At 59.6% G+C, this 55,094-nt stretch carries 53 protein-coding genes (2 of these 53 only partly in view); 26 read left to right on the forward strand and 27 right to left on the reverse strand.

Annotation, left to right across the window (positions count from 1 at the left end):
- Window positions 1-268: the 5' portion of a 3-deoxy-D-manno-octulosonic acid transferase gene (locus tag ACTF58_RS02035; RefSeq protein WP_438990291.1), read on the reverse strand. The gene continues 944 nt to the left of window position 1, outside the view; only the first 268 of its 1,212 coding nucleotides appear in the window; its start codon is at window positions 266-268; its stop codon lies beyond the left edge, outside the window.
- 312 nt (window positions 269-580) lie between these two features.
- Between ACTF58_RS02035 and ACTF58_RS02040 the strand changes: the two genes are divergently transcribed.
- The gene (locus tag ACTF58_RS02040; protein ID WP_438990292.1) at window positions 581-1,933 is read left to right on the forward strand and encodes an aminotransferase class III-fold pyridoxal phosphate-dependent enzyme; all 1,353 of its coding nucleotides are present in this window, start codon (window positions 581-583) and stop codon (window positions 1,931-1,933) included.
- 90 nt (window positions 1,934-2,023) lie between these two features.
- On the opposite strand, the gene ACTF58_RS02045 is transcribed toward ACTF58_RS02040, so the two are convergent.
- From ACTF58_RS02045 to ACTF58_RS02065, 5 genes are all read right to left on the reverse strand, one after another.
- Window positions 2,024-3,343, reverse strand: coding sequence for an NAD(P)/FAD-dependent oxidoreductase (locus ACTF58_RS02045; RefSeq protein ID WP_438990293.1), 1,320 nt, complete (start codon window positions 3,341-3,343; stop codon window positions 2,024-2,026).
- Window positions 3,343-4,164 (reverse strand): ABC transporter permease, encoded by an 822-nt coding sequence (locus ACTF58_RS02050; RefSeq protein ID WP_438990294.1) that lies wholly within the window; start codon window positions 4,162-4,164, stop codon window positions 3,343-3,345. The genes ACTF58_RS02045 and ACTF58_RS02050 overlap by 1 nt, the downstream gene beginning before the upstream one ends.
- Before the next feature lie 130 nt (window positions 4,165-4,294).
- A complete protein-coding gene (locus ACTF58_RS02055; protein ID WP_438990295.1) occupies window positions 4,295-5,188 on the reverse strand; it encodes an ABC transporter permease subunit in 894 nt (297 codons plus the stop codon).
- 3 nt (window positions 5,189-5,191) lie between these two features.
- Window positions 5,192-6,316 (reverse strand): ABC transporter ATP-binding protein, encoded by a 1,125-nt coding sequence (locus tag ACTF58_RS02060; protein ID WP_438990296.1) that lies wholly within the window; start codon window positions 6,314-6,316, stop codon window positions 5,192-5,194.
- Between the two features lie 58 nt (window positions 6,317-6,374).
- Window positions 6,375-7,460, reverse strand: a complete 1,086-nt coding sequence (locus ACTF58_RS02065) for a polyamine ABC transporter substrate-binding protein (protein WP_438990297.1) — start codon at window positions 7,458-7,460, stop codon at window positions 6,375-6,377.
- 135 nt (window positions 7,461-7,595) lie between these two features.
- Here ACTF58_RS02065 and ACTF58_RS02070 point away from each other — a divergent pair, with 135 nt between their 5' ends.
- A complete protein-coding gene (locus ACTF58_RS02070) occupies window positions 7,596-8,309 on the forward strand; it encodes a GntR family transcriptional regulator (protein ID WP_438990298.1) in 714 nt (237 codons plus the stop codon).
- A 76-nt stretch (window positions 8,310-8,385) separates the two neighbouring features.
- Window positions 8,386-9,780, forward strand: coding sequence for an aspartate aminotransferase family protein (locus ACTF58_RS02075; protein ID WP_438990299.1), 1,395 nt, complete (start codon window positions 8,386-8,388; stop codon window positions 9,778-9,780).
- A 261-nt stretch (window positions 9,781-10,041) separates the two neighbouring features.
- Here ACTF58_RS02075 and argE read toward each other — a convergent pair whose 3' ends face one another.
- Together argE and ACTF58_RS02085 are read right to left on the reverse strand one after the other, a co-directional pair.
- The gene (argE, locus tag ACTF58_RS02080) at window positions 10,042-11,202 is read right to left on the reverse strand and encodes an acetylornithine deacetylase (RefSeq protein WP_438990300.1); all 1,161 of its coding nucleotides are present in this window, start codon (window positions 11,200-11,202) and stop codon (window positions 10,042-10,044) included.
- Window positions 11,199-12,383 carry a M24 family metallopeptidase gene (locus tag ACTF58_RS02085; RefSeq protein ID WP_438990301.1) on the reverse strand — a complete coding sequence of 395 codons (1,185 nt, stop codon included), beginning with the start codon at window positions 12,381-12,383 and terminating at the stop codon, window positions 11,199-11,201. Before ACTF58_RS02085 ends, argE begins: the two co-directional genes overlap by 4 nt.
- A 349-nt stretch (window positions 12,384-12,732) precedes the next feature.
- Between ACTF58_RS02085 and ACTF58_RS02090 the strand changes: the two genes are divergently transcribed.
- From ACTF58_RS02090 to cobO, 6 genes are all read left to right on the forward strand, one after another.
- Complete coding sequence (locus ACTF58_RS02090; protein ID WP_438990302.1) at window positions 12,733-13,833, forward strand: ABC transporter ATP-binding protein; 1,101 nt, start codon at window positions 12,733-12,735, stop codon at window positions 13,831-13,833.
- A 118-nt stretch (window positions 13,834-13,951) separates the two neighbouring features.
- Window positions 13,952-15,055, forward strand: a complete 1,104-nt coding sequence (locus ACTF58_RS02095; protein WP_438990303.1) for an extracellular solute-binding protein — start codon at window positions 13,952-13,954, stop codon at window positions 15,053-15,055.
- A 140-nt stretch (window positions 15,056-15,195) separates the two neighbouring features.
- Window positions 15,196-16,896, forward strand: coding sequence for an ABC transporter permease (locus ACTF58_RS02100; protein WP_438990304.1), 1,701 nt, complete (start codon window positions 15,196-15,198; stop codon window positions 16,894-16,896).
- Window positions 16,897-16,901: 5 nt separating this feature from the next.
- On the forward strand, window positions 16,902-18,113 hold the full coding sequence (locus tag ACTF58_RS02105) for an ABC transporter permease (RefSeq protein WP_438990305.1): 1,212 nt from the start codon (window positions 16,902-16,904) through the stop codon (window positions 18,111-18,113).
- Window positions 18,113-18,898: an SDR family oxidoreductase gene (locus ACTF58_RS02110; protein ID WP_438990306.1), complete on the forward strand. Its 786-nt coding sequence runs from the start codon at window positions 18,113-18,115 to the stop codon at window positions 18,896-18,898. The genes ACTF58_RS02105 and ACTF58_RS02110 overlap by 1 nt, the downstream gene beginning before the upstream one ends.
- Before the next feature lie 299 nt (window positions 18,899-19,197).
- Entirely contained in the window at window positions 19,198-19,797 is a 600-nt protein-coding gene (gene cobO / locus ACTF58_RS02115; RefSeq protein ID WP_438990307.1) for a cob(I)yrinic acid a,c-diamide adenosyltransferase, read from the forward strand.
- 112 nt (window positions 19,798-19,909) lie between these two features.
- On the opposite strand, the gene ACTF58_RS02120 is transcribed toward cobO, so the two are convergent.
- Window positions 19,910-20,776: a branched-chain amino acid aminotransferase gene (locus ACTF58_RS02120; protein WP_438990308.1), complete on the reverse strand. Its 867-nt coding sequence runs from the start codon at window positions 20,774-20,776 to the stop codon at window positions 19,910-19,912.
- A 154-nt stretch (window positions 20,777-20,930) separates the two neighbouring features.
- Between ACTF58_RS02120 and ACTF58_RS02125 the strand changes: the two genes are divergently transcribed.
- Together ACTF58_RS02125 and ACTF58_RS02130 are read left to right on the forward strand one after the other, a co-directional pair.
- Window positions 20,931-21,449, forward strand: coding sequence for a MarR family winged helix-turn-helix transcriptional regulator (locus tag ACTF58_RS02125; protein WP_438990309.1), 519 nt, complete (start codon window positions 20,931-20,933; stop codon window positions 21,447-21,449).
- Between the two features lie 6 nt (window positions 21,450-21,455).
- On the forward strand, window positions 21,456-22,157 hold the full coding sequence (locus tag ACTF58_RS02130; protein WP_438990310.1) for a response regulator: 702 nt from the start codon (window positions 21,456-21,458) through the stop codon (window positions 22,155-22,157).
- Window positions 22,158-22,204: 47 nt separating this feature from the next.
- On the opposite strand, the gene ACTF58_RS02135 is transcribed toward ACTF58_RS02130, so the two are convergent.
- Window positions 22,205-23,701 (reverse strand): malonate--CoA ligase, encoded by a 1,497-nt coding sequence (locus ACTF58_RS02135; RefSeq protein ID WP_438990311.1) that lies wholly within the window; start codon window positions 23,699-23,701, stop codon window positions 22,205-22,207.
- Window positions 23,702-23,811: 110 nt separating this feature from the next.
- Here ACTF58_RS02135 and ACTF58_RS02140 point away from each other — a divergent pair, with 110 nt between their 5' ends.
- From ACTF58_RS02140 to ACTF58_RS02160, 5 genes are all read left to right on the forward strand, one after another.
- Window positions 23,812-24,735 carry a DMT family transporter gene (locus ACTF58_RS02140; RefSeq protein WP_438990312.1) on the forward strand — a complete coding sequence of 308 codons (924 nt, stop codon included), beginning with the start codon at window positions 23,812-23,814 and terminating at the stop codon, window positions 24,733-24,735.
- Window positions 24,736-24,744: 9 nt separating this feature from the next.
- A complete protein-coding gene (locus tag ACTF58_RS02145) occupies window positions 24,745-26,334 on the forward strand; it encodes a 5-guanidino-2-oxopentanoate decarboxylase (RefSeq protein WP_438990313.1) in 1,590 nt (529 codons plus the stop codon).
- Between the two features lie 16 nt (window positions 26,335-26,350).
- Window positions 26,351-26,851 (forward strand): 2-dehydro-3-deoxygalactonokinase, encoded by a 501-nt coding sequence (locus ACTF58_RS02150; protein WP_438990314.1) that lies wholly within the window; start codon window positions 26,351-26,353, stop codon window positions 26,849-26,851.
- A gap of 65 nt (window positions 26,852-26,916) precedes the next feature.
- The gene (gene deoC / locus ACTF58_RS02155; RefSeq protein ID WP_438990315.1) at window positions 26,917-27,906 is read left to right on the forward strand and encodes a deoxyribose-phosphate aldolase; all 990 of its coding nucleotides are present in this window, start codon (window positions 26,917-26,919) and stop codon (window positions 27,904-27,906) included.
- A gap of 69 nt (window positions 27,907-27,975) precedes the next feature.
- Window positions 27,976-30,324: an aldehyde dehydrogenase family protein gene (locus ACTF58_RS02160; RefSeq protein ID WP_438990316.1), complete on the forward strand. Its 2,349-nt coding sequence runs from the start codon at window positions 27,976-27,978 to the stop codon at window positions 30,322-30,324.
- Between the two features lie 226 nt (window positions 30,325-30,550).
- Here ACTF58_RS02160 and ACTF58_RS02165 read toward each other — a convergent pair whose 3' ends face one another.
- From ACTF58_RS02165 to ACTF58_RS02195, 7 genes are all read right to left on the reverse strand, one after another.
- Window positions 30,551-31,849: a M16 family metallopeptidase gene (locus tag ACTF58_RS02165; RefSeq protein WP_438990317.1), complete on the reverse strand. Its 1,299-nt coding sequence runs from the start codon at window positions 31,847-31,849 to the stop codon at window positions 30,551-30,553.
- Window positions 31,846-33,174, reverse strand: coding sequence for a M16 family metallopeptidase (locus tag ACTF58_RS02170; protein WP_438990318.1), 1,329 nt, complete (start codon window positions 33,172-33,174; stop codon window positions 31,846-31,848). Before ACTF58_RS02170 ends, ACTF58_RS02165 begins: the two co-directional genes overlap by 4 nt.
- Window positions 33,175-33,270: 96 nt before the next feature.
- Window positions 33,271-33,801: a DUF3035 domain-containing protein gene (locus ACTF58_RS02175; protein ID WP_438990319.1), complete on the reverse strand. Its 531-nt coding sequence runs from the start codon at window positions 33,799-33,801 to the stop codon at window positions 33,271-33,273.
- Between the two features lie 51 nt (window positions 33,802-33,852).
- A complete protein-coding gene (gene lspA / locus ACTF58_RS02180; protein WP_438990320.1) occupies window positions 33,853-34,332 on the reverse strand; it encodes a signal peptidase II in 480 nt (159 codons plus the stop codon).
- A gap of 53 nt (window positions 34,333-34,385) precedes the next feature.
- A complete protein-coding gene (gene purH / locus ACTF58_RS02185; RefSeq protein ID WP_438990321.1) occupies window positions 34,386-35,981 on the reverse strand; it encodes a bifunctional phosphoribosylaminoimidazolecarboxamide formyltransferase/IMP cyclohydrolase in 1,596 nt (531 codons plus the stop codon).
- 16 nt (window positions 35,982-35,997) lie between these two features.
- On the reverse strand, window positions 35,998-37,731 hold the full coding sequence (locus ACTF58_RS02190) for a heparinase II/III family protein (protein ID WP_438990322.1): 1,734 nt from the start codon (window positions 37,729-37,731) through the stop codon (window positions 35,998-36,000).
- Between the two features lie 93 nt (window positions 37,732-37,824).
- Window positions 37,825-39,081 (reverse strand): RsmB/NOP family class I SAM-dependent RNA methyltransferase, encoded by a 1,257-nt coding sequence (locus tag ACTF58_RS02195; RefSeq protein ID WP_438990323.1) that lies wholly within the window; start codon window positions 39,079-39,081, stop codon window positions 37,825-37,827.
- A gap of 63 nt (window positions 39,082-39,144) precedes the next feature.
- Between ACTF58_RS02195 and ACTF58_RS02200 the strand changes: the two genes are divergently transcribed.
- On the forward strand, window positions 39,145-39,324 hold the full coding sequence (locus ACTF58_RS02200; RefSeq protein WP_438990324.1) for a DUF1674 domain-containing protein: 180 nt from the start codon (window positions 39,145-39,147) through the stop codon (window positions 39,322-39,324).
- A gap of 169 nt (window positions 39,325-39,493) precedes the next feature.
- On the opposite strand, the gene dapB is transcribed toward ACTF58_RS02200, so the two are convergent.
- Window positions 39,494-40,303 (reverse strand): 4-hydroxy-tetrahydrodipicolinate reductase, encoded by an 810-nt coding sequence (gene dapB, locus ACTF58_RS02205; RefSeq protein ID WP_438990325.1) that lies wholly within the window; start codon window positions 40,301-40,303, stop codon window positions 39,494-39,496.
- An 87-nt stretch (window positions 40,304-40,390) separates the two neighbouring features.
- Here dapB and rbfA point away from each other — a divergent pair, with 87 nt between their 5' ends.
- Genes rbfA through ACTF58_RS02225 form a run of 4 tightly spaced genes read left to right on the forward strand, consistent with a single transcriptional unit; the run spans window position 40,391 to window position 43,082 of the window.
- A complete protein-coding gene (rbfA, locus tag ACTF58_RS02210; RefSeq protein WP_438990326.1) occupies window positions 40,391-40,786 on the forward strand; it encodes a 30S ribosome-binding factor RbfA in 396 nt (131 codons plus the stop codon).
- Window positions 40,770-41,522 carry a phosphodiester glycosidase family protein gene (locus ACTF58_RS02215; RefSeq protein ID WP_438990327.1) on the forward strand — a complete coding sequence of 251 codons (753 nt, stop codon included), beginning with the start codon at window positions 40,770-40,772 and terminating at the stop codon, window positions 41,520-41,522. Before rbfA ends, ACTF58_RS02215 begins: the two co-directional genes overlap by 17 nt.
- A 49-nt stretch (window positions 41,523-41,571) precedes the next feature.
- Complete coding sequence (gene truB, locus ACTF58_RS02220; RefSeq protein WP_438990328.1) at window positions 41,572-42,477, forward strand: tRNA pseudouridine(55) synthase TruB; 906 nt, start codon at window positions 41,572-41,574, stop codon at window positions 42,475-42,477.
- Window positions 42,478-42,485: 8 nt separating this feature from the next.
- Window positions 42,486-43,082: a hypothetical protein gene (locus ACTF58_RS02225; protein ID WP_438990329.1), complete on the forward strand. Its 597-nt coding sequence runs from the start codon at window positions 42,486-42,488 to the stop codon at window positions 43,080-43,082.
- Here the strand turns inward: ACTF58_RS02225 and ACTF58_RS02230 are convergent.
- The 5 genes from ACTF58_RS02230 to ACTF58_RS02250 form a co-directional block, all read right to left on the reverse strand.
- Window positions 43,079-43,795, reverse strand: a complete 717-nt coding sequence (locus ACTF58_RS02230; RefSeq protein ID WP_438990330.1) for an LrgB family protein — start codon at window positions 43,793-43,795, stop codon at window positions 43,079-43,081. The genes ACTF58_RS02225 and ACTF58_RS02230 overlap by 4 nt on opposite strands.
- Window positions 43,788-44,135, reverse strand: a complete 348-nt coding sequence (locus ACTF58_RS02235; RefSeq protein ID WP_438990331.1) for a CidA/LrgA family protein — start codon at window positions 44,133-44,135, stop codon at window positions 43,788-43,790. The genes ACTF58_RS02230 and ACTF58_RS02235 overlap by 8 nt, the downstream gene beginning before the upstream one ends.
- 154 nt (window positions 44,136-44,289) lie before the next feature.
- On the reverse strand, window positions 44,290-45,114 hold the full coding sequence (locus ACTF58_RS02240) for a substrate-binding domain-containing protein (protein WP_438990332.1): 825 nt from the start codon (window positions 45,112-45,114) through the stop codon (window positions 44,290-44,292).
- Complete coding sequence (locus ACTF58_RS02245) at window positions 45,111-45,824, reverse strand: ATP-binding cassette domain-containing protein (RefSeq protein WP_438990333.1); 714 nt, start codon at window positions 45,822-45,824, stop codon at window positions 45,111-45,113. Before ACTF58_RS02245 ends, ACTF58_RS02240 begins: the two co-directional genes overlap by 4 nt.
- On the reverse strand, window positions 45,818-46,522 hold the full coding sequence (locus tag ACTF58_RS02250) for an ABC transporter permease (RefSeq protein ID WP_089893134.1): 705 nt from the start codon (window positions 46,520-46,522) through the stop codon (window positions 45,818-45,820). The genes ACTF58_RS02245 and ACTF58_RS02250 overlap by 7 nt, the downstream gene beginning before the upstream one ends.
- A gap of 127 nt (window positions 46,523-46,649) precedes the next feature.
- On the opposite strand from ACTF58_RS02250, the gene ACTF58_RS02255 reads away from it, so the two are divergent.
- The 3 genes from ACTF58_RS02255 to ACTF58_RS02265 are packed head-to-tail and all read left to right on the forward strand — an operon-like array spanning window position 46,650 to window position 49,150.
- Window positions 46,650-47,378 (forward strand): 5-oxoprolinase subunit B family protein, encoded by a 729-nt coding sequence (locus ACTF58_RS02255; protein WP_438990334.1) that lies wholly within the window; start codon window positions 46,650-46,652, stop codon window positions 47,376-47,378.
- Window positions 47,378-48,388, forward strand: coding sequence for a biotin-dependent carboxyltransferase family protein (locus ACTF58_RS02260; protein WP_438990335.1), 1,011 nt, complete (start codon window positions 47,378-47,380; stop codon window positions 48,386-48,388). Before ACTF58_RS02255 ends, ACTF58_RS02260 begins: the two co-directional genes overlap by 1 nt.
- 3 nt (window positions 48,389-48,391) lie before the next feature.
- Window positions 48,392-49,150, forward strand: a complete 759-nt coding sequence (locus ACTF58_RS02265; protein WP_438990336.1) for a LamB/YcsF family protein — start codon at window positions 48,392-48,394, stop codon at window positions 49,148-49,150.
- Here the strand turns inward: ACTF58_RS02265 and ACTF58_RS02270 are convergent.
- A complete protein-coding gene (locus tag ACTF58_RS02270; protein WP_438990337.1) occupies window positions 49,137-50,420 on the reverse strand; it encodes a malonyl-CoA decarboxylase in 1,284 nt (427 codons plus the stop codon). The two genes, ACTF58_RS02265 and ACTF58_RS02270, sit on opposite strands and share 14 nt — an antisense overlap.
- Before the next feature lie 73 nt (window positions 50,421-50,493).
- Window positions 50,494-51,369, reverse strand: a complete 876-nt coding sequence (gene dapA, locus ACTF58_RS02275; RefSeq protein WP_438990338.1) for a 4-hydroxy-tetrahydrodipicolinate synthase — start codon at window positions 51,367-51,369, stop codon at window positions 50,494-50,496.
- 107 nt (window positions 51,370-51,476) lie between these two features.
- On the opposite strand from dapA, the gene ACTF58_RS02280 reads away from it, so the two are divergent.
- Window positions 51,477-53,438: a transglycosylase SLT domain-containing protein gene (locus ACTF58_RS02280; RefSeq protein ID WP_438990339.1), complete on the forward strand. Its 1,962-nt coding sequence runs from the start codon at window positions 51,477-51,479 to the stop codon at window positions 53,436-53,438.
- Here ACTF58_RS02280 and ACTF58_RS02285 read toward each other — a convergent pair.
- Both ACTF58_RS02285 and mnmD read right to left on the reverse strand, forming a co-directional pair.
- Window positions 53,435-54,304: a DMT family transporter gene (locus tag ACTF58_RS02285; protein ID WP_438990340.1), complete on the reverse strand. Its 870-nt coding sequence runs from the start codon at window positions 54,302-54,304 to the stop codon at window positions 53,435-53,437. The two genes, ACTF58_RS02280 and ACTF58_RS02285, sit on opposite strands and share 4 nt — an antisense overlap.
- A complete protein-coding gene (gene mnmD / locus ACTF58_RS02290; protein ID WP_438990341.1) occupies window positions 54,294-54,974 on the reverse strand; it encodes a tRNA (5-methylaminomethyl-2-thiouridine)(34)-methyltransferase MnmD in 681 nt (226 codons plus the stop codon). Before mnmD ends, ACTF58_RS02285 begins: the two co-directional genes overlap by 11 nt.
- Window positions 54,975-55,035: 61 nt before the next feature.
- Between mnmD and ACTF58_RS02295 the strand changes: the two genes are divergently transcribed.
- Window positions 55,036-55,094: the start of an NAD(P)/FAD-dependent oxidoreductase gene (locus ACTF58_RS02295; RefSeq protein WP_438990342.1), read on the forward strand. The gene runs 976 nt beyond the window's last position; 59 of the gene's 1,035 nt are visible here — the first part of the coding sequence; its start codon is at window positions 55,036-55,038; its stop codon lies beyond the right edge, outside the window.

Consider the following 55,094-nt stretch of genomic DNA (forward strand, 5'->3'; position numbering starts at 1 on the left):
CGCTTCCGTTACGGGAGACGCTGGCCCAGCTGATCGAGGAGTGTAGGCCGTCGGGCTTGGTGAGGCTGCCATCTGTTGTGATGAGGCAGGTGATGTCTGGGCGTTCGCCAGAAAGGCTACGGCGCAGTTGCAAAAAGGCAGACACATGGGACGGCTCTGTCGCGTGACACCAGAGATCAACAGGGAGCGGCTCGGCCTGACCGGCTTTCGGGGAGAGTTCGCTTGAGGCCAGAGGGCGCGTGATCAGGCCTGACAGGAGGGGTTTCATCACTTGGCGTCCTTGAGGGTATCTGCACAGACGTGTGAAGACCGTGCGAAACGATGACGGCTCTGTGCCATGTCGAGGCCTTTTTCCATTATGAACCTCACAACCCTAAGCGATTGCACTATTAGGTCAAGGCGGTGGGCGGAGCCATAGCAAAGGGGCGGCAGCCGTGAAACCCTTTCTGGTCGTAGTGTTGCCTAGGGCCGACGGGGTTTATGCATCTTTCTTGAGCACGATCATGCGTAATCACGCTGGACAGAATCGGGCGGCGTGCTAGATTTGATCAAATTTTTGATTTGCCCGATGGAGAGCGCGATGAAAGACGATAACTTCCTGAAAGAGAACAATGCACGCCATATGTGGCACCCTATGGGCGCACCGGGCGATAGCCTTGAGCATCCGCCGACGATTATCAAAAGTGCCGAGGGTGTGAAGATCACTGATCTGGACGGCGCGGAAGTTGTGGACGCTGTGGGCGGGCTTTGGTGTGTCAATCTCGGTTATTCCAACGACGTGGTGAAAGACGCGATTGCCAAGCAGCTCTATGAGCTTCCTTACTATTCGGCCTTTGCGGGAACGAGCAACCCCACCGCGATTGAAGCCTCATACGCCGTGCGCGAGTTCTTTAAGGACGACGGCATGGGGCGGGTCTTTTTTACGTCGGGTGGCTCTGACTCTGTTGAGACGTGCTTGCGGCTGGCGCGGCAGTATCACCGTATCAAAGGCGAGCCGACGCGGACCAAATTCCTGAGCCTCAAGAAGGGCTACCACGGCACGCATTTTGGCGGCGCAAGTGTGAACGGGAACAACCGCTTTCGCATCGCCTATGAGCCGCTTTTGCCCGGCTGTTTCCATCTGCCGAGCCCTTACACCTACCGCAACCCGTTTAACGAGACCGACCCGGCCCAGCTGGCGCAACTCATTGCGCAGGCGATGGAAGACGAGATCAACTTCCAAGGTGCCAATACGATTGCGGCCTTTATCATGGAGCCGATTCAGGGCGCGGGCGGTGTTATTGTTCCGCATGAGAGCCTGATGCCGCTTCTGCGCGAGATATGCACGCGGCATGGTATCTTGATGATCTCTGACGAGGTGATCACGGGCTTCGGGCGCACAGGGCATTGGAGCGGGGCGCGGCACTGGGGCGTCAAGCCTGACATGATGAGCACGGCGAAGGGGATTACCTCTGGGTATTTCCCTGTTGGGGCGGCGCTGATGAGCGAGGCTGTGGCAGATGTCTTTGAAAAAGACACCAAGGGCGAGGCCGGAATTTTTCATGGTTATACCTATTCGGCGCACCCCGTGGGCGCGGCGGCTGTGACGGCCACGCTGAGCGAAACTTTGCGGCTTGATACGAAGACCAACGCGGCGGCGCGCGGCGCGCAGCTTTATCAAGGCGCGCTGAAGCTGGCGGAGAAACACGATATCATCGGGGATGTTCGTGGGGGTCATGGGCTGATGACGGGGATCGAGATTGTCTCTGATAAGGCCAGCAAGACGCCAATGGACATGGCGACAATGAAACGTATCCATAAGGCGGCTTATGATGCTGGCGCGATGGTGCGTTTGGGGGCGCATAATATTTTGATGTCGCCGCCTCTAACGATTTCTGAAGCGGAGATTGATACTGTGTTGAGCGCGCTTGATATCGGGTTTGGCTCTGTCTGAGGGGTTGCGCCGCGCCTTTGGCGCGTCGCAGTGGGCGAGAGGGCTCTGCCCTCTCGCGCTCTACCGGGATTTTTTTTAGAAAGAAAAAGATTAGAGGTCTTTGAGGGTGGCAGCTGCGTAAACACCATACATTAGCGCGCGACGGGCGAGCCCGAGCGGGAAGCGTTTGGGCGGCTGCAGCATGAGTTTTGGGGTTTGCAGTTTCCGTGCGCCTAAGACTTGATCGGCGAGAAGCGCGCCTGTGTAGCTGCCCATGGCGACACCGTTGCCGTGATAGGCAAAGCCTGCGTAAGCGCCCGGCATCTTTGGAATGGGGCCCGCGAAGGGCGTGAGGCCTGCGGCAAGGCAGACCATGCCGGACCAGTAATAAGGCGTTTCGATTGCGGCCCAAGCGGGAAACATCGCTTCGAAATCGGCGCGTATTTTGCGTTTGTTGCGGGTCTCGGCGCTCTTGGAGGACATGAGGCCACCGCGCATTCCGAAGAGGAAGCGGCGGTTTGGCATCAGACGGAAGTAGTGCAGCAATGTGCGGCTGTCATAGGCCGCTTGATCAGAGGACCAGCCGCTGGCGATCTCTGTATCGGTCAGCTCGCGGGTGACGAGCACCGATGATTGCGCCGGCATATAGCGCTCGGCCATCCATGGCGGGACATCTTCGGAGGAATAGCCATTGGTTGCGATGATCAGTTGATCTGCGGTGAGCGCGCCTTGGGGGGTTTTGAGGCCGTAGCTCTTTGTACGATCAATTTTGTGAACGGGGCTTTGCCCGAAGACTTGCACGCCCGCGGCCTCGGCAGCCATGAGGAGCCCTGCAAGATATTTGCGTGGATTGAGGCCAAAGCCAATTGGAGTTGTGATGGCGCTGTGAAACTGGCCGGACATCCCCAGCGCGGGAAGCTCTTCTTTGCTGTGAAGCGTGGGCGTGACGCCGTAGTTTTCTTCGATTGCGCGCGCGTCATCGTCAAAGTGGATGCTCGCTTTATGGGCGAGTTGGGTTTCGCCGTTGCTGTGGATGTCTGCCTCAATCGTTTGGGTTTTGATGAGATTGGCGACGTGATGAACTGCGGCTGCTTCGGCGCGGCGATAGGCGAGGCGGGCAGGCTTGCCATGCTGACGGTCAAGCATGGTGTCGCTTGCTTTGGCGCCACCAAGGCAGCAGAAGCCGCCGTTACGCCCGGAAGCGCCCCAGCCGGGAAAGCCTGCGTCAAGCACTGCGACAGAGACACCTGCCTCGGCCAGCGCAAGCGCGGCTGAGAGGCCCGTGAATCCGGCGCCGATGATGGCTACATCGGTCTTTTGCGCGCCTGACAGCTGCGGGCGCTTGAGGGCAACGTCACCGACAGTATCGGCCCAGTAGTTGCCTAAGATCCTGTCGTCTGAATAAGCGTGCTTTGCGAAGATACGCCGCATCAGTCTGTGGCTTTTTCGGCGGCTCGTTCCTCACGCTGCTGGCGCAGGGTGGCGCGTTTGGACATGAGCGAGGCGGTTATCACGCCGACGGTGACGATGCTGATCATGATGGTTGAGAGCGCGTTGATCTCGGGCGAGACCCCAAGGCGCACCGCAGAGAAAATCTTGATCGGAAGTGTCGTGGCCGAGGGGCCTGCTGTGAAGGAGGCGATGACGAGATCGTCGAGAGACAATGTAAAGGCAAGAAGCCAGCCCGAGATCACCGCTGGCGCAATAATCGGCAGGGTGACAAGGCGGAAGGCCTCAAAAGGCGAGCAACCCAGATCAAGCGCCGCCTCTTCGAGGGAGCGGTCAAAACTCACAAGGCGCGAGGAGACGACCACAGAGACGTAGCACATTGAGAACGTCGTATGCGCCAGCACGATTGTCAGAACGCCACGGTCAAGGCCGATACCGATGAAGAGCAAGAGCAACGAAAGACCCGTGATGACTTCGGGCATGACCAAAGGCGCATAAATCATCCCAGAGAACAGCGTGCGCCCGTTGAAGCGACCGCCGCGCACAAGGACATAAGCCGCCATTGTTCCAAGAACTGAGGCGATTGTAGAACTCATCACAGCGACTTTCACAGTGACCCACGCCGCATCAAGAAAGGCTTCGTTTTGAAAAAGCTCGCCATACCATTTGGTCGAGAAACCAGCCCAGACGGTCACGAGCTTTGACTCGTTGAAGCTGTAGATCACGAGGATCAACATTGGCAGATAAAGAAAGGCGAGACCGAAGCTAAGCGATGTCGCGTTGAACCAGGTAAAGCGTCTCATGGCCTGGTTCTCCCTGTGTCTTTTTTCTTTCTAAAAATATCCCAGGGGGTGCGGGGGACAGCGTCCCCCGCTTCGGTCGGATTGAGCGAAGCGAAATCCGAAACCCTTGCAAAGCAACCTTTGAATATATTCATTGTCCCTCGGCCTCCCGTTGCTTTTGTTCGTTGCGCTGGAACAGCACGATCGGGATGATCAGGATCAGCAGCAGGATCACTGCAACAGCAGAGGCGACCGGCCAGTCGCGGTTGGAGAAAAACTCCTCAAACAAGACCTTGCCGATCATCAGGGTTTGCGATCCACCGAGCAACGACGGGATGACAAACTCGCCAAGCGCGGGAATGAAGACAAGGAAGCAGCCTGCGATGATCCCTTGTTTGGACAGCGGTATTGTCACAAGCCAAAACGCAGTGAGGCGCGAACAGCCAAGGTCTTCTGCGGCCTCCAGAAGAGAGGAGTCGAGTTTCTCCAAAGCGGCGTAGATTGGCAGGATCATGAAGGGCAGGTAGGTATAGACGATGCCGATATAGACGGCAGTGTTGGTGTTCAGGATCGTGAGCGGTTCGGAGATAATGCCTGTCCAGAGAAGAAACTGGTTCAGGAAGCCTTCGTTGGAGAGAATACCCATCCAAGCATAAACACGGATCAGGAATGAGGTCCAGAACGGCAGGATCACCAGCATCATCAGGGTCGGGCGCCACTCGTCGGGGGCCTGTGCCATGGCGTAGGCGATAGGATAGCCGACAAGGAGCGTCAGCAGGGTTGAAAGCGCTGCGATTTGTAAGCTGGAGAGATAGGCTTTCCAGTAAAGATCATCTGTGGTGAGGAAGATGAAGTTCTCGAAATCAAGATTGGCGAAGAATGCTCGTATCCCGCTCCAGCCAGACGAGACATCAAGCGTGGGTGTGTAGGGCGGAATGGCAAGGGCTGTGTCTGATAGGCTAATTTTGAACACGATAACGAAGGGCACGAGGAAGAGCACCGCGAGCCAGACATAGGGCACAGAAATCAGGGTAAAGCGGCGCATGGCTTAGCCCTCCAGCACGATGGCGGCTGTGTCGGTCCAGCTGAGCCAGACGCTGTCTTCCCAAGTGAAGCTGCGACGCTCCAGCCTTGTGGTATTGGCTGTCTGGGCTTTGATCATGTGGCCGCCTTCGATTTCGACATGGTAGGTCGACAGATTGCCAAGATAGGCGATATCTATGATTTTGCCTTTGATCGTATTGGTCATTTTGGCGGGTTTCTGCGCCGTGATCGAGACTTTCTCGGGGCGGATCGCCAAGGCGCATTTGCTGTTTTCACCCAGATCATTTGTTGTCTTGGCGTGCAGCGGCGCTTTGCCTTCCGCATAGGTAATGTCGTAGCCGTCGCTGGCGCGGGTGGCATGGCCGTTGAGGATGTTCACATCACCGATGAAATCGGCGACATAAACCGAATTGGGCCGCTCATAGATATCGGCAGGGGTGGCGACCTGAATGATTTGGCCTTCGTCCATCACGGCCACGCGTGAGGCGACAGTCATGGCCTCCTCCTGATCGTGGGTCACGATGACAAAGGTTGTGCCGGTCTTTTCCTGAATATCCATCAGCTCAAACTGGGTGTCTTGACGCAGCTTTTTATCGAGCGCACCGAGCGGTTCGTCCAGAAGCAAAAGCTTGGGCGCTTTGGCGAGAGAGCGGGCGAGGGCCACGCGCTGACGCTGGCCCCCCGAAATCTGGTGGGGCTTGCGCTTGGCGAATTTGGTGAGCCGCGTGAGGCGGAGCATCTCTTCGACGCGCGCGTCTATTTCAGGCTTGGGTTTGCCTTCGCGCTTTAGGCCGAAAGCAATATTTTCTGCGACCGACAGGTGCGGGAAAAGCGCATAGGACTGGAACATCATGTTCACGGCGCGCTTGTTGGGCGGCACGCCTGCCATGTCTTGTCCTGCAATCAGGATCTGGCCTTCTGTCGGGGTCTCAAAGCCGCCGAGCATCCGCATCATTGTCGTCTTTCCGCAGCCTGACGGGCCGAGCAGCGCAAAGAATTCCTTGGCGTAAATATTCTGTGTGAGGTTGTCGATGGCGACGAAATCACCAAAGCGCTTGGTGACATTTTTAAATTCGATGAGCGGCTTTTCGTCCGCGTCGAGCCAAGGTGCGAAAACTGTCTGTGCCATGCGTATCCCTAGAAGTTTAAAAAGCCCGCAAACCGGAGTTTGCGGGCTGTGTTCGGGCTTATGTGCCTGATTTGATTTTTGTCCAGAGACGTGTGACGACACGCTGGACTTTTGCGTCATAAGGAGAGGTTGTGTAGAGCTTCTCCAGTGTTGCCGCATCAGGGTAGATCGCTGTATCGCCGATCACGTCTTCCTCGAGCATAGGCTGTGAGGCCAAGTTGCCGTTGGCGTAATAGACATAGTTTGACGCGGCGGCCATGTTCTCGGCGTTCATGATGAAGTCGAGGAACTTATGCGCTCCGTCGACGTTTGGGGCATCAATTGGAATAGCCATTTGGTCAAACCACATCAGCGCGCCCTCTTTGGGAGCGTTATAGGCGATTTCGACACCGTTCTCGGCTTCTGCTGCGCGGTCACGCGCTTGAAGAATGTCGCCTGACCAGCCGAAGGCCACGCAGATATCGCCGTTGGCGAGGGCGTTGATATATTCGGAGCTGTGGAACTTCTGCACGTGCGGCGCGATGGCGGTCAGCACGGCTTCTGTTTTGCCAATAACGTCGGGGTCCTGGCTGTCGGGGTCTTCGCCGATATAGGCCAGCGCGGCTGGGATCATCTCGGCGGGCGCATCAAGAAAATGCACGCCGCATGAGGCGAGCTTTTCCATATTGGCTGGATTGAACACCAGATCCAGTGAGCCGACCGGCGCATCCTCTCCGAGAATTTCCTTGACCTTGTTAACGTTTACGCCAAGGCCCGTTGTGCCCCACATATAGTTGATCGAATAGGCGTTGTCGGGGTCGTATTTTGCGGTGCGGGCTTCGATTGCATCCCACATATTGCCTTTGTTGCTGAGCTTGGAGGTGTCGAGCTTCTGGAACGCGCCTGCAGAGATCTGACGCTGCAGGAACGTGCCCGACGGCACAACAACATCATAGCCAGAGCCGCCTGCGAGCATTTTGGTTTCGAGCACTTCGTTTGAGTCAAACACGTCGTAGATGAGCTTGATGCCGGTTTCTTCTTCGAATTTGGCGAGCAGCTCTTCATCGATATAATCAGACCAGTTGTAGACGCGCACTTCTTCGGCTGAGGCCATGCCTGCGACGAGCGCGAGTGAGGCTGCTGCTGAAAGCAGATAGGTTTTCATGTTTGGTTTCTCCCTGTTTGCGAGGTCATTCCCCTTGACGAAATATTTGATCAAGTTTTGACTGTCTTGGCAACATTTCAATTATGATGCCTGCACGATGAGCGGCAAAATGCAAGAGATTCGGAAGGATAGACTATGACGCAAGACCCCGCCCACTCGGCCAATCTGGTGAGTTTTGCAGCCTATCCAGCGCAGTCTTCGGCAGACCTGCCGGCACATGAAAAAGTTTATCGCCAGATGCGCGATTTGCTTTTGTTTGGCGAGCTGGCACCGGGACAGGCCGTGACCATTCAGGGCATATGCAACACGCTTGGCGCAGGGATGACGCCTGTGCGGGAAGCCATTCGCCGGCTAACGGCGGAAGGAGCGCTTGAGTTCTTGGGAAACAGGCGTGTTGTCGTGCCTGTGCTGAGTGTTGGGCACGTGAACGAGCTCATTTTTGCACGTCAGGCTATTGAACCGCAGCTCACCGTGCGGGCCACCGAGCGGGCGACAGACGAGGGCATTGAGGAGCTGACCTTGATCGACGATGCGCTGGATCTCGCGATTGCGCAGGGGGATGTGCGAAACTATCTTGAGCAGAATTATCGCTTCCATGCGCGGCTCTATTCGATGGCGGATGCGCCTATTCTTTCAGCACTGGCAGACGGGCTTTGGCTAAGATTTGGGCCAAGTTTGCGCGTGGTTTGCGGGCGGGTGGGCACCCAGAATCTCCCTGATCAACACCATGAGGCACTGAGCGCGATGCGCGCCGGCGATGCGCAGGCTGCGGCCAAAGCAATGCGGGAAGATGTGATTCAAGGCATGGAGCAGGTGCGGCGGGCGCTCTGCGAAACCACAAGAGATTGACAGGAAATAATTTGATCATATTCTGACGGAGATAAAATTGATCGCGTAGGCACGCCCGCGCCTCTGGGAGTTTGATATGACACAGATCACCAACCATATGCCAACAGAAGAGCTGCAGCGCCTTGACGCGGCACATCACATGCACCCGTTCACAACCAATGACGAGCTTGAGAAGAAGGGCGCGCGCGTCATTACCCGCGCCAAGGGCGTGACGCTGACAGACAGCGAGGGCAACGAGATCCTTGATGCGATGGCGGGGTTATGGTGTGTGAATATTGGCTATGGGCGCGACGAATTGGCCGAGGTCTCAAGCCGCCAGATGCGAGAACTGCCATATTATAACACGTTTTTTCAAACGACCCATGTGCCTGCGATTGCTTTGGCCGAGCGTTTGGCAGAGCTGACGCCCTATGATCTGAACCATGTTTTCTTTGCCAATTCGGGCTCGGAAGCGAATGATACAAACATCCGTATTGTGCGCACCTATTGGCAGGAAAAGGGCCAACCCGAGAAGACTGTGATCATATCTCGCAAAAATGCGTATCACGGCTCGTCTGTGGCCTCATCGGCTTTGGGTGGAATGTCAGGAATGCACGCGCAGAGCGGGATGATCCCTGATATCCACCATATCGACCAGCCGAACTGGTGGGCCGAGGGCGGCGATATGAGCCCTGAAGATTTTGGGCTTGAGCGCGCCCAACAGCTTGAGACGGCGATCCTTGAATTGGGTGAAGATAAAGTCGCGGCCTTTATCGGCGAGCCTGTGCAGGGCGCTGGCGGTGTGATTGTTCCGCCGTCGACATATTGGCCCGAAATCCAGCGTATTTGTGACAAATACGGTATCCTTCTGATTGCCGATGAGGTGATCTGCGGATTTGGCCGCACGGGGAACTGGTTTGGCTCGCAAACGATGGGAATCAAGCCTGATATTATGACCGTGGCAAAGGGGCTTAGCTCTGGGTATGCGCCGATCTCGGCGAGTATTGTGAACGACAAAGTGGCCGCTGTATTGGGGGCCTGTGAGTTTAACCATGGCTATACCTATTCGGGCCACCCTGTGGCCTGTGCCGTGGCGCTGGAGAACCTGCGGATCCTTGACGAAGAGGGCATCGTGAGCCACGCAGCTGAAGAGCTTGCGCCTTATTTAAAAGAGAAATTCGAGAGCCTTGGCGACCATCCGATGGTTGGTGAAGTCAAGGTTGTGGGGATGATGGGATCACTGGCTTTGACGCCTGACAAGACGACGCGGGCGAAGTTTGCGGTGGATGTGGGGACGGTTGGGTTTATGGTGCGGGAGCGGTGTTTTGCCAATAATCTGATCATGCGTCATGTCGGGGACCGGATGGTGATTTCTCCGCCGCTTGTGATTACGAAAGCCGAGATTGATACGTTGATTCTGCGGGCGCGCAAGGCGCTGGACGAGGGCTATGAGAACGTTAAAAAAGCCGGTCTTTTCAAGGCGATGAGCTAGGGGTCTCGCCTGCTGGCGCAGGCGACCCATTGGGGGGCTCTGCCCCCCAGTTTCAAAAACCCTGCGGTTTTTGAAACATCCCCCCGGGATATTTCGGGAAAGAAAAAGCGGTTTTTCGAGCTGCGTTCAGCATGGTTAACGGCGCTTATAGAGGCTGATTCCAGGGGGGTGATATGTGTGCACAAAGCGTGCACCATGCGTGCACCCCCCTGTTGCGCCAATTATTAGGCGAAAATTAAATAACGGTGCGTGCGCTGCCTGTCAGGCTATGAGCTTGCGGCTGAGGCCCTTGAGCATGGCGAGGCAAGCCTCAAGCTGATCGGGGGCGATAAACTCGTCGGGTTTGTGGGCTTGTTCGATGCTGCCCGGGCCGCAGACCACGGCGGACAACCCGAGCTGTTGAAAGAGGCCCGCTTCTGTGCCGAAGGCCACCACATCAACCCCGTTGCCGCCTGTGAGCGCGGCGCAGAGGTCGCGGGCTTCGTTGTCTTCCATTGGCATGAGGCCAGCAACCTCCCCCATGGTCTCGACTTCGATGTTTGCCGCCGGATGCACCACGCGCATGGCGGGGAGCAAAACGTCGTTTGTGTAGCTGTCCAGCTCTTTGTGCACAAAGTGGTAATCGCTGTCCTGAACGGGGCGAAACTCCCAATCGACTTCGGCTTTGCCGACGATCACGTTATGGGCCACGCCGCCCGTGAGACGGCCGATATTCACGGTTGTATAGGGCGGCTCAAAGCGGCTGCCTTCGGGGGCGCGCGCCATAAGATCGTGGCGCAGCTCCATCAGCTTGCTGACGTAGCGCACCGCATATTCGGCGGCATTCACCCCGCGCGCGGGCTGGCTGCCATGGCCTTCAAGGCCTGTGAAACGGGTGGTGTATTCGCAACAGCCTTTGTGGCCTTCGATGATGCGCATTTCTGTGGGTTCGCCAATGATGGCGATGGCGGGCTTGAGGCCTTGGGCCTTCAGTTCCTCGACCAAGGCTTGCGCGCCGATGCAGCCTGTTTCTTCGTCATGGGTGAAGGCGAAGTGGACGGGGCGCGCCAGATCAAGTGCTGCGTAATCTTCGGCCATGGCAAGCGTCGCGGCGATAAAGCCTTTCATGTCACAGGTGCCACGGCCAAAGAGCAGGCCGTCGCGGTCTGTGAGGGTGAAGGGGTCGGATGTCCAATCTTGGTCGGCGACGGGGACGACATCGGAATGACCCGAAAGCACAATGCCACCGTCGCCCTCGGGGCCGAGGGTTGCGAAGAGATTGGCTTTGGTGCCGCAGGGCGAGGTGAAGGTGCTCACCCGCGCGCCGAGCTGACCGAGATGATCGGCCATGAAGGCGATCATCGCGAGATTGCTCTCAGGGGAGATGGTTGGAAAAGCGATGAGCTTTTCCAATATGTCGACGGTGCGGGCGAGGCTGCTCATGGTTTGACGAACATCTTGCGAGGACGATCACAGAGCGCTTCGGCGGGGCCTTCGTCGCGGATCAGAATTGTCTCGGTGATTTCCATGCCCCAATCGTCCATCCAGAGGCCTGGCATGAAGTGGAAGGTCATGCCAGGCTCAAGCACGGTTTCGTCCTCGGCGCGCAGGGAGATTGTGCGCTCGCCCCAGTCGGGCGGGTAGGAAAGGCCAATGGGGTAGCCACAGCGCGCGCCACGCTCGATCCCTGCGGCCTCAAGTGGCGCGGCGAGGGCATTGGCGATATCGCAGGCGCGGTTGCCGGCGCGCGCCTTTTCAAGGCCCGCTTCAAGGCCTTCGACCAGAGCGGCCTCGGCGCGCTTGAGAAAATCGCTTGGCTCGCCAAGGAAGATCGTGCGGCAGAAGGGGGCGTGATAGCGGCGGTAGCAGCCCGAAATTTCAAAGAAGGTCGCCTCGCCCTTCTGGAAGGGGCGGCCATCCCATGTGAGGTGGGGCGCGGCGGCGTCGGAGCCTGAGGGCAGGAGCGGCACAATGGCGGCATAATCGCCCCAGTGGCCATCGGCACCGAGGATCAGATCGCGCTGGAGATCGGCGACGACCTCGTTCTTGGGGATGCCGACTTCGACGCGCTCAAGGAGGCCATCGACGACTTTTTCGCTGATGCGCGCGGCGCGGCGCATGAAGACCAGCTCTTCTTCGGACTTCACGGTGCGCTGCCAGTTGACCAGCGCTGTGGCGTCAAGGAACTGCGCGTTGGGCAGCTCTGTGAGCAGGGTCTGGAAGGCTTTGGCGGAGAAATAGTAATTGTCCATTTCGACGCCGATGCGCACATCTTCCTTGCCGATAGATTTGATGCGCTCGGCGAGGTCTTGCATGGGGTGGCGTGTTGTCGACTGCACGAAGTGGTCGGCGTAGCCGTGGATATGGCTGTCTTCCATCCAGACGGTGCGGAGCGCGCCGTTGGCGTCCTGACGGCGGCCCCACCAATGGGGCGCGCTGTCATGGGTTATGATGACGCCTTGATGGACATAAAACGACCAGCCGTCATAGCCTGTGAGCCACGCCATATTGGAGGGGTCTTGCACATAGAGCAGGTCGATGCCTGCGGCTTCCATGGCGAGGCGTGTTTTGGTCAGGCGAGCGGCATATTCGACTTCGGAAAAGGGGGTTCTGTGGAAATTCATCAGTTTGGCTCAGTTTGATTTTTGTTTCGCCTATGAGCGGCGAAAGGGAGGATCTGGTCTAGAAGGTAAAACGCCTTGATTTGGCGGTTTGCGACATTTGGGCGTATGATTCCCCGCTTGTTCACGCGTTAACTTTGCTGCAACTGCGACATAATCTTGCAACAAAAGGGGCTTAAGAAAAATAAACTGGCGCAAAAGCGGACATTTTGTGCGCTTTCTGACCAATTATCCTGCTCGGAGGCCTCATAAAAAAATTCTTGGTTAGACTGTTGCATGATACCATCGTCATGAGGTTAGATGTAACGCGATAAGTGGTTCAAGCCACAGGAAAACGACGGGGAGCCGATTTTTGGCCAACACGCATAATGAAGATGCGTTCGTAGCGTTCGAACGTGTTCAGAAGAGTTACGACGGCGAGACGCTTGTTGTAAAAGACCTTAATCTGACACTGCCCAAAGGCGAGTTTCTGACAATGCTTGGGCCGTCAGGCTCGGGCAAGACGACTTGCCTTATGATGCTTGCCGGCTTTGAAACCGCGACGCATGGCGAGATCAAGATTGACGGTGTGAGTATCAACAACATTCCGCCGCACAAGCGCGGCATTGGTATGGTGTTTCAGAACTACGCGCTTTTCCCGCATATGACGATTGCCGAGAACCTCGCGTTTCCGCTTGAGGTCCGCAAGATTGGCAAATCCGAGCGTGAAGCCAAAGTGAAGCGTGCTTTGGACATGGTCGAGATGGGCAGCTTTGGCGGGCGCCGTCCGGCGCAGCTTTCGGGCGGTCAGCAGCAGCGTGTTGCTTTGGCGCGGGCGCTTGTGTTTGAGCCCGAGCTTGTGCTTATGGACGAGCCGCTCGGGGCGCTTGATAAGCAGCTTCGGGAGAAGATGCAGTTTGAGATCACCCATCTGGCGCATAACCTCGGGATTACCACTGTTTATGTGACGCATGACCAGACCGAGGCCTTGACAATGTCGGACCGTGTGGCTGTGTTTGATGACGGGCGGATCCAGCAGATTGCGCCGCCGGCGGAGCTATATGAAAACCCGCAGAACAGCTTTGTGGCGCAGTTTATCGGCGAGAATAATACGCTGCATGGCGTGGTGAAGCAGATCAGTGGTGATGCGTGCGTTGTGCAGCTTGACAGCGGCGAAGAGATTGATGCGATGCCTGTCAATGTGAGCAAGGTGGGCGACCGCACGACTGTTTCGATCCGCCCTGAGCGGGTCGAGTTTGACAAGACGCGCTTGAAGAAGGGGGCGCATACGCTGAAGGCGGAAGTGCTCGAATTCATTTATATGGGTGACATTTTCCGCACGCGGCTTCGTGTGGCGGGGAACGACGAGTTCATCATCAAGTCACGCAACGCGCCCGACCAGACGCGTTTGCAACCGGGTCAGCAGATTGAAATCGGCTGGCTGCCGCAAGACTGCCGCGCGCTTGATGCGTAACGCAGCCTGAGAATATCGCGTGCCCCTTTGTTGGGGCGCGTTGATTGAATGTGGTTTGGCTGAAAGCCCAAAAGGCCTCTCCACAAAAGTTAAAACGGGCAACAACGGGAGAATACGAATGAAATTCACCAAGACACTTATGGCGACAACAGCATTGACAATGGTTGCTGGCGTTTCCGGTGCGGCGGATATGGCTGACGAAATGACCATCGTGTCATGGGGCGGCGCTTATACTGACTCGCAAATGAACGCGTATCACAAGCCTTACATGGAAAAGACCGGCGTCAACATCATCAGCGATGACAGCTCAGCCGAAGCGGTCGCCAAGCTGCGTGCCATGAACGAAGCCAACAACATCACATGGGATGTGGTTGACGTTGTTGCGTCGGACGCCATGCGCCTCTGCGACGAAGGCCTCGCGCTGGAAATCGACTTTGACAATATGCTCGCGCCAGCGCCTGATGGAACACCTGCCAGCGAAGACTTCGGCGACCTTTTGGTCAGCGATTGCTTCATTCCGCAGATCGTTTACTCGACAACATTCGGCTATCGCACAGACATGGTCGGCGACACAGCGCCAACAAGCGTTTGCGATATCTTTGATCTGGAAGCCTACCCAGGCAAGCGCTCGCTTCAGAAGCGCCCAATCGACAACATGGAATGGGCTCTCTATTGCGACGGCGTTGCAAAGGACGCGATCTATGACGTTCTGGGCACAGACGAAGGCGTAGAGCAGGCGCTTGCCAAGCTCGACACCATCAAATCAAACGTTGTCTGGTGGACAGCGGGCGCGGAAACACCACAGCTTCTCGCCGATGGCGAAGTAGTGTTCGGCTCCACGTTCAACGGCCGTCTCTTCTCGGCGATTGCCGAGCAAAACCAGCCGATTGGTATGCTCTGGGATATGCAGTCATTTGACCTTGACGGTTGGATCATCCCAGCGGGTCTTTCGCCCGAGCGTCAGGCACGTGCTTTGGACTATGTCTATTTTGCGACAGACACACAGCGCCTTGCTGACCAAGCGAAATACATCTCCTACGGCCCTGCGCGTAAGTCTTCTGCGCCGCTCGTAGGCAAGCACGCAACGCTCGGTATCGAAATGGCACCACATATGCCAACAGACCCAGCCAACGCGGCAAACGTTCACCTCTATGACTACAGCTGGTGGGCAGACAACCGTGACGATCTGGACGCGAAATTCCAAGCTTGGCTTGCGAAATAAGCGATGAGTTTGAGGGGGGCCTTTGCGGGCCTCCCTCTTCCTTCACGTTTTGTATGCGGCCCGCAGCGGGCCATATTCAAAACGCATGAGGCAAAAAGACCTTAAACGCGATCAACGACCGATACCAAACGGGGACAAACATGAGCCAGACAAAGACAAACGGGCCAGTGCTGGCCGCAGACGGCACGCCGCTCAAAAAGAGCCTGGCGCGGGCGCTCAGGGTTGAAAAAACCCGCGCGCTCATGCTGATTGCGCCGCTGCTTATTTTTGTGCTGATCTCATTTATCATTCCGATTGTGTCCATGCTGTTTCGCTCTGTGGACAACCGCATTGTGGACAACACGATTCCTTATACTGTGGCCGAGCTTGCCAAATGGCAGCCCGAAGGCGAGGCGCTTCCGCCTGAGTCTCTGTTTGAGGCGCTTTATTATGATATGTTTCTCGCCGCGGAGGCGAAGCAACACACGCGCCTTGGCTCGCGGTTTAACTATGAGGAAAGCGGGTTTTCATCGCTGTTCCGTAAGTCGGGCCGTGCGCTTGACGACCTTGGCAAAGACTATCTCAAAGAGCTGAAAGCTGTGGACCGAAGCTGGGGCGACGCGGATGTCTGGTATGACTTGATGTCGGGAGGCGAGGGCGCCACGCGCGACACCGCTTTTGCCGAGGCGGTTGTGGGCCGTATTTCACGGCTTGAATCAACCACGCTGAATGCAGCCAACGGCTTTGCGCCTTCGGCCGAGATTGTGGCGCTTTTGCCCAAGACGGCAGAGGCTTATACCACATTTGCGAATTTCACATGGCTTGTGGACGAAGCCAGCCGCCGCCCGGGAGAAGAGCCTTATTCGGCAGAGGAGCTGGCGGGCGACAAGCCTTGGGAGTCTGTCTATCCTGCTTTGATACAGGATCTGCAAACCGCTGATGTCAGCGCTTATGCAGGGCCACAGGCCGATAAGCTTCGGGCGCTGGCCGAGGCCAAGAGCGCCTTTGCGCCACCCGTGTTTAAGTCCACTTTCGCCGAGATCGACAAAGATTGGGCGGATGCCGAGACATGGCAGATCATGAAGGCGCATTCTGTGAAATACACCAACGGGTATTTCCTCAATGCTGTGGATATGAAGCGCACGCCTGATGGCGCGCAGATACAGGACGAAGACAAGCGCGTGCTGCTCAAGCTGTTTGGGCGGACGATGTGGATGTCGCTTGTGATTACGTCCATGTGTGTTTTGCTTGGCTATCCTGTGGCGTGGATTTTGGCGAACTTGCCTGCGCGCTCGGCCAACTTGCTGATGATCCTTGTGCTCCTGCCGTTCTGGACCTCGCTGCTTGTGCGGACCTCGGCTTGGAAAGTGATGCTGCAACAGCAGGGTGTCATCAACGACGTCTTGGTCTGGCTCGGCTTTTTGGCGGACGATGATCGGCTTATCATTATCAACAACGCGACCGGCACGATCATTGCGATGACGCATATCTTGCTGCCGTTCATGATTTTGCCGATGTATTCGGTGATGCAGACGATCCAGCCGACCTATCTGCGCGCGGCCAAGAGCCTTGGTGCGACCAACTGGACGGCCTTCTGGCGGGTCTATTTCCCGCAGTCTATTCCGGGGATCGGGGCTGGCTCTATTCTCGTGTTTATTCTGGCGATTGGTTACTACATCACGCCCGAGATTGTTGGCGGCAACAAAGGCGTCTTTATCTCGAACCGGATCGCCTATCACATTTCGACATCGCTTAACTGGGGACTCGCGGCTGCACTCGGCTCGATCCTTCTCGGAGCGGTACTCATTCTTTATTGGGCCTACGACAAGATCGTTGGCATCGACAACGTGAAACTGGGGTAAAGACCATGGCAGCACTCACTCCTATTTCTCGCAAACCATTCTGGCTTGTTGCACTGATCACTGGCGGATTTGGCGCCTTCTTCGGACTCTTCTTTGGCACGGCGAACGGCTCTGGCCCTATGGGTGTCTTGATCGGTGCGGCGCTCATGATCGGGCTGGCGTTTGTCTATATCGCTTTGATTCGAAACGAACGCCTTGGCCGCGGCATGACATTTGTTGCGGGCGGTGTTCTTGGCTTTGCGGCGGGGGGGATTCCTCTTGCGGTGATCGGCGGCTTGCTGGGCGCTGTGGCGGGCTGGTTGATTTATTGGGCTTATGAGGGGCGCTACCGCTCCTATATTGCGCCTTATCTGACGTGGTATCAGGTGCTTTGGCACTATGGTTTCCGTGTGATTTGCGGGATCATCTTTATCTTCCTGATCACGCCGATCCTTGTTGTTCTGCCGCTGTCGTTCAATGCGCAGAACTTCTTTACCTTTACGCCAGAGATGCTGCGGTTTGATCCTGCGGGCTATTCTCTCAAGCATTATCAGGACTTTTTCAGCAACAACGAATGGCAGCGCAGCTTTAAGAACTCGCTGATCATTGCGCCGATTGCGACGGTTATTTCTGTGACGCTGGGCACGCTGGCGGCGATCGGGCTTTCGCAATCACACGTGCCGGGGCGGCGCGCGATTATGGCGATTATGATCTCGCCGATGATTGTTCCGCTGATCATTTCGGCGACGGGGATGTTCTTTTTCTACAGCCAGATCGGCAACTGGATGGAAGGCACGCTCGGGCTGGACAAGAACCTTGTTGGTTATATCAAAGTGATCCTTGCGCACGCTGTTTTGGGCATTCCGTTTGTGATCATCACGGTCACTGCGACTTTGGTGGGCTTTGACCGCTCGCTGACCCGCGCGGCGGCCAATATGGGCGCTGACCCTGTGACCACATTCTTTCGCGTGCAGATGCCGCTGATTTTGCCAGGTGTGATCTCGGGCGGTTTGTTTGCCTTTATCACGAGCTTTGACGAAGTCGTTGTTGTGCTCTTTGTTGGCTCGGCGAGCCAGAAGACGCTGCCGTGGCAGATGTTTACGGGTCTGCGCGAGCAGATCAGCCCGACGATCCTTGCGGTGGCGACGATTTTGGTTGTGATCTCGATTGCGCTCCTGACCACGCTTGAACTTCTTCGCCGCCGGTCTGAAAGGCTGCGGGGGATGTCGCCTGGCTGATGCGGATTGAGGGCAAGATTGCTGTTGTCACAGGCGCGGCCAAGGGCATTGGCGCGGCCCTTGTCAGCGCGCTAAAAGACAGAGGGGCGGTCCATGTGGCCGCCCTTGATCTGTCTGACGCAGTGCGATCTGTGGGGGCGGATAGCAGCTATATTTGCGATGTGTCAGACGCCGCAGCGCTTCGAGGCGCGATTGAACAGATCGAAGCCACGGCGGGGCCGATTGATCTTTTTTGCTCCAATGCAGGCGTTCTGGGCGCGCTCACCTTTGACAATGCGGCGGGCGCTGCGGCGCAAGAGTGGCAGCGCGCTTGGGATGTCAATGTGATGGCGCATATTCATGCGGCGGCTGTCCTTATCCCCCTGATGCGAGCGCGAGGTGGGGGATATTTCCTCCAGACGGCCTCGGCGGCAGGGCTGCTGAGCCAGATTGGCAGTGCGTCCTACTCCACCACAAAACACGCGGCGATCGGCTTTGCGGAAAATCTTGCAATCAGCCATCGCGACGAGGGGATCAGAGTTTCGGTGCTCTGCCCTCAGGGGGTGGACACGGATATGATCCGTGGTGCGCAAGACCACCCTGCCGCATTGGACGGGGTTTTGAGCGCAGAAGCTGTGGCACGCGCGGCGCTTGACGGGGTTGAGGCGGAGCGCTTTTTGATTTTGCCGCACCCGAAGGTGGCGGGATATCTTCGCGCCAAAGTAGACGATTATGACCGCTGGATCGGCGGGATGGCCAAGCTTCAGCGCAGCTTTACGGGCGCTCGCTCAGAGCAGACATTGTAACCTGCGGGGGCGCTGTCAGGCTTGCTATGGTGTTTGGGGTCATGACGCCGAGCTGACGGGTCAAGGCCGCAGAGAGCAGCAAGAGACAGGCGACCCAAAGCGCGAAGCCTCGCCTAATCTGTTTTGGGGGAGGGTGTTTTTCTTTCAAAGGCAGAGCCTCCTTGCAGGGTCAGACACCTGAGAAGCGTGTCAGGGAACTCTGACAAAATGATGCCTAGATTATGATGTTTGCGTGCTCATTTGGCTGGAAACACTGCGCTGTTTCTGCGCTTCTGTCGGGGACAGAAGAGGATGAGCGAATGACAGATGCAGAAGACTACCGCGCCAAAATGAAAGATGTTCAGGCGGCGCATCAGGCCAAACAAAAGGAGCTGAGAGACCCCGAGAAGGGGCTTGTTCTTGTTCATACGGGCAATGGCAAGGGCAAGAGTAGCTCGGCGTTTGGCGTGATCACCCGTGCGCTTGGCTGGAAGCAGCGGGTTGGCGTGGTTCAGTTTGTCAAAGGCAAATGGATCACGGGGGAGAAGCAGTTTTTTGACCGTCTTGGTGGCGTCGACTGGCATATGATGGGCGAGGGTTTCACTTGGGACAGCCAGGACCGCGCCCGTGATATTGCCGCAGCGGAAGCGGCGCTGGCTCAGGCACGCCAGATGATGGAGAGCGGGGAATATGATCTGATTGTGCTTGATGAGATCAATATTTCGCTGCGGTATGATCAGATCGCTGTTGCGCCTGTGATTGCGGCGCTGGAGGCGCGCAGCCCCAAGACAGGCGTGATCCTGACGGGGCGGAACGCGCCACAGGAGATTGTTGATTATGCCGATTTGGTAACTGTTATGGAGGAGGTCAAGCACCCCTATAAAGCAGGGATCAAGGCGCAACGCGGGGTGGACTACTGATTTCGAATTGCGCTGTGCGCAATCCGAGTGATGCGAGGGGGATTTGCCCCCTCGCGCTCCCCCAGGATATTTTTTGAAAGAAAAAGAGCCTGAGGGGGCGGGCGTGTCTGGCTTAGCTGCGCACGAGGGCGTCGTAGGCTTCGGCGATTTCGCGGGTGAGCGCGCCGACCTCGAAGGTATACTCCCCGATCTGACCCACGGGGGTGACTTCGGCGGCGGAGCCTGTGAGCCAGCATTGCTCAAAATCGGCCAGCTCTTCGGGCATGATGTGGCGGACGTGAACTTTTATGCCGCGCTCTTCCAGCATCTTGATCACGGTCTGGCGGGTGAGGCCGTTCAGGATCGCGTCCGGGTCGGGCGTGTGGACTTCGCCGTCTTTGACGAAGAAGATATTGGCGCCTGTCGCTTCGGCCACATAGCCGCGATAGTCCATGAAGAGCGCATCGGAGCAGCCTTTGGCCTCGGCGGCGTGTTTGGACATGGTGCAGATCATGTAGAGACCTGCGGCTTTGGCCGAGGTTGGAATGGTTTCTGGCGAGGGGCGCTTCCATTTGGCGATGTCGAGTTTTGCGCCTTTGAATTTGGCGTCGCCATAATAGCTGCCCCATTCCCATGCGACCACGGCCATGCGGACCGCGTTGCGCGCGGCTGAGACGCCCATGTCTTCGCCCGCACCACGCCATGCGACAACGCGCACGTAAGCGTCTGTCAGGCCGTTGGCCTCGAGCACGGCGCGTTTGGCGGCTTCGATTTCATCAATCGAATAGGGGATTTTCATATCCATCAGCTCGCCTGATTTGTGCAGGCGTTCGGAATGTTTGCGCGACAGAAAAACTTTGCCGTTGTAGCAGCGCTCGCCTTCAAAGACGGAGCTGGCGTAGTGCAAAGCATGGGTCAGGACATGGACATTGGCATCGCGCCATTCGACGAGTTTGCCGTCCATCCAGATTTTGCCGTCACGATCATCATAGCCTGACATTTTGGTCTCCTCCGCGCGTCAGTTTAAGAATGTTGCGCATGAAACGTCCGAAGCGGACATAAAGTTGCGCAAAAACTGAGAATCGCTACCATTCGTGCCTTGGAATGTCAACAAAGCTGACTTAAAATTGGACGGCAAGAGAAAGAGAGTGATCATGAGTGAACCTATCAGCGGCGAAGGCTTGTTGTTTTTGACAGATGAGCAATTGCAACAAGGGATCGAGGGGATGTTCTTTGCATACCGTGGATTTACCGCCGATCCTGACCGCATTTTGGAGGAATTGAACCGCGATCGGGACCAGAATTATGGCCGCGCCCACCACCGCGCTGTGCATTTTGTGGCGCGTGCGCCGGGGACGACTGTGAAAAATCTGCTGGAAATACTTGGGGTTACGAAACAATCACTGAACCGTGTCTTGCGAACTTTGATGGAGGATGGCCTTGTGGTGAGCAAGGTGGGCGGGAGCGACCGCCGCGAGCGGCATCTGTATCTGACCGAGGCGGGTCAGGCGCTTGAGCGGCAGCTGTCGGAAGTCCAGCGGGCGCGAATGCGGGACGCTTACCGCGCGGCAGGGCCAGAGGCTGTGCGCGGATTTCGCCAAGTGCTTGAGGCGATGATGGACAAAGAGATGGGCCGAAAATACGGCGCATTGAGAGATAAGGCCGAGGGATAAGAGTGAATGAATGATGTCGACGCGCACCTTCTGATTGTGGATGATGACGAACGGATCAGGATGCTTTTGCAGAAGTTTCTGGTGCGGGCGGGGTTTCTGGTTTCGGGGGCGCGAGATGCGGCCCATGCGCGGCGGCTTTTGGCGGGGCTGGATTTTGACCTGATCGTGATGGATGTGATGATGCCCGGGGAGACCGGAATCGACCTGACGCGGTCGGTGCGGGAGAGCTCGCAGGTTCCGATTTTGCTTTTGACGGCGCGGGGCGAGACGGAAGACCGCATTGTCGGGCTTGAGGCTGGTGCGGATGATTATCTTGCCAAGCCGTTTGAACCCAAAGAGCTTTTGCTCAGGATCAACGCTATTTTGCGGCGCGTGCCTGAGGGTGTGGCAGCGGACGTGCGGCCCAAGGTTTTTGGGCTGGGGGCGCTTCGATATGATATTGAGCGCGGTGAGCTTTGGGAGGGGGAAGACCCTGTGCGGCTTACGGCGACGGAAAACCAGCTGATGAAAATTTTTTCGGCGGCGCTGGGGGAGGCGATCAGCCGTTCGGCGCTTGTGGAGGAGCTGGGCCGCGACCGCGGGCAGGCGCAGGAGCGCGCGATTGATGTTCAGATCACACGTTTGCGGCGCAAGATCGAGCGCGATCCGAAGCAGCCCCGCTATTTGCAGACGGTGCGCGGGGCGGGGTATATGCTTTCGCCTGATTGAGGGGCGAATGCCCTTCGGGCAAGCCGACCCGCATGGGGGCTTGCGCTTTAGGTGAAGAGGTTTGCGTAGGTGTCGCGCAGCGCTTTTTTCTGGACTTTGCCCATGGTGTTGCGGGGCAGCTCTGGCAAGAGAAGGATCTGTTTGGGCTGTTTGAACTTTGCGAGCTTTTCGGTGGCGACGGCTTTGACGGCCTCGGCTGTCAGGGCGGGGTTTGAGGGCACCACGACGGCAACCACGGCTTCGCCGAAGTCGGGGTGCGGCAGGCCGATCACCGCGCTTTCAAGGACGCCATCTATGTCGTCAATCAGGCTTTCGAGCTCTTTGGGGTAAACATTGAAGCCGCCTGTGATGATCAGGTCTTTGCCGCGACCGACGATAGAAACATAGCCGTCGGCGTCGATCTGACCGAGATCGCCTGTGATAAACCAGCCGTCGGGGCGCAGCTCTTCGGCGGTTTTTTCGGGCATTTGCCAATAGCCTTTGAAGACATTGGGGCCGCGCACCTCGATTGTTCCGATGTCACCTTGGGCGACGTCTTGGGCGTTGTCCATGATGCGCAGCTCAACGCCGGGGAGGGGCATTCCGACCGTTCCGGGACGGCGGGCGCCGTCATAGGGGTTTGAGGTGTTCATGTTGGTTTCTGTCATGCCATAGCGCTCGAGGATGGTGTGGCCTGTGCGGGCCTGCCATTGTTCGTGGGTGTCGACCAGCATGGGGGCGGAACCAGAGACGAAGAGGCGCATTGTGGCGCAGAGCTGGGGCGTGAGCCGTGCGTCTTGCAGAAGGCGGGTGTAGAAGGTTGGCACGCCCATGAGGCTGGTTGCTGTGGGCAGGGCGGCAATGATCTGATCGGGGGAGAAACTCTTTAAAAAATGCAGCGTTGCACCAGAGACAAGCGCGATATTGGTCGCGACAAAGAGACCGTGGGTGTGAAAAATCGGCAGCGCGTGGATAAGCACATCTTCGGAGGTAAAGCGCCAGTGCTCCTTGAGCGCGGCGGCGTTGGAGTAGAGGTTGTCGTGGCTCAGCATTGCGCCTTTTGAGCGGCCCGTTGTGCCCGAGGTGTAAAGGATGGCCGCGAGGTCATCTGCGCTGCGCGCCACGGGCGTGATGACGGCCTCTGTGAGGGCGGCAGTGAGCGAGCCTTGGCCGTTTTTGTCGAGGGTAAAGACATGGGCGGCATTGGCGAGGGGCACAATTTCGGCTTCGCGCGCGGGATCGCAGACCACGATTGCGGGCGCGGCATCGGTCAGAAAATAGCTCAATTCACTTGCGGTATAGGCCGTGTTGAGCGGCAGAAAAATCCCGCCTGCGGCGACCGTGGCGAGGTATAGCTCGATGGCTGTCAGGGATTTTTCGACCTGAACGGCGACGCGATCGCCGGGCTTGAGGCCAGCGTTTTGCAAGACAGCGGCGAGGCGCAGCGCGTTATTCAGGGTTGTGCCAAAGCTTTGCGCGTCGGTGTCGGGTTGTGTGGCAAAGGCTTTGTTCGGGGTGGACGCGCCGAACGCTGTGAGGCGGGAGAAGAGATAGTTGTCTGACATGGGGGCCCTCAAAATTGTGGCCTAATCCTGCGGGCTTGGTGGCGAGAGCGCAAGAGAGGAATTGACCTTGGCCAAACTGCGCGCGATGGTCGCGCCAAAAGGAGGGTCGCATGAACCCACTCAAAGGCATTGCTCTCAAAATTTGTTCGGTGATTACCTTCATCACGATGGCCTCACTGATCAAGGCGACGGCCCAGCACGTGCCTGCGGGGCAGGCTGTTTTCTTTCGCTCGGTTTTTGCCTTGCCGGTGATTTTGGCATGGGTCGCTCTGCGGGGAAATTTGCGCACGGGGCTTAAGGCGGCTTCGCCTATGGGGCATTTCTGGCGCGGGTTTGTGGGCACGGCGGCTATGGGGCTTGGCTTTGCTGGGCTTGGTCTTTTGCCGCTGCCTGAAGTGACGGCAATCGGCTATGCCGCGCCGCTGCTTACTGTTATTTTGGCGGCGATGTTTCTGGGCGAGCAGGTTCGCCTGTTTCGGCTGGCGGCTGTGGCGCTTGGGATGCTTGGCGTCCTGATTGTATTGGGGCCACGGCTTAGCGCGTTTTCGGGCGACCATGTCGAAAAGACAGCCGCTTTGGGCGCGATGCTTGTTTTGACGGGCGCGCTCTGTGCGGCGCTGGCGCAGATTTATATTCGCAAGCTTGTTCAGAGCGAGCAGACCTCGGCGATTGTGTTTTACTTCTCGGTGACGGCGGCTTTGCTTTCGCTTTTGACACTGCCGTTTGGCTGGGTTGTGCCGACGGGGCGGGAGGCGGCGCTTTTGATTATGGCGGGCTTGCTTGGCGGGATGGGGCAGATCTTTTTGACCTCGGCTTACCGCTTTGCGCCTGCCTCGGTTGTTGCGCCGTTTGATTATGCGTCGATGCTGTTTGCGATTGTGTTCGGGATGGTCTTTTTCAACGAAATTCCCGATATGCGCACAATCGGCGGCGCGGCTCTTGTTATTTTGGCAGGTGTCATCATTATCTGGCGGGAACACCAGCTTGGGCTGGAACGGGGCCGTGCGCGGCGCGGAATGACACCACAAGGGTAGGAGACCGAGATGCCAACAGTTGGAGAAGCGCTTGTCGAGCGGCTGAAAGCGCATGGGGTGAGCCATGTGTTTGGCATTCCGGGGGTGCATACTGTGGAGCTTTATCGCGGGCTGGCAAGCTCGGGGATTGCGCATATTACGCCGCGCCACGAGCAGGGCGCAGGCTTTATGGCCGATGGCTATGCGCGCGCTTCGGGCAAGCCTGGGGTTGCCTTTGTTATCACGGGGCCAGGGCTGACCAATACGTTGACCGCTATGGCGCAGGCGCGCGCGGATTCTGTGCCGATGCTTGTCGTGTCGGGGGTGAACAAGACCCATACGCTTGGCAAGGGGCTTGGCTGTTTGCATGAGCTGCCAGACCAGCTGGCGCTGTCAAAAACAGTCTCTATCAGGGCCGAACAAATAGAAGATGCGGCGGGGCTGATGCCTGCGATTGATGCGGCGTTTGCGGGGATGTCTGGCGCACGGGGCGGGCCTTATCATATCGAAATTCCGATTGATGTGGCCAAGCATGACCATGGCAAAGTGAACAAAGCGCCTGATCTGCCTGCGCCTTTGGCGGCGGATCAGGGCCAGATTAATGAGCTTGCGGCGGAGCTTATGGCGGCCAAGCGGGTCGTGATCCTTGCGGGCGGTGGGGCCAAACGGGCCGAGGCGGCGCTTGGGCAGCTTGCGGAGAAGCTTGATGCGCCTGTGGTGCTTACGGTGAATGCGCGGGGGATGATGCACAAGCATCCGCTCTGTATTCCTGCCAGCCCGAGCTTGAAGGCCGTGCGCGCAGCGATTGCCGAGGCGGATATGGTTTTGGCTGTGGGGACAGAATTTGGCCCGACGGATTATGATATGTATGCGATTGGCGAGATGCCGTCGATGAAGCGGTTGGCGCGGATTGATATTTGTGAACACCAGCTGGCGCGGCATGAGGCCGAGATGCGCGTTAAGGCCGATGCGGGCCTCGCACTTGAGGCGCTTCTTGGGCAGGTGGGCGACAAGCCGATTGCCGACGGCGCGGCGCGGGCCGAGGCGGCGCGCGCAGGCGCTTGGGCCGAGCTGAGCGATGATTATCGTCTGATGTGTGGATTGCTGGATGTGATCCGCGACGCGCGGCCTGGCGCTCTGGTTGTGGGCGACAGCACCCAGCCTGTCTATGCGGGCAACCTCTATTATGATCATGACGCTGCGGGCGGCTGGTTCAATGCGGCGACGGGCTTTGGCGCGCTGGGCTATGCGATCCCTGCGGGGATAGGCGCCCAGTTTGCGCAGCCTGAGCGGCCTGTGGTTGTGATTGCGGGCGACGGGGGCGCGCAGTTTAGCTTGCCCGAGCTGATGACAGCGGCGCAGGAGAAGCTGCCCATGACCTTCATTATCTGGAACAACGGCGGCTATGGCGAGATCGAGTTGACCATGGAAAACGCGGGGATTGATGTTGTCGGATGTGATCCGAAACCGCCCTTGTTTGAGCATATCGCGGCGAGCTGTGGAATGCCTTATGCGCGGGTTGCGGCGGAGCCTCGTGCGCTGGCCGAAGCGCTTGTGCCGAAGGCAGGGCAGAGCGGGCCTGTTATGATCGAGATTGACGCGCCGTTTATTGCGAGCTGAGGGGTTAGATTTGGCGATGTTGGAGACGGTTCCCGCAAAAGCTGCGCCAGACAACGGCGTCTGGTGTGACCTTCATCAGGCGCGCCCGCGCGGGCTTTTGCCCGAAGCGGAGCGCAGGCGTGTTGCGGCTTTTGTGAGCACTGTGCCCGAGTGGGGCGGGGTTGTTTTGGTCGTGGGGGATGTCAGCCATTGGGTTCAGGTTTCGGCGGGCGAAATTGTGAGCTTTCAATCGTTTTTGACGGGCCGCTTGGCGGCGGCTTTGGGCGCAGAAGCTGCGCCTGATGAGACGGCGCTCGCCGACGCGATGAGCCAGCCTGAGCGGCTCGCGGGGATGTTGCGCAGCGCCGAGGTTTCGGGCGAAAGCGGCGTGGCACTTGGCGCTTTGATCGGGGCCGAGCTGGCGGCGACGCGGGCCTTCTGGCTTGGGGCGGACGTTCGTTTGATCGGAGAGGGCCGCTTGGGCGAAGCCTACGAAACGGCCTTGCGGGCGCAGGCGGCCTGGGTCACGCGGGCGTAAGGTCAGCGCTTGCCTTTGCGGCGGGCGCGTGAGACGTTTTGACCGAGGCCAAAGAGGGCGACGGAATGAACGTTATTGACCAAGACAAACAGGCACTGCTGCCCCAGACAACCGAGCCGCGCAATGCGGGGATTCCGCTTGATCTGGACTGGGTGGCGCGGGTGCAAGCGAACACCTCGGCGATCGAGCGGCGCGCCAGCACGCTCGGCACGCGGCGCTCTGTGAAAAAGGCGCATCAGGCCGCGTGGCTCTTGAAGGCGATCACGTGTATCGACCTCACCACGCTTGCAGGCGACGACACGGCGGGCCGCGTGGCACGGCTTTGCGCCAAGGCGCGACGCCCTGTGCGCGAGGACATTATGGACGCGCTTGGCATGGGGCCGATCACTGTGGGCGCGGTCTGCGTTTACCACGATATGATCGCCCCTGCGGCTGAGGCTCTGGCGGGCAGCGGTATCCCGATTGCGGCTGTGAGCACGGGCTTTCCTGCGGGGCTGTCGCCGTTTCATTTGCGTGTCAAAGAGATTGAAGAGAGCGTAAAGGCCGGCGCGAGCGAGATTGATATTGTGATCTCCCGACGCCACGTTCTGACGCAGAACTGGCAGGCGCTTTACGACGAGATGCGCGCGTTTCGCGCCGCCTGCGGGGACGCCCATGTGAAAGCCATTCTGGCGACAGGAGAGCTTGGATCGCTGCGCAATGTGGCGCGGGCCAGCCTTGTTTGCATGATGGCGGGTGCGGATTTTATCAAGACCTCGACGGGCAAGGAAAGCGTCAATGCGACCCTGCCTGTGAGCCTCGTGATGATCCGCGCGTTACGGGACTATGAGGCGGCCACGGGCTTTCGGATTGGCTATAAGCCTGCGGGCGGGATCAGCAAGGCCAAGGACAGCTTGGTCTATCTTTCGATGATGAAAGAAGAGCTGGGCGACCGCTGGCTTCAGCCTGATCTTTTCCGCTTTGGGGCCTCAAGTCTTCTGGGCGATATCGAGCGGCAATTGGAACATTATGTGACGGGGGCCTATTCGGCGTCATACCGTCATGCGGCGGGGTGAGACGCGGAGAAAAATCGTTTCAGTGGAACGATTTAGCGTCGAACGGGCGAAGCCCAGAGGAATGGAAACATGACAGTTAAAGAGATTTTCGAGAGCATGGACTATGGCGAAGCGCCCGAGAGCGCGGCGGAGGCCTTTGCCTGGATCACTGACAATGGCGCAGCGTTTGGGCACTTTATCGACGGGGCGTTTACCGCACCGCGCGAGGGCTTTTTGAGCCGCAACCCTGCCAATGGCGAGACGCTGGCGACGCTCACGCAGGGCAGTTCTGACGAGGTTGATTTGGCCGTTCAAGTGGCGCGCAAAGCCCAGCCGAAATGGGAGAAGCTTGGCGGCCATGGGCGGGCGCGGGTGCTCTATGCGATTGCCCGTCTGGTGCAAAAACACAGCCGCCTTTTTGCGGTTTTGGAGACGCTCGATAACGGCAAGCCGATCAGGGAAAGCCGCGACATCGACATCCCTCTCGTGCAGCGGCATTTTTACTATCATGCGGGCATGGCGCAGCTGATGGACAGCGAGCTGCCTGACGCCGAGGCGCTGGGCGTTTGCGGGCAGATTATTCCGTGGAACTTCCCCCTTTTGATGCTGGCGTGGAAAGTCGCGCCTGCGATTGCTATGGGCAATACTGTGGTTTTGAAGCCTGCGGAATATACCTCGCTGACGGCTCTCTTGTTTGCTGACATTTGCCGTCAGGCGGGTGTTCCCAAGGGCGTTGTCAACATTGTCACGGGCGATGGCGCTGTGGGCGAGATGATCGTAAAGCACAATGATATCAATAAGATCGCCTTTACCGGCTCTACCGAAGTGGGCCGCAAAATCCGCGAGGCCACGGCAGGAAGCGGCAAGGCGCTGACGCTCGAGCTGGGGGGGAAATCGCCTTACATTGTGTTTGATGATGCCGACCTTGATTCAGCGGTTGAGGGGCTTGTCGATGCGATCTGGTTTAACCAAGGGCAGGTTTGTTGTGCGGGCTCGCGGCTTCTGGTGCAGGAGGGTATTGCAGACACGTTCTATGCAAAGCTCAAGGCACGGATGGCTAAGCTGCGTGTTGGTTCGCCGATGGATAAATCTGTGGACGTTGGGGCGATTGTGGATCCTGCGCAGCTTAGGTCGATCACAGATATGATCGCGGCCAATGATGAAGGGGAGCTTTACGCGGCGCCCGTTGATTTGCCTGTGGAGGGGAGCTTCTATCCACCGACGCTGATCACGGGGCTTTCGCCCAGTGCGACGCTGATGCAGGAGGAGATATTCGGGCCTGTTCTGGTGGCCACGACCTTCCGCACGCCTGAGGAGGCTGTGAGCCTTGCCAACAACACGCGCTACGGGCTTGCGGCGAGCGTCTGGAGCGAGAATGTGAACCTTGCTCTCAGCATTGCGCCTAAACTTGCGGCGGGGGTTGTCTGGGTCAATGCGACCAACCTGTTTGACGCGGCGGCCGGCTTTGGCGGGGTCCGCGAAAGCGGCTTTGGGCGCGAGGGCGGCTGGGAAGGCTTGCGGGCCTACACGAAGCCCAAGGGCAAGGCGAAGCGGCTCGCCCAGACTGCGCCGAACGCGGGGAAAGGCGGGCTTGCCACAGGGGCGCTGGACCGCACCGAAAAGCTCTATATCGGTGGCAAACAGACGCGCCCTGACGGGGGCTATAGCCGCGAGATTTTTGCCAGGAGTGGCGCGCTTGTCTCGCAAGCGCCGATTGCGGGCCGCAAGGATATCCGCAACGCTGTCGAGGCGGCGCGGGGCGCTGCGGGCTGGAGCAAAACCACGGGCGCTTTGCGTGCGCAGATCCTTTATTTTATGGCGGAAAACCTTGAAGCGCGGGGCGCGGAACTGGCCCGCCGCATTGACGCAATGCGCGGCGGCAAGAGCGGCGCGAAAGAGGTTGAAGCCGCTGTGGCGCGGCTGTTTTCCTATGCCGCTTGGGCGGATAAATATGACGGCGCAGTGAAGGGTGTTCCGCTGCGCGGGGTGGCGCTTGCGATGAACGAGCCGCTGGGTGTGATTGGTGCGTTTTGTGACGATGCGCTGCCGCTTTTGGGGCTTGTCTCTGTGATGGGGCCAGCGCTGGCGATGGGCAATCGCGCGGTGCTTGTGGTGAGCGAAGCCTACCCGCTGGAGGCGCTTGATATGATGCAAATACTGGAGACATCCGATGTGCCCGCGGGAGTTGTGAACCTGCTCAGTGGCAGCCACGCCGAGCTTGCGAAACCGCTCGCGGGGCATATGGATGTGGACGGGGTCTGGAGCTTTTCGAGCTGTGATATTTCGCGCGAGATCGAGTGCGAAAGCGGCACCAATTTGAAGCGCACATGGGTCAATAACGGGCAGGCGCGCGACTGGTTTGGCGCGGCGGGTGAGGGGCGCGAATTTCTGGCGCAGGCGAGTGATGTGAAGACTGTCTGGGTGCCTTACGGGGAGTGAGAGGAGCGGTGGGTTAACACCCACCCTACGCAGCGTTCCGCAGAGTTAACGGCGCGGAGCGGACTGATTCTAGGGGGTGATAAGCGTGCACCATGCGTGCACCCTCTGTGCACCGGCCAGATGGGATTTGGTTAACAGGAATTAAGATAACGCAGCGCGCGGTCGGCTTGGCGGGCGCTGTGTTTGGATATTTAGAGCAAAAAGAAAGAGCAAAGGGGGCTGTGCCTCAGAGGCCCTTGGGCTGTCCGACGACTGTGAAGCTGAGCTGCTCCGGCTTGAGGTAATCGCGGGCGACGCGGTTGATTTGCTCGAGTGTGACAGCGTTCACGCGGTCATTGCGGGTGGCGATATAGTCGGTTCCCATGTCTTCTATCTGCATTCCGACGAGAATGTCGGCGATCGGGCCGTTGCCGTCAAAGCGCAAAGGGTAGGCCCCTGTGAGATAGAGCTTGGCGTCTTTGAGTTCTTTTTCTGTGACGCCTTCGGTTTGCATCCGCGCCCATTCGGCTTTGATCACTTCCATCGCCTCATGGATACGGTTGTTGGCGGATTGGACCGAGCCGAGCCAGACATCGGCGCCGTCTTTGCCAACGAGATAGGAATAGACGCCATAGGTGAGGCCGCGCTTTTCACGGACCTCTTGCATGAGGCGGCTTTCAAACCCGCCGCCGCCGAGCACGACATTGAGCAGGTAGGCAGCGAAATAGTCGGGGTGATCAAAGGGGATGCCGGGCTGGCCGAACATGGCGACAGACTGGGGCGTCTCAAACGGGATCACCACGGTTTGGCCATCAAAGGCGGGGGCGGCGACGGGCGGAAGCGGCGCGCCTGTTTCGGGGAGATCGGCGAGCAGCGTGTCGAGAACGGGGCCAAGCTCTTGGCGCGAAATATCGCCAACGACGCTGATATAGAGCCTGTCGCGCGCCACTGTGGAGCGGAAGGCGGCGAGGATATCCTCGCGGGTGAGGGCTGTGACGCTGTCGAGCGTGCCGCTTTTGTCAGAGCCGTAGGGATGGGCGCCGTAGACGCGCAGATCAAAGGCCTGACGGGCCATGGCGTTTGGATCTTTTTCGTCAGAGCGGATGCCTGAGACGACTTGGGCGCGGACGCGGTCTACGGCGTCCTGGTCAAAGCGGGGGGCGGTCAGGGACTCGCGCAGAAGCGCGAGGGCTTCGGCGCGGTTTTCCGACAAAAACCGGGCCGAAACGGAGAGCGTGTCATCAGAGACGCTATAGGAAAACGAGGCGGCGAGGCCGTCGCGGGCCTTGGCAAAGGCGCGGGCATCAAGGCTGCCTGCGCCTTCTTCGATCAGAGCGGTCATGAGATTGACGGCGCCGCGTTTGCCTTCGGCATCCAGCGAAGCGCCGCCTTTGAAGCGCAGCTCAAGGGCCACAAAGGGGATCGAGGTTTCTTCAACGTGCCAGACCGTGAGGCCAGAGTCTGTTTTGAAGGCGTCAATGGTGACGCCTGCGGCGGCGGGCAGGGCGAGCGCGAGGCCAAGGACTGCGGCGAGGATCGCTTTCATGAGGCGTCTCCTTTTTCTTTCATCAGGTAGCCTGTCACCGAGCGGTCCAGATTGAAGACGGATTTGGCGGCGGCGATGATCTCGTCGGGGGTGATCGAGGCGAGGACCTCGGGCCAGTCGTGCACGTCGGCGACTGTGAGGCCGCTGGCGAGGGCGCTGCCGTAATCATTGGCAAGGCTGTTTACGTTGTCGCGGGCATAGATCTGGGCGGCGCGGATCTGCATTTTGATACGCGCGAGCGCCTCTGTGTCGATCGGCTTGGCGAGGAAGCTCTCTATGGCCTCGTCCATGGCGGCTTCGGCTTCGGGGAGTGTGACGCCGTCGGCAGGCACGACGAGGACAGTGAAGTCGGTGTCATCCAGCGATTCGCCGTTGTAAAAAGCGGCGGTGTAGACGGCCTTCTGGCTCTCGAATTGGAGCCGCTCGGCGAAGTAGCTTGTGGTTCCGCCGCCGAGAAGCTCGGCGAGGAGTGTGAGGGCTGCGGCTTCGCGCTGCGCGCCTGCGTCGCGCTCGGGGGCGAGGTAGCTGCGGCTCACGTAGGGCTGGGCGACGCGGGCATCGCGGAAAATCATGCGGCGCTCGGCAGTTTGGGGCGGCTCGGCGGGGCGGGCGCGCTCTGAAAGCTCGGGATTAGGCTCTAACACACCGTAATATTGCTCGGCGAGGGCGCGCACAGCCTCGGGCGTAACATCGCCTGCGACGACGAGAATGGCGTTATTTGGAGCATAGAAACGCTTGTAATAGGCGAGAGCGGCGTCAAGATCGAGTGTGACCATCTCGTGACGCCAGCCGATCACGGGGACGCCGTAGCGGTGATTGAGATATTGCGCGGCGTTCTTTTGCTCGCGAAAGAGCGCGCCGGGGCTGTTTTCAATGCGCTGGTTGCGCTCTTCAATGATCACTTCGCGCTCTGTGAGAATGTCCTCCTCGGAGAGGCGGACATTGACCATACGGTCGCTTTCAAGGCGCATCATCAGTTCGAGCCTGTCGGCGGCGACGCGCTGGAAATAGGCGGTGTAGTCATAGCTTGTGAAGGCGTTGTCTGTGCCGCCGTTGCGCGCGACTGTGGCCGAAAGCTCGCCGGGCGCGAGGGTGTCTGTGCCTTTGAAGAGGAGATGTTCAAGGAAGTGGGCGACACCCGACGTTCCGGGCCATTCGTCGGCGGAGCCGGCGCGATACCAGACCATATGGGTGACCACAGGGGCGCGGCTGTCTTGGATCACCACAACATCCATGCCGTTGTCGAGCGTGAAGCTTGTTACGGCGTCGCGGATGTCGGCCTTGGCGGGGGCGGCAAGGGCGAGGCTTAGCAAGAGGGCGCGCATGGGGTCACTCCTAAAAATTTACTGGAAAAGATAGGCGCTTTGGGCGGCGCATCAAGCGCAGTGGTGAAAGCTGACGCAGATGTGAAAGGCTGGTGCTCACTCGCCGCGAGGCGGGGCGGCGGGCGTCTGAACACCTGTGCGGCGGAAGCGATACCATTCGCCATAAGGCTCAAGCGTCTGGCGCTCGTAGGCTTGGGCGTAGCGGTCTGTTTTGAAGAGGCGAATTTTGGTGAAGCGCGATTTGCGGCTGCGGAAAGCTTCGTCTTCGGTGGCCAGTGTTGTGCGGATATCGGGGCTGTTGCCGTTGCGCGCGGCATGGCTCACGAGCGCAGTTTCTGACGCAGGCACGCCCGCAGCGGTGAGGCTGGCTGCCTTGCCGCCAAGCGCGGCGATGCCTTCGGCAACAGGATTGCGATCGGTCAGGTTGGATTGGCCCGGGGTGGGCGCAGGCAGCGCCGTATAATCGGCGGGCGCCTCAAGCGGACGGCTGGGCAGGATGCTGAATTCGTCGGGGCCTTCGCCCGGCTTGTCGAGCTGGCGCATGGAAATGTCGCGCTCCTGCCCGACAGAACAGGCCGACAGGCCCAGCGAGGCAATCAGAACAAACAAAAGATGTGGCACGCGCATCACGCATCTCCGATTAGGGTGATCCTGTCTTACCCCGTTTTTCAGGCGAGGTCACGAGGGGTTTTGCTCTGTTTCGTTTGAGGTGAAAAGCACAAGGCCGACGGCCCCGATAAACACCGCGATGTCGGCGATATTGAAGGAAAACGGGTTGTTAAAGCCGCAGCAGGACATATTGAGAAAATCTGCCACCGCGCCGTAAATGACCCTGTCGATCACATTGCCCAAGGCCCCGCCGATCAAGAGACCCGCTGAAATGCGGCCTGCGGTGCCCGGGTCTTCACGCGAAATCCACCAAAAGACGGCGGCAGAAATGATCAGTGCGACAGTGATCAGAACCCAGCGTGTCAGGTTGTTGTCTTCGGCGAAGAGGCCGAAATTGACGCCGTAGTTCCACGCCATGCGCAGGTTGAGGAAGGGCGGGTAGACGTCAATCGAGAGCTTTTGGGCCAGATTGAGCCAATGCACCACGAAATATTTGCTGATCTGGTCGGCCACAAACGTGAGTAGCGCGACCCAAAACATAATGCGCATTGCGCCCTCCTGCCCAAGAGCGTTTTTCGCTCTGTTTTATTGCGTCCTGCCTTCTAGTGCCTGAAATGGCGCATACCGGTCAAGACCATTGCCAAGCCAGCTTCGTCTGCGGCTTTGATGACATCGTCGTCGCGCATCGAACCGCCCGGCTGGATGACTGCTGTTGCGCCAGCCTCTGCGGCGGCGAGAAGGCCGTCTGCGAAGGGGAAGAAGGCATCAGAGGCGACAACCGAGCCTTGCGCGAGGCTTTGCGGCAGGCCGCAGTCTTGGGCCATGCGCGCGGCTTTGAGCGCGGCGATTGTCGAGCTGTCTACGCGGCTCATCTGGCCTGCGCCTACGCCGACGGTTGCGCGGTCTTTGACATAGACAATTGCGTTTGATTTCACGTGTTTGGCCACTGTCCATGCAAAGAGCATATCGGCCAGCTCGGCCTCTGTGGGGGCGCGTTTTGTGACGATTTTGAGGTCATCAAGGGTGATGTGGCCTGTGTCTTTGTCCTGCACGAGCAGCCCGCCTGCGACCTGACGATAGGAGAGCTGGGGCGCGCGCGGATCGGCCAGAGCGCCTGTGGTGAGCAGGCGCAGGTTTTTCTTTGCGGCGAAGATTTCGCGGGCCTCAGGGGTGGCATCGGGGGCGATCACAACTTCTGTGAAGATGTTGCAAATTTCTGACGCTGTCGCGGCGTCAAGTGTGCCGTTGAGGGCGATGATGCCGCCGAAAGCGGAGGTGCGATCGCAATCAAAGGCGCGGGTGTAGGCCTCGATCAGCGTATCGCCACGGGCCACGCCGCAGGGGTTGGCGTGTTTGATGATCGCGACGGCGGGGCCGTCTTCGGGGGCGAATTCGCTGACCAATTCAAAGGCGGCGTCTGTGTCGTTGATGTTGTTGTAGCTCAGCTCTTTGCCTTGGTGCTGGGTCGCTGTGGCGACGCCTGCGCGCGAAGATCCGTCTTTGTAAAAAGCAGCCTGCTGATGCGGGTTTTCGCCGTAGCGGAGCGTTTGCGCGAGCGTGCCTGCAATGGCGCGGCGGCGGGGGGTCTCCTCGCCGATGGAGCCTGCCATCCATGTTGAGACGGCGGCATCATAGGCGCCGGTGCGGGCATAGGCGATCTGGGCGTGGCGCTGGCGAAAGGCATAGCTTGTCTGGCCATCATTGGCGTCAAGCTCGGTCAGAAGCGCAGAATAGTCTTCGACATCGACAATGGTTGTCACGAAGCTGTGGTTCTTGGCGGCGGCGCGGATCATGGCGGGGCCGCCGATGTCGATATTTTCGATCATTTCGTCATAGTCGGCGCCACGGGCGAGCGCGGCTTCAAAGGGGTAGAGATTGACCACCAAGAGATCAATCGCGCCAATGCCGTGGGCTGTCATGGCGTCAACGTGGCTTGGAGTGTCGCGCAGGGCGAGGAGGCCGCCGTGGACCATCGGGTGAAGCGTTTTGACCCGGCCATCCATCATTTCAGGGAAGCCTGTGATCTCGGCGACATCTTTCACATCAAGGCCCGCGTCGCGCAGGGTTTTGGCGCTGCCGCCTGTGGAGAGCAGCTCGACACCGCGTGCGGCGAGGGCTGTGGCCAGCTCGACGAGCCCCGTTTTGTCGGAGACAGAGAGAAGCGCGCGGCGGAGCGGGGCGAGAGCGGGAGACGTCATGTGGCAGCAGTCCTAACTAGAGTTCTAATTCGTCGCGCTGGACATCGCGGATGGCGATGGCGCTGTCATGCGCCTTGGCCAGCGACCAGCGGATGCGCGTGGCATACTCCATTGCGCGGGCAGATAGAACGACTTGTTTCGTCGCACGTGGCTTGAGGCGACCTCTTTCGAGATAAACGCTCGGCTCAAGGCTCAGTTCGGCGTTTGGCTCGCAGCGCAGAATCCAGATTTCGCCACTGCGCAGGGCCAGAGAAATGGCCGCGCCGCCCATATCAATGGCGGCGTCAACTTCTGGGTGAAGATGAAAGCGGATCTGGAACAGCAGCCCCGCATCGACGCCACGGGCGAGGGCTTTTTGAAACGTGGCTTTGTCGGCCTCCTCAACGGCAAAGAGCATATCCTCGCCCGCGAGGCCGCGGCCATCGCTTGTCAGCTCGAGCGTGCGGGCGTGGGTCAGCCCGTGGGGGCGCAGCCAGCCGTCATGCCCGCCCTGAAAGCGCAGCCCGTCGGGCGCGGAGCTGATTTCAACGGGCACATGGCTTGGCCCTGAAGAGATCAGTTCAGTTCCGTCGCGGGCCGGGTTTGTGAGGCGGGAGGAGGAGACACCCTCGATACAGAGGGCGCTGTGAGAGGGGGTGGCGCGGCCCGCGCGGCGCCAGTCGGCCCCGAAGCAGGCGCCAGAGCCGCAGCTGACAATGAGCGGGCGGCGGCCTGATGTCAGCTCGAACGCCAGTGTGGAGGCGTGGGCATTGTGGCTGGCGCGGCCTTGCGGGGGCAGGGCGGCATCAATCAGCACGCTGGTGCGGCCTGCGGAAAGCCGCGCGTAGCCCATTGACAGCCCCTCGGGCGCGCTGGCTTTGACGCCAGAGGCGGCGAGGGCGTGCTCAAGGCGTCCCTCGACGCCTTTGCCGCCGCCGTGAAAGCGGGCGAGGCCACCATCGGCATGGCGCAGGCTGCGCAGGGTGGGGGCGATGCGCAGAAGCGCTGTTTCATGTTCTGGTGTGACGGGGTGGCCTGTTTCGCGCAGGGCGAGGGCGGACCATGACAAGAGCGTGAAAACCTCTAAGAGCTCTTCAGGGTTGCGGGTGGGCAGGCCGCCCATGCTGTCAATCTGGCTGGCGCATTCGCGCGAGAGGGCCTTTTGCGCGGGGGCGACAAAGCGCTCCATGCCCTCAAGGGAGAGCGCGGCATAGAGCAGGCCCGAGAGCGCCTCAAACCGCGCCACACCAGGGCGGGCGGCGTGCCAGCGCTTGCCAAGAAAGCGGGTCTGATGCGCGAGGGAGCGAAAGAAAAGATCGGACTGCTCCTTTTCGCGGTTCTGGAGCAGAAAGAAGCCGTGATTGATCCAACGGATGAGGCGGCGGCCTGTGAGATCGGGCGTCCAGCCTGCGCCTTGGCCGCGCCCGTAGCGCTCCATCCATTGCCAGACCCATGTCTGCGCCGCCTGACGCGCGGAGGCATCGCCAACGGCGGCCAGATCATCGAGCCATGCGAACCCTTGAGTTTCGGCGCGAAATTCGGTGCTGGCTTGGGGCAGATCCCAGAACTCGAGGCGCGCGCCAGAGAGGAGCTGCCCTGCAAAGAGGTAATTGCCAGCGACGAGCTGCTTGCCACGGGCGTAAAGCCCAATGGTGCGTGGCTCGGGCGAGGAGACAAAGGCTGTGGGCACCGCCGAAAAGGCGCCTGAACGCGCGGCGATCTTGTTGAACATTCGCGCGAAAAATGCGCTGAGCGGATCTTGTTTTAACATACTACACTGCCTCTTGCGCTCTTGCGGCGACTTGAGAGGCCAGCTTACACCGCAAGCGCCCCTCGGTCACCAAACAAATGCGGGCAGGGTGAATTAGGCGCGGTTGAGCACGGCCATGTAGAAGCCGTCCATGCCGCCGATATCGTCAAAATAATCGGGGCGCAGGCGCAACCCGCCCTCTTCTGTGATCCATGCAGGATCGACCCCGTCGCGGGCGAGCACGGATGTATCGGCTGTGAATTCGGGGTGCATATCGAGGAACTCTTCGACCTGCACCTCGCCCTCGTCGGGCAGAAGCGAGCAGGTGCAAAACACTAGACGGCCACCGCTTTTGACGAGGCCTGCGGCATGGGCGAGCATCTGGGCCTGAAGCTCGATCAGCGCGCCGAACTCTTCGCCTGTTTTGGCATGGGGCAAGTCGGGGTGACGGCGGATTGTGCCTGTGGCCGAGCAGGGCGCATCGAGCAGGACGGCGTCATATGTGCCCTCATGGGTGAGTGCGTCTTCACAGAGGAGCGTGGCGGAAAGCTTGGTGCGCGTCAGGTTTTCGCGCACGCGGGCGAGGCGGCTTTCGGAGGCGTCGAGCGCTGTGACGGTTGCGCCAGTGCTTGCAAGCTGCATGGTTTTGCCGCCCGGAGCGCAGCACATATCCAGCACGCTCTCGCCTGCTTTGGCGTTGAGCAGAGCCGCGGGGAGCGCGGCGGCCGTGTCTTGCACCCACCAGTCGCCCGCCTCAAAGCCTGCGAGCGCTGTGACTTGCCCAGCCTCAGCGAGGCGCACTGAGCCAAAGGGGGTCAGCGTGCCACCGAGCGTGTCGGCCCATGCGGTGGCGCCCGATTTGACGGAAATATCAAGTGGCGCGCCCGCGAGATGGGCTTTTTCGATCTGGCCCATGATCTCGGAGGAATAAGCCTCTGTCAGGGGGCCGCGCAGCCATTTGGGCAGGCGGGGGGCGCGCAGGATCTTGATCTTTTCGGGGGCCTCAGCTGCGACTTTGCGCAGCACCGCGTTTGCGAGGCCTTTCATGGCGCCGTATTTCTTGTGTTTGCTCAGGAGCGCCACGGCCTCATTGACGACGCCATGGGCATCGCCGCCTTGGGCCAGTTCGAGTGTGGCGAGGCGCAGAAGGTTCATCACATAGGGGGCTGGCTCTTTGCGCAGGTGCGGCTTGAGAAGCTTGTCGGCGCGCTCAAGGTTGCGCAGGGTCTCGTTTGCGAGGCGCAGGGCGCGCGCCTTTGAGGGGGCATCCAGCCCTTCGAGCGCGCGCAGGGCGGCAGGCTCGGACATAAGGCGGCCTTCGGTGAGCACCTGATTGAGCATGGACAGCGCGGCTTGGCGAGGGGTTGGCATTGGGCATCCTTGGCATTGGGTTGTTTGGGGCATATATCAGGGCGAGCCTGAAAGGAATATCTGATGTCAGACAACAAAGAGCTACCAGAGGCGGCAAAGCGGGCCTTGGCTGAAGCCGAGGCGCGCCGCGTGGCGCGCGAAGCCGAACTTGCGGCGCGGCCCAAGGAACTGGGCGGACGCGACGGCCCCGACCCTGCGCGCTATGGCGACTGGGAGAAAAAGGGGATCGCGATCGACTTTTGAGGCGGGATTGCGCCGCGGCTTCGCCGCGCCGCTCCGTGCGCTCGCAAGCGAGCGCATCAGGGGGCTTTGCCCCCCAGCTTCAAAAGCATAAAGGCTTTTGAAGCCTCCCCCCAGGATATTTAGAGAAAGAAAAAGAACGGGTTCCGGCGGCTTTTTTTACAGGCCGAGTTTACAGGCCGAGCACGTCGATCATGTCATATTGGCCAGGGGATTTGTCCTGGCCCCAGAGGGCAGCTTTGAGCGCGCCACGGGCGAAGACCGAGCGGTCGGAGGCAATGTGGCGCAGGATGATTCGCTCACCAGCGGCGGCAAACATGACGTCATGCTCGCCGATGATATCGCCCCCGCGAATGGCGGAAAAGCCGATGTCGCCGCGTTTGCGCGCGCCTGTGAGACCGTCGCGGCCTGAGTCCGATACCTCTTTGAGCGAGACGCCACGGCCTTCGGCGGCGGCTTCGCCCAGCATCAGGGCTGTACCTGAGGGGGCGTCGACTTTTTGGTTGTGGTGGGCTTCGATCACTTCGATGTCGTAGTCTTCATCAAGCGCGGCGGCGACCTTCTTGGTGAGCTGGGTCAGGAGATTGACGCCGAGGCTCATATTGCCGGCGCGGATGATGACGGCATGGTGGGATGCAGGCTCTAACTTGGCGATTTCGGCCTCTGTCATGCCTGTTGTGCCGATCACGTGGACGGCGCGGGCCTGAGCGGCGAGGGCGGCGAAGCCGAGCGTGGCGGCGGGGGCTGTGAAATCAATCACCGCTTGGGCGCGGGCAAAGCTTGGCAGCGGGTCGCTTTCAACGAGGACGCCGAGGGGGCCGAGGCCGCAGAGCGCGCCGATATCCTGCCCCAGAGCATCGCTGCCGTCGCGCTCGATGGCGCCGACGAGGCGGGCCTTGCCCGATTGAACAACTGTTCTGACGAGCATCTGGCCCATGCGGCCTGTGGCTCCTGTGACAACGATTCCTGGCAGATCGGACATATCTTTGCTCTCATAAATTCTTCTGTGTCTGCTCATAGCGCAGGGATGGGCGCTTGGCAAAACCTTGCTGAGGGGTTAGGGGAGCGTATGGCTAAGAACAGTTTTCATGACGGGGCAGGCCCCTCACAACGGCAACTTCGGGTGGGGGAGCTTATCCGCCGCACGCTTGCGCAGGTCTTGGCGCAGGGGGATATTCATGATCCTGAGCTGAACCGGCTTTATATCACTGTGGGCGAGGTGCGCTGCTCCAATGATCTGAAGATCGCGACGGCCTATGTTATGCCGCTCGGGGGCGTTGGCCGTGACGACGCTGTCGCCTTTTTGGCGCGCAACAAGCATGAGCTGCGCCGCTTGATCGGCAAGAAAGTCGGCTTGAAATATACGCCTGATCTGCGCTTTCGTCTGGATGAGACGTTTGACCAGATGGATGCCACGCGCGAGATGTTTGCGCGTGACGAGGTGAAGCGTGACTTGGACGACTAGAGCCGCCTGCGCCGTGGCGCTTGTGCTGGGCTTTCTGGCGCAGCCCGCTTTGGCGACAGATTGCGAGGACCGCAGCTTTGAGGGGCGCTCCTATACGATCTGTGAGGTCAATGCCGCGCGCGAAGAGATCAGGCTTTTTCTGAAGGATGAAAACGGCAAGCTTCTGGGGCAGTTTTTTGCTGTGGATGATCGCTTGAAGGCGCAGGGCAAGCGGCTTGGCTTTGCTATGAATGCGGGAATGTATCACGAGGACCGCTCGCCTGTGGGGCATTACCGCGAAAACGGCGAAGAGCTGATGCGGGTGATCCCCAATGCGGGGCCGGGGAACTTCGGGATGTTGCCCAACGGAATTTTTTGTGTCCGCGCGGGGCGCGCCGATGTGATCGAGACGAAGCGCTTTTTGCGCGCCGCGCCTGACTGCACAGAGGCAACCCAAAGCGGGCCTATGCTTGTGATTGATGGGGCGCTGCACCCGCGCTTTTTGCGCGACAGCGACAGCCGCTTTTTGCGCAACGGCGTGGCGACAAGCGCTGACGGGGCGCGGGCTGTCTTTATCATCTCGAACGAGCGGGTCACCTTTTACGAGATGGGACGCTTTGTGCGCGACGGGCTGAAGCTGCCGCAGGCGCTTTACTTTGACGGCAATGTCAGCCGCCTTTATGCGCCTGAACTGAACCGCGCGGATGCGGGGTTTTTGCTTGGGCCGATTGTGGGCGTTGTTGAAACGGCTGATTGACGGCTGCGCGGGCTTGGGCTAGGGCCGCTTTTTGACGTGAGGAAATCGCATGGGACGCAAACGCAAAGGGCGCGATATTTCGGGCTGGATCGTGGTGGATAAACCTGCTGGGCCGACATCAACCGCTGTGGTCAACAAGGTGCGCTGGGCGCTGGACGCGGCCAAGGCGGGCCATGCTGGCACGCTCGACCCCGAGGCGACAGGTGTTCTGGCTGTGGCGCTGGGCGAGGCAACCAAGACCGTGCCGTTTATCACGGACGCGCTCAAGGCCTATGTGTTTGATGTGAAGCTCGGTGAGGCGACCAATACGGACGACGCCGAGGGCGAAGTGATTGCCCGCTCGGATCTGCGGCCAAGTGACGACGAGATCAAGGCGGCGCTGTTGCAGTTTGTGGGCGATATCGAGCAGGTTCCGCCGAAGTTTTCGGCTGTGAAAGTGGACGGGCAGCGCGCCTATAAGCTGTCGCGCGCGGGCGAGGATATTACGCTTGCGGCGCGGCCTTTGTATGTGGACGAGCTGAGCATGGTGGAGCGCATGGACGCGAACCATGTGCGCCTTGAGATGGTCTGTGGCAAGGGCGGCTATGTGCGCTCGATTGCGCGCGATCTGGGCGAGGCGCTTGGCTGTAAGGGGCACGTTTTGCGCCTGCGTAGGGTCTGGTCGGGGCCGTTTGAGGCCGAAAAAGGCCTCAGCTATGAGCAGATCGAGGCGATGGCAAAAACGCCGGAGCTGGAGGGCTATATCCTGCCGCTTGAGATGGGTCTTGAGGACTTGCCCGAAGTGCGCGCCACCGCAGAAGGCGCGGCCAAGCTGCGCAACGGCAACCCGGGAATGGTCTTTGCCAGCGAAGCGGAATATGGCGACGAATGCTGGGCGAGCCTTGACGGAAAGGCTGTGGCCGTGGGCATATACAAGGCAGGCGAGCTGCACCCCAGCCGTGTGTTTAACCAGTGAGGGCGATGATGCCGAGTGTTGTGAAATCAAAGTTGTTTTGGGGCTTTGTGGCTCTGCTTCTGGCGCTGGGTGTTGGCTTTGGCGTGGCGCAGATGCGCGGGCATGATGCGCAGGCTGCGATCCACGCGAAGATGCATGGCGCGGGCGGTATGCACCAAGAGCACGACATGGTGAATATGCCTGGCCTCAAGGGGCGCGATGCGACGGCAGAGGAAAGTGAAGAGCTTGCGGTTATGTTCCGCCGCTTTGAGGAGATCAGTCGCAGTGTTGAAAACTTGCCGAACGGCATCCGCACTGTGACGTTTGCGCAAGATGAAGAGCTGATGGGCGTTGTTGCGAGCCATGTGATCGGGATGATTGACCGTGTGGATATGGGGCGCGACCCTGAGGTGATGATCCAGTCGCCGACGCTTGATATCTTGTTTGAGCGGCGTGCGAGTCTTGTGACCGAGATGGACATGACCGAGGCGGGAATTGTTGTGATCCAGACCTCGGATGACCCCGAAGTTGTCGCGGCGCTTCACCTTCATGCCGCTGAAGTCAGCGCGATGGTGGAACGCGGTATGGAGGCTGTTCACGAGATGATGGCCGCGCGGGAGCGCTAGAAGAAAAGCCCCCAGAGGAGCGGCAGCAGGAGCGCTGTTGCCATGGCGTTGAGGCCCATGGCGAGGCCTGAAAATGCGCCTGCTGTTTCGTTGACTTGAAGCGCGCGGGCGGTGCCTATGCCGTGGCTCGCTGTGCCGATGGCGAGGCCACGGGCGCGCCAGTCTTTGACGCCGATCAGATTGAGCAGAAGCGGGCCAAACATGGCCCCGAAGATCCCCGAAACGATCACCAGAACCGCCGTGAGCGAGGGCAGGCCGCCCAGCTCTTCGGCGATGCCCATGGCGACGGGGGCTGTGACCGACTTGGGCGCGATCGTGGCCATGAGGGTTTCGCCGCTATCGGCCAGCCAGAGCACGGCCACGGCCGAGACAACGGCCGCGAGGGAGCCAGTCAACAGGCTTGCGCCGATGGCGAGCCAGGAGGCGCGCACGTGATGCCATTGGCGATACAGCGGGATCGCGAGGGCGACGGTGGCGGGGCCAAGGAGGAAATGGACGAACTGTGCGCCCTCAAAATATGTGGCGTAATCTGTGCCTGTGGCGGCGAGCACGGCGACGACGAGGCACACCGCGCCAAGCACAGGATTGAGCAGGGGATTGCGCCCGCCCTTTTCAAACACAAAACTCGCGATCTGGAAGGCGGCGAGTGTGAGCGTCAGGTGAAAGAGGGGGGAGGCGGAAAGATAGACCCATGTTTCGGCCAGGTTATTCATCGGGCGCTCCTTTGCTGAGCACGCGCATCATAAGCGCGGTCACCACAATTGCGGCGGAGGTGCTTATGGCGACGGCGAGCGAGAGCGGCACCAGCGCCTCGGACAGAAGCGCGGCGTGCATGATCACGCCAGTGCCTGCGGGCACGAAGAGCAGCGACATATTGCGCAACAGGCCGTCGGCTGTAGCGCCGAGGGCGTCGGGGATATGGCCGCGCAGCAGCAAAAAGACGAAGAGAAGCGCCATGCCGAGCACGGGGCCAGGCACAGGCAGGCCAAGCGCGCCAACGACGACTTCGCCAACGAGCTGGCAAGACAGAATGAGAGTGAGATAGCCGATCATGCGCGCCTCCTAGAGCCTCCCGTCTTTAAGGTAATATAAAGCTATTGCCAATGTCCCGAGACGGCGCAGCCTGACAGGGTATTGGCAACTCATCTTGAAGGCGGGGCGCTCATAGGGCCTCACATTAGGCGAGGCCCTATCGGGAGCAAAGGGCTTATTCGGCGGCTTCGAGCAGGTTCTCGGCGTTGAATGTGAAAAGTGTTTCGCCGTTGATTGTGTAGCTGTTGATCAGCTCTGCGGCGCGCGGGCTTGTCAGCCAGATTTCAAGCTGTTGAGCGGCGTCATGTGCGACATGGGGGTGTTTGTCAGGGCTGACGGGGAGATATGCGTATTGGTTGAACAACACAGGGTCGCCTGAAAAGAGCAGTGTTAGAGACTGTTTGTTGCCAAAATTGAGCCAGCTTGCACGGTCTGTCAGCACATAGGCATTGAGGCCAGCGGCTGTGTTGAGCGTGGCGCCCATGCCAGCGCCGGCCTCATTATACCATGTTGGATTGCGCTCGGCTTCGCCGATCTCTGCGGTGCTCCAGAGCGCGAGTTCCATCTTATGGGTGCCGCTGTCATCGCCGCGGCTGGCGAAAGGGGCTTGGCTCTTAGCTATGGCTGTCAGGGCTTCCTTGGCGGTTGTTGCATCAGCGATTTTGGCGGGGTCGCCAGAGGGGCCGACGAGGACAAAGTCGTTATACATGATTTCGCGGCGGTGCGTGCCGTAGCCGCCTGCGAGGAAGTTTTCCTCGGCGCGGCGGGAGTGAACGAGGATCGCGTCAACATCACCTGCTTCGCCAAGGCGGATAGCTTGGCCTGTGCCCACAACGATCAGCCGGACCTCAAGGCCGATGTCATCTTTGAGTGCGGGAAGCAAAACATCAGACAGGCCCGAGTTGTGAAACGAGGTTGTGACAGCCATTTTGAGCGTATCGGCGGCGAGGGCGCTGGCCGAGGCAAGGAGCGCGGCGGCGGTAACGAGGGAACGGATCATAAAACGAGGTCTCCTTTGAGGAAGGCTTGCGCCTCCGGGGTTTGGGGGGTTTCAAAAAATGCGGTAGCTGGTCCAGATTCGATGATCTGGCCTTTGTTGAGAAAGAGCACATCAGAGGCAAGGCGGCGGGCTTGGCCGAGATCATGCGTCGCCATGAGAATGCGCGTGCCATCGTCGCGGGCCTTCAGGATGAGCCGCTCGATATCGCGGGTAGAGGCGCCATCAAGGTTGGCGCAGGGCTCATCAAGAAAGAGCAGCTGTGGTGCGCGGATCAGGGCGCGGGCGAGGGCGAGCTTTTGGCGCTCACCGCCCGAAAGCTGGCTGGCGCGTTGGCTTTCGTGGCCAGCAAGGCCGATCATATTGAGCCATGTTAGAGCCTGTTTTTGGGCCTCGGTCCGCTGCGTGCCGTGGGCTGTGAGCGGGTATGTCAGATTGCCCAGAACAGTGCGGCGCAGCATCACGGGGGTCTGAAACACAAAGGCTTGCTGTGCGTAGGCCACAGGGCGCGGCGCGGCATAGCGCAGGCGGCCTTCAGAGGGCTTTTCCAGCCCGTGCAGCAGGCGCAAGAGCGTGCTTTTACCCGCGCCATTGGGGCCAAGAACGATTGTGAGACCCGCGTTGCCAAGTTCAAGATCAACGGGGCCAAGCAAGCGCTTGCCATTTTTGTCAACAGTGGCGCTTTGGAGGGAGAGGGGGAGAATGCTTACCATCTGTCGCGCACCTCTGTGCCTGAGAGCATATGAAGCGCGAGATTGACTGCCACGGCGAGGCCTATGAGGACAAAGCCGAGGCCTATGGCGAGCGCGAAATCGCCCTTGGAGGTTTCCAGCGCGATGGCAGTTGTCATGACGCGAGTGACATGGTCGATGTTGCCGCCGACGATCATGATTGCGCCGACTTCACCTATGCCGCGGCCAAAGCCTGCGAGCGCGGCTGTGAGAAGCGCGCGGCGACTGTCCCAGAGTAGTGTTTTGATACGCTGGGGGCGGGTTGTGTTGAGCGAAATCAGCAGGTCGTGATACTCAGCCCAGAGATCGCGGATCGACTGATGGGCGATGCTTGCGATCAGCGGTGTCAGGATCACGACTTGCGCGATGATCATGGCCCAAGGTGTAAACAGCAGCCCCATGACGCCGAAAGGGCCAGAGCGCGACAAGAGCAGATAGACCACAAGGCCGACAACGACAGGCGGAAGCCCCATGAGCGCATTGAGCAGGGCTATGACGAGGCGGCGAAAGCGGTAGCGCGAGACAGCGAGCCATGCGCCGAGCGGCAGGCCGACCAATGCGGCAAGGGCCACGGCGGAGCAGGTCACAAGCAAAGAGCGCGCCGCGATCTCGTAAAGATCGGCGTCAAATGTGACGATCAGCCAGAAGGCGGCTGTTATGCCTTGCCAGATTTCGGCCATGGGCGCTCCTTTTCATCTGCATAGTGGGGCCAAGGACCGAAAGCCATGGGGCGGATTGCGGATAAGCGCTTTTCAATTGCGACATCATGCGTGAGATTGGGGTCTGAAAGTTTCGGATAGGAAAACCATGACGATGTTGCCGCATATCGCAGCAATCGGGACCGAGGGCTACCTTGTGCGGTTTGCCGACCGTCTGGATGATGCAGCGAATCGGGCGCTTGTCGGCTTTGCGGCGGCGCTTGAGGCGGAGGATATTGTCGGGGTTGTCGAAGTTTCGACGGCGCTGGCGTCGGTTTTTGTGCGCTTTGATGTGACGCGGATTGCGCGGGCGGATTTGGTCGAAAAGCTTCAGGCGCTTTTGGACAGTCGTGACTGGACAGCCGAGAGGGATAACGCAAACGCAAGGCTCTGGCGTGTGCCGACGCTGTATGGCGGGGCGGCGGGGCCGCAGCTTGGCGAAGTGGCCAAGCTTGTGGGTGTCACGGAAGAGGCGGCTGTGCGCGAGCTGAGCGCGGCGCGCGTTCGGGTTCTGGCGATCGGATTTGCGCCGGGGCAGCCCTATCTCGGGATGTTGCCCGAGCGTTGGGATGTGCCGCGCCAGACGGCTTTGAGCCCGCGTGTGCCGCAGGGCGCGCTTGTTCTGGCGGTGCGGCAGTTCAACCTGTTTGCCAATGAGACGCCGACTGGCTGGCGCCATATTGCGACCACGCATCTGAAGCTGTTTCAGCCCGATGCGCCGCAACCCTTTGTGCTCAGGCCGGGGGATGAGCTGCTCTTTCCGGCTGTTTCCGAGCACGATTGGGCCTTGTTAGAAACAGATCCGATGGGTGGCGCGCAGCTTGAGGAGGCGACGTGATGCCTGATTTGAGGCTGCACCAGATCGGGCCGAACGCGAGCCTGCAAGACCTTGGGCGCGAGGGCTTCTTGCGCTTTGGGCTGTCGCGTGGCGGGGCGATGGACCGTATCGCGCTGCTGGAAGCGGCGGCGCTGCTGGGGCGCGGGCTTGATATCTGCGCGATCGAGCTGCCGAGTGCGCCTGTGAAGCTGAGTGTGAGTGCGCCGCAGCGTATTGCGCTGACGGGCGCGCCTATGCTGGCCGAGGTAGACGGGCGCGCGCTTTTGTGGGGCGCGAGCCATAGGCTTGAGGCGGGTGAGATACTAAGCCTACGGCCCACGGGGCGCGGACTTTATGGATATATTGCCTTTGGCGGTGAAATAGAGACTGATTTTGCGCTGGGGCGGCGCTCTGCGCATTTTACAGGGGGGCTTGGCGCTGCACTTGCGGCAGGCGACAGTCTCGCGCTGGGAGAGGATGGCAAAGTGGGCGAGCCGCCCCGAAAGCTGAAGCCTGACGACAGGTTTGGTGGCGGGCGGCTGCGCTTTGTGACGGGGCCGCAGACGGGGCTTTATTCTGAGGATATGCTGGCCGCCTTTGCAGCCACGCGCTTTCAAAAAAGCGGCCATGCCAACAGGCAGGCGGCCAAGCTTGAACACGATGGCGCGCCTTTTGCGGCCGAGGGGCAGCTTGGGATTGTCTCGGAAGTGATTGTTCTGGGCGATATCCAGATGACGGGGCAAGGCGAGCCATTTGTGCTTTTGGCCGAGCATCAGACCATGGGCGGCTATCCACGGATCGGCGCGGTGATCCCGCAGGATATTGCGCGGATTGCGCAGGCGAGTGCGGGGGCCGAGCTGTGGTTTGAGCGGATCACACTTGAGGAGGTGGATGCGCTGCACACGCCTGAAAGCGAGCTTTTGCGCAGGATTAGAGACACATCCGAGCCGCTCGTGCGCGACCCATATGAGATGAACGACCTGCTCGGCTATCAGCTGATCAGCGGAATGATTACAGGACAGGAGGACTAGGACATGGTCATGAAAGTGGATCTCAACTCGGATATGGGCGAGGGCTTTGGCCCCTGGCGTATGGGCGACGATGCGGCGCTTCTGGATGTGATCACCTCGGCCAATATCGCCTGTGGCTTTCATGCGGGCGACCCTGACGTTATGGCCCAGACCATGCGGCTGGCGGCCAAGAACGGCGTCGGCATTGGGGCGCATCCGGGCTTTGCCGACCTCAAAGGCTTTGGCCGCAGGCGGCTCAATATTGGTGCGGAAGAGCTTGGCAATCTTATTGCCTATCAACTTGGCGCAGCTGAGGGGATGGCGCGGAGCGTGGGCGCAGAGGTGCGCCACTTCAAGCTGCACGGGGCGCTGGCGAATATGTGTGCGGAAGACGCCGCGCTCGCGAAGACCTGCTATAGCGCGGCGCTTCGGGTGAACCCTGATATTATCCTGATGGTTCTGGCCGAGACAGCGCAGCAGGCTGTGGTAGAAGAGCTTGGCGCGAACTGGGCGGGAGAGATATTTGCCGACCGCGCCTATGAGGACGACGCGACGCTTGTGGACCGCTCAAAGGCCGGCGCTGTTTTGCATGATGCGGATATGGCGGCGGAGCGGATTCTCAATATGCTGCGCGAAGATGCGATTATTGCCGAGAGCGGCAAGCGGATCGCGGCGAAGATCGACACGATCTGTCTGCATGGTGATACGCCAGAAGCCGTCGAGATGGCCCGCGCGCTCAGAACCAAGCTGAGCGCGGCGGGAGTGACGCTTACGCAGTTTTAGGCTCTGCTGCGAGGGCCTTGACCGACTTTGAGGCGGCCACAGTGCCCTTCGCGGCATAGGCGCTGTGGCGCTCTTCGATCTTGCTGCCGTCGTAGAGATAATTGACCATGACGCCCCAAGAATTGGAGAGACCACGAGCGCTGAGATCGGCCTCGGGGTGAATGGCGTGAAGCTCGGCGCCATTGCCCAAGTGAAAATGGGCGACAGGATCAAAAGCGGTATGGCCTGATCCGCGCTTGGCTTTGGTGAGATAGGTGGCGGCGAGCGCTGCGGCGAGCTCTGGTGTCGGGCGGTCTTCTGGAGCGAGCGCGGCGAGGGTGGCGGCTGTTTCGGCATCAAGAGCTGCGGCGTTGTTTTTTGCCCATGTGCGCAGAGCGGGCACGGGAGAGAGGGTGACAAAGCTTGTCAGCTCGGGTAATTCGCGCTGAAGCTCGGCGACCACCTGTTTGATCAGGAAATTCCCGAAGGAAATGCCACGCAGGCCTTTTTGACAATTTGAAATAGAGTAAAACACCGCCACGCTCGCCTCGTCGGCTGTAATGCGTTTTCGCGTGTTGGACAGAATCGGCGCGATGGCGCTGGGGATTGTCTCGGTGAGCGCAACTTCGACAAAAATCAGCGGCTCTGATGGCATTGCGGGATGAAAGAAGGCGAAGAGCCTTCTGTCGGGGTCGCCCACGCGCTGGCGCAGATCGTCCCAGCCTGTGATTTCATGGACAGCTTCGTAGGCGATTATTTTTTCGAGGATATGGGCGGGTGTTTCCCAGCTGATCCGACGGATTTCGAGAAATCCGCGATTGAACCATGAGGCGAAGAGATGTTGAAAATCCTGGTCCAGCCCTTTGAGGGCGGGCTTTTCGCGGGAGAGGGCAAGCAGATCAGCGCGCAAATTGACGAGTTGCGCTGTGGCTCCTGGCACTGAATTGAGCGCGCGAATCAGGTTTTGGCTTTGAGGCTCGGCGGCAAAGTGAAGGGCGCGGGCAGAGGCGACATCTCCTTTTTGCCAAGCGCTGATGGCGGCGTCTAGCGCCTGTTTGTCAGGGCCGAATGTGGCGCTGATCTGCTCGAAGAACGCTGTTTTCTCATCAAGAGATGCGGTTGCGAGTCTTGCCAGAATGGCCTGAGCGCGGGTGAGAACAGAGGCCTCACCTTGCTCTGCCAAGAGGTCATGACAGAGGGCGGCAAGGGGTTTTTCTGTGGTGTCTTTTGTGCGGCGGGAGCTGCCAGCGATACGGTTGAGAATATCGCTGAAAAGGCTGCGTTCGGGCATGGATTGTCCAATAAAAAAGGTGGCAATGATTGCCACCTTAATTGATTTCTTCTGGCGGTAAAGACACTGCCTTTTAGGCGAGCAGGCCTGCGTGGCGCAGGGCGTCGTCGATCAGCGCTTCTGTCTCGGCGCTGATGGATGTGAGCGGGAGGCGCACCTCGGCGTTGCAGAGGCCAAGGCGGGACATGGCGTATTTTGCGCCTGCGACGCCCGGCTCTTTGAAGATCGCGATATGCAGGGGCATGAGCTTGTCGAGCAGGGTCAGCGCTGTGTTGTAATCGCCCGCGAGGGTGGCGTTCTGGAAGTCTGCGCAGAGCTTGGGGGCGACATTGGCTGTCACAGAGATACAGCCGACACCGCCGTGAGCGTTGAAGCCAAGCGCGGTCGCGTCTTCGCCTGAAAGCTGGATGAAGTCGGTGCCGCAGGTGATCCGCTGTTGCGGGACGCGGCTCAGATCGCCAGTGGCGTCTTTCACACCGACAATGCGCGGCAGTTTGGCAAGCTCGCCCATGGTTTCGGGTGTCATATCGACAACCGAACGGCCGGGGATATTGTAGATGATGATCGGCAGATCGCAGCAGTCGTGCACAGCGCGGAAATGCGCGATGAGGCCTGATTGTGTTGGCTTGTTGTAATAGGGTGTGACAACGAGGATACCGTTTGCGCCCGCTTTTTCGGCGGCTTGGGTAAGGCGGATCGCTTCCAGCGTGTTGTTTGAGCCAGCACCCGCGACCACAGGGACGCGGCCCGCGGCGGCTTCAACCACGATTTGCACGACTTTGTCATGCTCGGCGTGTGTGAGCGTGGGGCTTTCGCCTGTGGTGCCCACGGGGACAAGGCCATGCGAGCCTTCGCCAATGTGCCATTCGACCAATTGTTTGAGCGTATCAACATCCAGTGCGCCGTTTTTGAACGGCGTGACCAGTGCAGGCATAGATCCTTTGAACATGATACGCTCCTTTTTTGCTTCTTATGCAGTGCGCCGCCATTCGTGATTGGAGGGGCGCTTGATTGCAGGGTATGGTGGGCCTGTTCTATCCTGTCTCACAAGGAAAAATGCAAGAGATGTTTCGCTATATCGCCTTATTTCTGGGGCTTATTGTCCTGCCTGTTGCAAGCTTTGCTGACGGCTCGGTTGCGCCACGGCCTTTGAGTGGCGCTTTTGAGGCTGCGGCGCGGAGCGACTGGGCTATGGCTGATTTGCTGGCGTCAAAGGCAGCACCTGAGGCGCAGGTCTTGATGCAATGGGTGAAGCTGCGCGCAGGCGAAGGCAGCGCCGAGGAGGCGCTCGGCTTTGTGCGCCGCTATCCGCATTGGCCCGGCCTTGCGCGGCTGGCGCAGATGAGTGAGGCGGCTGTTTCTGAGGCTGGCGGAGCCGAGCGCATCGTATTTTTCCGCGCATATCCGCCGCAAAGCAACCGTGGGGTGCTGAGCTATGCTGCGGCGCTGATGGCTGCGGGCGAGCGGGGCGAGGCAGAGGCCAGCCTTGTGATGGCGTGGCGCAGCTATGACATGGACGGGGCTTTGCAGGCCGAATATCTGGAAAACCACGCCGAGCTGCTTGCTCCGCACCATGAGGCGCGGCTTGATATGGCGCTTTGGCGCGGGCTGTCGGACGATGTGAGCCGAATGCTGCCTTTGGTGAGTGCCGAGCAGCGCGCTTTGGCCGAGGCGCGGCAAGGGCTGCGCGCTGGCGCGGCTGATCCTGCGGCTTTGATTGAGGCGGTCCCTGCGGCGCTGCGTGGGCATCCGGGGCTTGGATATGAAGAGTTTCTTTGGACTTATCATCGGGGGACAAAAGACGAAGCTGTGGCCAAGATCTTGGCCAGTAGCGTGGCTGAAAATCTTGGTGAGCCGTTGCGCTGGGCAGGCTGGCGGCGCAGTCTTGTGCGCCAGTTGATGCGTGAGGGCGACGCGCAGGTGGCCTATCAGCTTGCGACAAACCACGGGCTGCACGACGGCAGCGCCTATGCGGATCTTGAGTGGCTGGCCGGCTATATCGCGCTGCGAAAACTGGGCAATGCGGCGCAGGCGCTTGTTCATTTTGAGCGGATGAAAGAGACGGTCGGCTCGCCCATATCGCTTGGCCGCGCGGGCTTCTGGACAGGGGAGGCTTTGCAAAAGATGGGCCGCACCGACGAGGCGCTTGCGGCCTACCGGGCAGGGGCCGAACACCAGACGAGCTTTTACGGGCTTTTGGCAGCGGAGCGGGCCAAAACAGGCTCTGATATGGCCTTAAAGGGGGCAGAATACTTTCCAGCGTGGCAAGAAGCGGCGTTTTATAAGAGCGATCTGGCGCGGATTGTCGAGCTGGCAATCAAGGCTGAAATGTTGAGCTTGGCCGAGCAGTTTATCCTCGCTATGGCGGCGGAGGCGGACCGCGTGACGATCGGCCAGTTGGGTAACTTTGCCATTGATCTCGGCGCGCCTCATTTGGCTGTGATGCTTGGTAAAGACGCGGCGGGGCGCGGAATTGTTCTGCCTGCGCATTATTACGCGCTGCACCCGATGATGGAGATGCCGCTGCCTGTGCCTATGGAAATGGCGCTGGCGATTGCACGGCGGGAGAGCGAATTTGACCCTTCTGTTGCCAGTGGAGTTGGCGCGCTTGGCTTGATGCAAGTGATGCCTGCGACGGCCAAGGAAGTGGCCGAGGGGCTTGGGATAGACTACGATCGCGACCGCGTTTTGAACGACTGGAGTTATAACGCAACGTTCGGGGCGGCCTATTTGGCCACGCTTGCTGCGCGCTATGACGGCAACGTGGTGATGATGTCGGCGGCGTATAATGCGGGGCCGTCGCGGCCTGATCGCTGGATGAGCGAACGGGGCGACCCGCGCCAAGGCGAGATGGATGTGATCGACTGGATCGAGGCGATCCCGTTTAACGAGACGCGCAATTATGTGATGCGCGTGGCCGAGAGCCTGCCTGTCTATCGCGCGCGGCTCGGCAAGGCGGCGCATCCTGTGCCGTTTTCGGAGGAACTTGTTGGGACGACAGTGCGCAGCGGCAATTAGGCGGCCTGGCGTGCGCGCCAGAGCGTGAAGAGGCCCGCGCAAACCACAACTGCCGCGCCGATTGCGACATTGAGCTCGATGCTTTCGCCAAACACCAGAACGCCTATGAAGCTGACGAAGACGAGCTGGAGATAGGCGAAAGGCTGCACGGCGCTGGCCTCGGCGGCCTCATATGTCTTGATTAGGAGCCAGTGGCCGAGCGCGCCTGTGATGCAGAGCGTGCCCATCCAGACCCAGTCTGAGGAGATCATCGGCTCCCAATAGCTTGCGCCGATGGCTGTCATCATCACGGAGCCTGACACGCCCGTCCAGAAGAACGAAGTGGCCGCTGTGTCCTTGCGCGAGGCGAAGCGGGTGAGCAAGCCATAGAGCGCGAAGAGGAAGGCGGCCGCGAGGGGAACGATGGCGGCGGGGGAGAAGACGCCAAAGCCCGGCTTCAGAATGATCAACACGCCGACAAAGCCGATAAAGATCGCCGTCCAGCGCCGCCAGCCGACGACCTCGCCGAGGATCGGCCCCGAAAGTGCGGCGACGAGCAGGGGGTAGCTTGTGAAAACTGCGTGTGATTCGATCAGGCCGAGGAGAGTGAAGGCGTAGATCATCACGCAGATTTCTGTCGCGAGGATCAGGCCGCGGAAGATCTGGAGCATGGGCTGCTCTGTGCGCGCGGCGGCGCGGATGCCACCTGCTTTTCGATAGGCGATGGCTGTGACGAAGGCCGCAAAGAACCAGTAGCGCACCATCACGACCATGAGCACATTGTATTCGCTGGCGAGGTGTCGCGAGATGCCGTCTTGCACCGCGAAGACAAAGGTTGTCGCGATCATCAGGAGGACGCCGAGGCGGGTGTTGTTGCTATCGGCCATCTTGGGGCATCCTTGCTGTGGTCATGTGGCGTTTGCGGCCGAAGCCTTGGCGGCGGGTGACATCAAAGCCCGCCTCGGCGAGGGCGCGGCGGACGAAGCCCGCTGCGGTATAAGTGGCGGCGGTACCTTGAGGGGCGGTCTGCGCGGCGATCTGGGCCATGAGCGCAGGCTCCCAAAGCTCGGGGTTTTTGGCAGGCGAAAACCCGTCAAGAAACCACGCATCGGCCTTTTGGGCCATATTAGAAACTGTTTTTCGGGCATCGCCCAGCACAAGCGTGAAGACCAGATCATGGGTTTCAAAGGCCGTTTCGCCAGCGCTCCAATGCGGCGCAAGCTCGGCGCTGAGCGCGGCGAGCGCAGGAAAAGCGGCTTGGGCGGCAAGCATATCTTTGGGCGCCATGGGGAAGGCTTCAAAACTAGTGAAATGAAGTTTGCCGCTTTGAGTGCTCTCGCGCCAGAGCGCGAGGGCGGCGAGCAGATTGAGGCCTGTGCCAAAGCCAAGCTCGGCGATGTGAAAGCCATCATGGAAGCGTGTGGGGAGATCATTGCCATCGAGAAAGACATAGCGGGTCTCGTCCAGCCCGTTTTCAAGGCTGAAATAGGGGTCATCAAAGCGCTGGGACACGGGCACTTGGCCGTCGCGCCACGTTAGCTCGGCTGGCTGGTTCATCTGGGGCTAATCCGATAGAGACGTAGTCGAAGGACCATGCAACCGCTGTGAGGGAATGGCAATGGCAGACGTAACAGTGCGCGGCGCCGGGATATTCGGCCTGTCGGTGGCTTGGGCCTG

Source organism: Lentibacter sp., from assembly GCF_965657785.1.
GTDB lineage: Bacteria > Pseudomonadota > Alphaproteobacteria > Rhodobacterales > Rhodobacteraceae > Lentibacter.

What these genes read in the sequence shown, in the direction of transcription:
- ACTF58_RS02140 (WP_438990312.1), top strand. Translation starts at nt 23,812, where the DNA reads ATGAACCCACTCAAAGGCATTGCTCTCAAAATTTGTTCGGTGATTACC.
- ACTF58_RS02255 (WP_438990334.1), top strand. Translation starts at nt 46,650, where the DNA reads ATGACGATGTTGCCGCATATCGCAGCAATCGGGACCGAGGGCTACCTT.
- ACTF58_RS02265 (WP_438990336.1), top strand. Translation starts at nt 48,392, where the DNA reads ATGGTCATGAAAGTGGATCTCAACTCGGATATGGGCGAGGGCTTTGGC.
- ACTF58_RS02045 (WP_438990293.1), bottom strand. Translation starts at nt 3,343, where the DNA reads ATGCGGCGTATCTTCGCAAAGCACGCTTATTCAGACGACAGGATCTTA.
- ACTF58_RS02095 (WP_438990303.1), top strand. Translation starts at nt 13,952, where the DNA reads ATGAAATTCACCAAGACACTTATGGCGACAACAGCATTGACAATGGTT.
- ACTF58_RS02200 (WP_438990324.1), top strand. Translation starts at nt 39,145, where the DNA reads ATGTCAGACAACAAAGAGCTACCAGAGGCGGCAAAGCGGGCCTTGGCT.
- truB (WP_438990328.1), top strand. Translation starts at nt 41,572, where the DNA reads ATGGGACGCAAACGCAAAGGGCGCGATATTTCGGGCTGGATCGTGGTG.
- ACTF58_RS02050 (WP_438990294.1), bottom strand. Translation starts at nt 4,164, where the DNA reads ATGAGACGCTTTACCTGGTTCAACGCGACATCGCTTAGCTTCGGTCTC.
- ACTF58_RS02145 (WP_438990313.1), top strand. Translation starts at nt 24,745, where the DNA reads ATGCCAACAGTTGGAGAAGCGCTTGTCGAGCGGCTGAAAGCGCATGGG.
- ACTF58_RS02165 (WP_438990317.1), bottom strand. Translation starts at nt 31,849, where the DNA reads ATGAAAGCGATCCTCGCCGCAGTCCTTGGCCTCGCGCTCGCCCTGCCC.
- ACTF58_RS02240 (WP_438990332.1), bottom strand. Translation starts at nt 45,114, where the DNA reads ATGATCCGTTCCCTCGTTACCGCCGCCGCGCTCCTTGCCTCGGCCAGC.
- mnmD (WP_438990341.1), bottom strand. Translation starts at nt 54,974, where the DNA reads ATGAACCAGCCAGCCGAGCTAACGTGGCGCGACGGCCAAGTGCCCGTG.
- ACTF58_RS02160 (WP_438990316.1), top strand. Translation starts at nt 27,976, where the DNA reads ATGACAGTTAAAGAGATTTTCGAGAGCATGGACTATGGCGAAGCGCCC.
- ACTF58_RS02190 (WP_438990322.1), bottom strand. Translation starts at nt 37,731, where the DNA reads ATGTTAAAACAAGATCCGCTCAGCGCATTTTTCGCGCGAATGTTCAAC.
- ACTF58_RS02100 (WP_438990304.1), top strand. Translation starts at nt 15,196, where the DNA reads ATGAGCCAGACAAAGACAAACGGGCCAGTGCTGGCCGCAGACGGCACG.
- ACTF58_RS02110 (WP_438990306.1), top strand. Translation starts at nt 18,113, where the DNA reads ATGCGGATTGAGGGCAAGATTGCTGTTGTCACAGGCGCGGCCAAGGGC.
- ACTF58_RS02070 (WP_438990298.1), top strand. Translation starts at nt 7,596, where the DNA reads ATGACGCAAGACCCCGCCCACTCGGCCAATCTGGTGAGTTTTGCAGCC.
- ACTF58_RS02225 (WP_438990329.1), top strand. Translation starts at nt 42,486, where the DNA reads ATGCCGAGTGTTGTGAAATCAAAGTTGTTTTGGGGCTTTGTGGCTCTG.
- ACTF58_RS02270 (WP_438990337.1), bottom strand. Translation starts at nt 50,420, where the DNA reads ATGCCCGAACGCAGCCTTTTCAGCGATATTCTCAACCGTATCGCTGGC.
- purH (WP_438990321.1), bottom strand. Translation starts at nt 35,981, where the DNA reads ATGACGTCTCCCGCTCTCGCCCCGCTCCGCCGCGCGCTTCTCTCTGTC.
- dapB (WP_438990325.1), bottom strand. Translation starts at nt 40,303, where the DNA reads ATGTCCGATCTGCCAGGAATCGTTGTCACAGGAGCCACAGGCCGCATG.
- ACTF58_RS02055 (WP_438990295.1), bottom strand. Translation starts at nt 5,188, where the DNA reads ATGCGCCGCTTTACCCTGATTTCTGTGCCCTATGTCTGGCTCGCGGTG.
- ACTF58_RS02135 (WP_438990311.1), bottom strand. Translation starts at nt 23,701, where the DNA reads ATGTCAGACAACTATCTCTTCTCCCGCCTCACAGCGTTCGGCGCGTCC.
- rbfA (WP_438990326.1), top strand. Translation starts at nt 40,391, where the DNA reads ATGGCTAAGAACAGTTTTCATGACGGGGCAGGCCCCTCACAACGGCAA.
- cobO (WP_438990307.1), top strand. Translation starts at nt 19,198, where the DNA reads ATGACAGATGCAGAAGACTACCGCGCCAAAATGAAAGATGTTCAGGCG.
- ACTF58_RS02065 (WP_438990297.1), bottom strand. Translation starts at nt 7,460, where the DNA reads ATGAAAACCTATCTGCTTTCAGCAGCAGCCTCACTCGCGCTCGTCGCA.
- ACTF58_RS02230 (WP_438990330.1), bottom strand. Translation starts at nt 43,795, where the DNA reads ATGAATAACCTGGCCGAAACATGGGTCTATCTTTCCGCCTCCCCCCTC.
- ACTF58_RS02170 (WP_438990318.1), bottom strand. Translation starts at nt 33,174, where the DNA reads ATGCGCGCCCTCTTGCTAAGCCTCGCCCTTGCCGCCCCCGCCAAGGCC.
- ACTF58_RS02040 (WP_438990292.1), top strand. Translation starts at nt 581, where the DNA reads ATGAAAGACGATAACTTCCTGAAAGAGAACAATGCACGCCATATGTGG.
- ACTF58_RS02125 (WP_438990309.1), top strand. Translation starts at nt 20,931, where the DNA reads ATGAGTGAACCTATCAGCGGCGAAGGCTTGTTGTTTTTGACAGATGAG.
- ACTF58_RS02175 (WP_438990319.1), bottom strand. Translation starts at nt 33,801, where the DNA reads ATGCGCGTGCCACATCTTTTGTTTGTTCTGATTGCCTCGCTGGGCCTG.
- ACTF58_RS02130 (WP_438990310.1), top strand. Translation starts at nt 21,456, where the DNA reads ATGAATGATGTCGACGCGCACCTTCTGATTGTGGATGATGACGAACGG.
- dapA (WP_438990338.1), bottom strand. Translation starts at nt 51,369, where the DNA reads ATGTTCAAAGGATCTATGCCTGCACTGGTCACGCCGTTCAAAAACGGC.
- ACTF58_RS02235 (WP_438990331.1), bottom strand. Translation starts at nt 44,135, where the DNA reads ATGATCGGCTATCTCACTCTCATTCTGTCTTGCCAGCTCGTTGGCGAA.
- lspA (WP_438990320.1), bottom strand. Translation starts at nt 34,332, where the DNA reads ATGCGCATTATGTTTTGGGTCGCGCTACTCACGTTTGTGGCCGACCAG.
- ACTF58_RS02250 (WP_089893134.1), bottom strand. Translation starts at nt 46,522, where the DNA reads ATGGCCGAAATCTGGCAAGGCATAACAGCCGCCTTCTGGCTGATCGTC.
- ACTF58_RS02195 (WP_438990323.1), bottom strand. Translation starts at nt 39,081, where the DNA reads ATGCCAACCCCTCGCCAAGCCGCGCTGTCCATGCTCAATCAGGTGCTC.
- ACTF58_RS02085 (WP_438990301.1), bottom strand. Translation starts at nt 12,383, where the DNA reads ATGAATTTCCACAGAACCCCCTTTTCCGAAGTCGAATATGCCGCTCGC.
- ACTF58_RS02285 (WP_438990340.1), bottom strand. Translation starts at nt 54,304, where the DNA reads ATGGCCGATAGCAACAACACCCGCCTCGGCGTCCTCCTGATGATCGCG.
- ACTF58_RS02120 (WP_438990308.1), bottom strand. Translation starts at nt 20,776, where the DNA reads ATGTCAGGCTATGATGATCGTGACGGCAAAATCTGGATGGACGGCAAA.
- ACTF58_RS02075 (WP_438990299.1), top strand. Translation starts at nt 8,386, where the DNA reads ATGACACAGATCACCAACCATATGCCAACAGAAGAGCTGCAGCGCCTT.
- ACTF58_RS02280 (WP_438990339.1), top strand. Translation starts at nt 51,477, where the DNA reads ATGCAAGAGATGTTTCGCTATATCGCCTTATTTCTGGGGCTTATTGTC.
- deoC (WP_438990315.1), top strand. Translation starts at nt 26,917, where the DNA reads ATGAACGTTATTGACCAAGACAAACAGGCACTGCTGCCCCAGACAACC.
- ACTF58_RS02260 (WP_438990335.1), top strand. Translation starts at nt 47,378, where the DNA reads ATGCCTGATTTGAGGCTGCACCAGATCGGGCCGAACGCGAGCCTGCAA.
- ACTF58_RS02150 (WP_438990314.1), top strand. Translation starts at nt 26,351, where the DNA reads ATGTTGGAGACGGTTCCCGCAAAAGCTGCGCCAGACAACGGCGTCTGG.
- ACTF58_RS02060 (WP_438990296.1), bottom strand. Translation starts at nt 6,316, where the DNA reads ATGGCACAGACAGTTTTCGCACCTTGGCTCGACGCGGACGAAAAGCCG.
- argE (WP_438990300.1), bottom strand. Translation starts at nt 11,202, where the DNA reads ATGAGCAGCCTCGCCCGCACCGTCGACATATTGGAAAAGCTCATCGCT.
- ACTF58_RS02105 (WP_438990305.1), top strand. Translation starts at nt 16,902, where the DNA reads ATGGCAGCACTCACTCCTATTTCTCGCAAACCATTCTGGCTTGTTGCA.
- ACTF58_RS02245 (WP_438990333.1), bottom strand. Translation starts at nt 45,824, where the DNA reads ATGGTAAGCATTCTCCCCCTCTCCCTCCAAAGCGCCACTGTTGACAAA.